A 57,671-nucleotide genomic window follows, 5' to 3' on the forward strand; every position below is an offset into this window, starting at 1 on the left:
GCGCTTGCTCCAATCCTCTGATCTGGGCTCTCATTCCTTCGGAAATCGATAGACCGGCTGCATCGTCAGCTGCCCGGTTAAGTCGGTAACCCGATGATAATTTCCCTATCGAATTTGCCTCTTTTTTAGAATTAGCTTGTAATTGATTCTTCGTTCTCATCGCCGACAGATTATGAGCAATTCTCATCTCGATACCTCTTATAACTTAATAAAATGAATAGAATAATTACCGACACTTAGTTCTACAGACTCATATTGATCCATAACCATTTAGCTTATCCTATTAATTATTCTATAATTAGTAGATGTTTTCCTTTATTTTTAGGTCAAAATAACTACTAAATAGAAACGACCCCCATTTATCTGACGGGAGTCGTTATGTGCTTATTGTTCGCTCAATCATTCACTTCAGAGTGCTCACGTTTAAAGTCGGTGCCTACTACACCGGCTTCGTCCCGACCCGTTTCGCCAGCTCGGTCAAGTCCATGCCTTTCAGAGCCCCTTCTACCAGCACGGGAAGCAATGCGGGCGTACATGCGAAACACGGGGTCCCATCCCGGCTCAGCTGTTTGGCAATGCGCTCGTCATAGAACGGTTCGCCCTCGTCGGACAATGCCAGCAGGCACATCGTTCTGACCCCCGCTTCGCGCAGCTCGCGCATACGGCGGATCAGCCCGGCCTGATTGCCTCCTTCGTACAGATCCGACACGATGATGAACAGTGTTTTCTTAGGCTCCTCGATAAACTGCTCACAGTAAGCGACAGACTTATGAATATCGGTCCCTCCGCCCAGTTGAATGCCGAACAGCATATCGACCGGATCGTTCGCACACTGCTCGGTCAAATCGACTACCTCGGTGTCGAACACGACGACCCTTGTGCTTAGCGAGGGAATACTCGCGAAGATCGAGCCGACCACCGAGGCCCAGATGACCGAGTCGGCCATGGAACCGCTCTGGTCAATGTCCAGAATGACCGTCCATTCCTTGCTCCGCTTGGCACGGTCGAAATAATAAAACTTCTCGGGAATGATCTGTCGCCGCTGCGAGTCATAGTTCTTTAAGTTGCGCTGAATAGTCCGCTTCCAGTCAATTCCGCTGAGGGAAGGAAGCGGAGAATGCTGTCTGCGGTTCAACGCTCCTGTAACGGCCCGGCGCATATCCTCATTAAGCCGCCGGGTAAGGTCATCGACGACGGCCTTGACCAGCATGCGCGCGGTGTCCTTCGTCTTCTCGGGAATTTTGCCTTTGAGCGACAGAAGTGTCCCTACCAGCTGAATATCCGGCTTGACCGTAGCCAGCACCTCCGGCTCCAGCAGCAGCTGCTTCCAGCCTTTGCGCTCCATAGCATCATGCTGGATAACCGATACGACATCATCGGGAAATAAGCTGCGCACATCCCCGAGCCATTTGGACAGCCTTGGAGCGGAATTCCCCATTCCGGCACCTCTGCTGCCTGCGGAAGAGGGGCCGCCGTCACTTATCCCGCTCGTATCATCATAAATTGCCGCGAGCGCTTCATCCATAATCCGCTCTTCTTCCGTCAATGTGATTATCCCCGCGGAACTGCTTGTCAGCTGCTGCTCGGCTGAGGCTCCGAGGATGAGACGCCAGCGCGACGCCAAATTGGGATCATCTTGTGATGGATGTATGTTCATAGTCAAAAGTCCTCAAAATCAAAATCGTTCAAGTCATCTATCATCTTCGCTTCTTCCTCCTTCAGCTCGCCGGTCAATACCTCGGCGGCCTGCTCCGTGTCTACGCCCCACAACTCTCCGAGCACCTCGGCGATCATATTCTTCTCCCTGGGAGCGAAGGTACTGAAAGCACGCCGCAAGAAGACCAGGGCACGGACGAATTCATCGTCGGACAGTGAAGAGATGTATTCATTGAGCTGTTCCCATAAGCTCATCCGGGATAAAAGGGCGTACCGGTTGCGTCCGGACAAACCCTCGAACCAGCCGGCCCCCAAATCGGCCGGAATTCCCGGGGAAAGCCTCCGGGATACTTCCTGCGCGCACTGCTCTGCCGTAATGGCATTGCGTTCCATCAGCAGCGCGCAGGAGTAACCGGACAGACGCGCATTCCGGTCGTCCCGTTCCGCCAAATGCAGCAGCTCCCGCAGCCACAAGGCTTCGTCGATCTGCTCGCTGTGATCCAGCGCGATGCCGTTGATCTCGCCCATCGCGACGATCATGGCGCCTGCGGCCTCATCGCTGCAGTTGCTCGCATCCTGCAGGAACAGGCAGGCGCGCAGGAACAACTGTTCCAGCAGCGGAACCAGCGGCCCTGTATCCAGACGCCGGAGATCTCCGTAACGGATAATAGCGGACAGCTGCCGTGCTGCGATAGCAATCTGCACGACATCCCGGCTGTCCACCGCAAGCCGCTGAAGCGTCTTGCGCCCCGCTTCCATCTGGGCGGTCATCCCGCACTCGCAAGCGGTGCGGATGAGCGTGGAGGCCTCGGCAATGGAGCTGCACTGCTCCAGCTTCTGCTGAAGCACGTACGCCGAAGCCACTTCAACGGTTTCGCCGTGCAGAGTGGACTCCACCACCTGAATTTCCACTTCTGGCGACCATTGGAGCACCCAGTGCTCCGCCCAAGTAGCGCCGTCCTGCCCGCTTGGCCTGATCTTCGCGAGTTCAATGCCCAGCAGCTTAAGCCGGTGGAGCAGAAACGAGCGGTTCAAATCGAGAAAAGCCGATTCTTCGCTTTTGACCCGCCGGTTCTCGCGAAGATCCAGCGCCAGGTCGACCGCCACCGCCGTCTTGTATTTCTCCAGCTTAAGCCGCTTAAGCAGACGGTTCAAGTCTTCCTGGATCGGCGTCTGGCTGACACCCTCGGCAAGCTCGCCGATATTCGTTCCGACGTCGGTCCGCGCAAGCGCATCGGCGACGACGGACAGATCGCCATGGCCGAGCAGTGTCTGCGCCGCATCCCTCAGATCGCGCAGCGTAGGCGCGCTTCCGTCATGGAGAGCGGCGAGAGACTCGGCCAGCCGGACCGCCTCAATTACCTCGGCGGTCGAGCGGTGGGTTCCTTGTTCACGCATCAAGCGGGCAATTGCGGACAGATAATACCCCGGCAGCTCGTTAAGTGTACCGTTAACCATATGCTCCCACATCAGCTGGAAGTAGTTCGGGGCATTATTGCCTGCACCATAGCCCGACATAGAAGAAAGCTTGAAATATGAATAAGGCATCAGAGTAAGTTTAGTACTGCGGACAGGCAATGATTTAAGTTCCCGGTCCGTCATGGCCCCGCTAAGATCCGTCAATGCAGCCGCATGATAAGCGCCGCATACGACGACAATCCTGCTTGGCTCATGCCCCGAAGCGATCGCCTCGCGGATTTTCCGTCTCATGTAAGCTTCCCGCACCGCGTTATACGCGTATTCGGAGACCTGCTCACGGCGCTCCTTCTCTTCCGACAGCTGACGCATTTGGGCAGAGAAAGCCAGAATCGCTTCCCGGTAAGCACCCGTACTCAGATTGTGCTCATAATGACGCTCCCAGTACATGTCGTAGTCGTGTTCGCCCGCAAGCTCGGCAATCCGGCTGTAGATAGACCGGGATGTCACATGTGCCTCGTCCAAAGAAAACGATTCCCCCGCCTCTTCAGGTTCTGGTTCTTCATTCCCGTCACGACCCGGCCGGCTTGTCGTTTCTTCGACCCGGCTTGGGTCCGTTGACGAAGCGGACGGTATAGATGCTGCCGCTGCTTGTCCTGATTGCCCTGCTTCTACATTTATTTTCACTGTTGCTTCTGCTTCTGCTTCTGCTTCTGCTTCTGCTTCTGCTTCTGCTTCTGCCTCTGCTTCTGCCTCTGCTTCTGCCTCTGCTTCTGCCTCTGCTTCTGCCTCTGCTTCTGCTTCTGCTTCCTCAGCCTCGCACCCCACCGCACCTTTCGCATTCCCGGTTCCGCAGTCCATGTCTTCCGCGACAAGCTCAGCCTCTTTTCTCCGGACGTCCTGCAGCGCAAGAATAACGGGAGTGGGAAGATCGATAAAGGCCGCATAGGCCCCGTTGTCCTGTGCCCACTTCATCGCCTGATACTCAGGGGAGTATACTGCGAAAGGCCAAAGCGCCGTATGTACCGGCAGATCATCCGTAAATGCCAGAATGGCTACCGGAGGTTTGGTAGTGCCATTCGTCAGATGCTTAATTTCCTCTGAAGCGTCGGCGGGTCCTTCGATCAGAACGGCCGTAGGCTGAATGTCGCTGAGAAATTCCAGCAAATGTTTCGAACCGCCCGGGGAAAGATGCCGCACCCCAAAAATATGTACCGATTCCTCCGCAGCTCCGGGACTCACTCGTTCATCTCCTTGCAAGCCGTATACAAACCGCGCCACTGCGCTCCCCGCTTCTTCATGACATTGTCCAGGTATTCCTTCCAGACAAGTTTGTCCTTATCGTCATCCTTCACAATCGCCCCCTGCAGACCTGCCGCCAGATCTTCATCGGTCAGCTCACCGGTTCCGAAGCTCGCTGCCAGCGCCATGCTGTTCGTGAGCAGTGAAATGGCCTCGGCCGTTGAGATTACTCCAGCAGGAGATTTTACCTTATCCTTCTTATCCAGCGTCATCCCGCTGCGCAGTTCGCGGAAAATCGTCACGACCTTGACCAGCGCCTCATCCGAAGGGACAGCGGCCTGCAAATCGTAAGATGAGGCAATTTCGCCAACGCGCTTCTTCACGATCTCGACCTCGGTTTCCATGCTCGATGGAGCCGGAAGAACGATGATGTTGAAGCGTCTTTTGAGAGCGGCGGACATTTCGTTGACTCCGCGGTCCCGTGTGTTTGCGGTAGCGATAATAGAGAAGCCTTTGCGGGCGTTCATTTCCTTGCCCAGCTCAGGCACGGATATGGTCTTCTCCGACAGGATCGAGATCAGCGCATCCTGCACCTCCGAAGCGCAGCGGGAAATTTCCTCGAAACGGGCAATACCGCCTGCTTCCATCGCTCTCATAATCGGACTCTGTACGAGCGCCTCCGGTGTCGGGCCATTCGCCAGGAGCATGGCATAGTTCCATGAATAGCGGACATGCTCTTCACTAGTGCCTGCCGTGCCTTGTACCACAAGACCGGAGTTGCCGTAGATAGCTGCCGACAAATTCTCCGACAGCCAAGATTTGGCCGTTCCGGGTTCTCCGATCAGCAGCAGCGCGCGATCCGTTACCAGAGTAGCGACAGCCATCTCGATCAAACGCTTATTGCCGATATATTTGGGGGTGATATCGGTTTTACCTGCTTTACCGCCTGCTATAAAAGTGAGGACGGATTGCGGGGACATTTGCCAACCGGCGGGAATTTTGCCCTGATCCGCTTTACGCAGCGCTTCCAATTCATCCGCATACAGCTTCTCCGCTGACAATCTCATTTGATCCTGCATCTGCATTTGTCCAGTTCCCATTTACTCGTCTCCTTTAACTTTGGGGGTCAACAGAATTGGCTGATTCCTGCTCATTGCGTCCAGAGCAAACCGTATCTGTTTCTCGGCGGTTGACCGGTAGAGAGGAAGAGCTTCCTTCAGCCTTGCTTCATATGATTTCGGAAGCATACACAACTTCTCAAAAACATAACCGTCCAGTATATAGCAGTTTTTATTCCGTTTGTCTTCAAGAGCCGACACCAGAGCTTCCCGCCGGATCTCTTCCTCAACTTCCGCCCGCTCAAGTCCGAGCAGGAGCTCGCCTGCTAAGCGGTTACGCAGTTCGGGCTTCAAGCTTAACTGCCGGAGCAGAAACTGCTGCGCGGATGGTTGACCGGGACGGGCAAAAATACTCACCAGGGTATACTGCTCCAGTTCGATGAATCGTTCCAGCCAGCGTGGGTCCCAGCCCGCCTCGATTTCCTCAATTGAAGGAACAATCGGGAAAGCGAGCCAGTGCAGCCAATCCGGCTGCGCTCCTTCGGCTGCTTGGACTTGTCCGTTCCGGTAAGCAAGAACCTGATTTGCGATCACTTCCATCAGGTTCTCCTGCCGCTTCACTGCTTCTTTCGTCTGGCGGCGGATGACCAGAAGGTCTTTGAATTCTTCATAAAGTCGCGAAGGAGACAGCAGGCGGAACGCAGCCCGGAACGCGAAGGAGACATAACGGGCATCTTGCTTATAGAGGGGGAGGAGCAGCTCAAGCATCTCGGACGGCCCCAGATAAGCCGCATAACGGGCCGCATCGTCAACCAGGGACTTCCAGCCGTAAGACAGATACCGGGAAGCATCTTCCAGCACCCGCGTAAACAATTCATCCAGTACATCATGCTGCTTGTGATTCAGCGCCCTTAAATAATGCCGGATACGCTCCCAGGCAAGATCGAATGCCTTCTTGTCCTCCCGGATTGCTTCCGCATTCTGAAGTTCCGCGTCCAGGTCGCGTACCAGGCGCTGGAGAAGTACCTCCGAATCCGAGTTTACGGCTGCTTCTGCCGCAAGCTGGATATCTTTACCGGAGAAAGCCTCGTGCAGGCGCTCCGCTCCTTCGGCGGACCCGCCGGCCGCAAGAGCCTGATAGGCCGCCTCCCGGATCGGTTTCCTCTTCTCCCGGGTCCAGCCGAGCAGCGCCTGTACGTAGGCTCCGTGACCTGCAAGCAGACCTATAGCGGTTACCCTCACATCCTCCGAACCGTTCTCAGCCGCCTCCAAGATGAGAGGCAGCACTTCCTGGCCGCCTGCCTGCGCGATAACCCTAAGCTTCCTCGTCTCAGCTTTGCCTCCGGCACGATCAAAAGAAGCCGTCAAATGAGGGAGCACCACCGGGCCGTAGGCGGGCAGAATGGACGTCATCGCAAAATCGGCGAGTTCCGCGTAAGGATCGTTTAACGCAGCTATAGCGGCATTGAACAGCCGCAAGTCCTGAAACAGCCCCTCCCGGAATGCCTCCGTCACAATTTCATAGCGTCCGCTGCCGGTTGTCGAAAGCGCCTCGCGAACCGCCGAAATCTTGCGGTAGGAATACGAAGTGGAGAGCGGAACCGGACGGCTCTTAAGATCGCCGGGCTCCCCCGCCGGCGATGTCTTACCTTGCGTATGCAGCACGGAGCTTAACAGCAGGCCCAAATCTTGCAGACTCCCGGCCGGATTACCGCCTCCGCCGCCTGAAGGCTCCAGCACCCGCTGGATACCTTCGCCCAGTTTTTTGAAGACGGGGGCGCGCTCTCCCAACTGCTGAAATTGAGGCAGCAGTTTCTTCAGCCGAAAATCTCCCGCCGCCAGTTCACTTCCGGCTATATACAAACGGCGCATTTCTGTGTGCAGTTCTTGCAGTAATGCAGTGCTCATTTATAAACCTCCTCCGAAATTGGAACGCTAGAACAGCAGACGAACTATTTCCTTATCTTTAATAACCGAGAGCGGCTGCGCCATCAGACACCCGCTGTCCAGGTCATGAGAGAACATAACCAGCATAGCCGAATCGGTCAGAAGCTCCGGACGCAGAAGCGGCAGCAGTTCCAAGGATTCATACCCCAGGGACACTAGAACATCTCCCAGCACAATCTGATTCCCCGATTCGTCGGTTATCACGTATTCGCCCCGATCTGTCAGCAGCGTATTATGAACGTGAAGAAGCACAACCGGACTGGTGTCCGCCAGCGGATTCTTCAATTGGCCCTTCACTTGCTTAATCACGTCGGCATAGCTCCGGCGCGCATGAGCCGCAGCCGCTTGAAGATCTTCCCCTGCCAGCGGCCGGGACTTCATTTCTTCGAAACGGATTCTGCGGTTCATCTCTCCCGGATAACGATACAGCGTCTTGACCTGCGCCACATCAAAGAACGTATCTTCTTCCCGCATATGCTTGGCCGCTTTGTGAGGGCGGTAACTGATCGTCTCGTGGATATCTCCCGTGGCTGTCTCCAGCCAGAATCCGGCGTCTACATACTCAAGCCGGGCGGCGTCATCGAAGCTGAGGAACGAGAGCTGGATCAATTCCGCCTGCTCTGTAATCAGACCCAGGTCCCTCAGCTCCGAGAGCTGCCACGCGTGACCCAGCCATTCTTCAATTGTCGATTCATGATCCAGCTTCAGATCGGGGTCCGCCAGTCTCTCGTTCAGATGAGCGCGTCCTTTGCGGATAAAAGCATGAATGCGCGTAAGTCTGTCCATAGCATGGGTATAGATCTGCTCGTGTTCGTAATGCATAAAAAGAAGCGCCAGACGCCGAAGCTGTGTCTGTGCTTCCGGCAAATAATAATTACCGAGCTGCTTCACATGTTCATTTAGCGTGAGCAGCTTTTTGTTATCCATCGTAGCAAGCCCGCTGCGGATCAGCGATTCGGTAAATTTCTCAAGCAGATCAAGCCCTTCCAGCTGGGCTTGGAGTTTTTTCTTCAGCGCCGATTTATTGACCTTCTTCGGTTTAGGGGCTGCGCCTTCTTCTCCCTGCTTCGCCTTCTTCTCTTCGCGTTTCTCAGCCTTCCCGCGTTTGGATATAATATCTTCAGGCACAGGAGCTTCGGTAAACGCCGCCCCCCCTGCATAAGCGTAGAGCAGACCGAGCGTATGCTTGCATGGAAGCTGTCTGCTCGGACAAGAACAGCGCAGCACCGGCTTCTCCGCCACGATAAAATCAGCGGAGCATAAGTAATTAGAGCTTCCGCTACCGGCACATTCTCCGAATAGCAATTCTCCGTTCTCCGAACGGTTTAATTGTATGTACTTGTTCTTCTTAACAAGACCCTGCGCATTCTTGATGGCGGAGCTGTTGGGAGCGAGCGAGTCGATATAAGCCTCCGTAATTTGGATCAAGCTGAAATCCTCCTGTCCTAATGCAATTAAGTGTTTAAGTTCATTAAGTAATACTGCCGAGTTCCCTTAAAAGTTCCGCTATCTAGTGTTAAAAAAACAAGTTTATACGATATATTCCATGAAAAATCGCTTTAAAACCCTTTATTATTGTTATATAAAGGACAATAAAATTGTTGAGAAGCACAATGATTTGGCATCTACTAATTGATTATACGAAATATATCCAAAATAAACAAACACATGTTCCTATTTTTTTCCTTTATTCACTTTTCAGGTCGCTCCACTTCGTCATGCAGCACTATACAGCTGAAACCACTCCTACAGAAGCCTAAAAACCAATCGTTCGTCACTTATTTATAGCATTATGTTAAAAATAGTTTACATATTGATTGAAATACTATACAATCTAATTTAAGGAGGGATTCAATGGAAAGAGACGGACACTTAACGAACACGCTGTACATGCTGCGCGCATCCAAACGCTGGTCTCAGCAAGAGTTGGCCGAACGCCTGGGCGTCAGCAGACAGACCGTTGCTTCTATTGAAGCAAACAAGTACAATCCCTCATTAATCTTGGGGTTCAAAATTGCTCATTTGTTCGGGGTCGACATTAATGAAGTTTTCCAGTTTGCATCCCATCATCCAGAGGAGGAGTAGTCATGGTAGAGCTCAGTTTATTAATCATCGGTCTAGTAACCCTAGTCATTTCCGTGTGGGTAAATAACAAATTTGACCGGAATGAAGGGAAAGATGAAAGAGGAAGCGAGATTCGGGGGCAGTCTGCCAAAACGTCTTTTTTGATCGTCACAATGGCATTAGTGGCGGTTCTGGTGTCGGATTCGTATTTGAATTATTCAAGAGATACCCTCATCCTGCTCGTATTCTCCGTGCTCATTGTAGCTCATCTGGCTTCCGTGATCAGTCTTTGGAGATACAAAAAATTGTATTCGTAGACAGAGCCGGCTGCGGACAACTGCGGAATAACAAGAAAGGAACCACTCTTCTGTAAGAGGGTTCCTTTTCCTATTTCACTTCCGCTTCCTTTTCCTTTAAAGCTCAGTCTAACCTTTTCCTGCCTGTCCCCCGCCTGCGTAGACAGCTCCGCTCAAAACGCGAACCTCTCACGGGCGCAAACAATCCCTCCGGGATCACTCGTTCAAATGATCTCCCAAGTACTTCATAATCCCGTCCTCGCTATCCTGAGAGTACTCCCACACCATCGCACCGCCCAGATTCTTGGCTTTGATGTAGGCAATCTTCTCTTTCAAAGCTTCTTTATCCTCGTAAGAGATAAAGGTTTCCCCGTCAAACAAGTAGGCTGCTTTGGCCTGTTCGTCGTAATATCTTTTAAAATTATTTTTATCGAAATAGTCTTCCTCCAGAGCCTTATAGCTCAGATCAACCTTGTTGATCTCAATCGGAGTGCCGGGTGAGAAAGAGCCGTCGCCCTCGCTTTTGACATCCTTCCATCCGTACGAATAAGCCGGAACGCCAAGAAGAATTTTCTGCGGATCAATGTGATGCTCCAGGTACATGGAGATAATCTTATCTACGCTCGTAACGGATTTGTTATCCGCATCGGCATATAAATTCGAATTATAGCCGGTCGTATCCGACCATTTGCCCGTCAAATCGTAGCTCATCAGATTGATGTAGTCCACATATTTCTGTACAGTCTCGACCTCGACATTCTTGAAATACCAGTCCTGAGTGCCGGAGGCAAAAGAAAGAATATATTTCTTCTTCTTATGCGGCAGCAGATTCATCTTTTCTCTCAGCTCTTTCATTAGAAGAGTGAAATTCTGCGTGTCCTCCGGACGCGATTTCTGTGTTCCCCACGCATCAGAAGCCGGATATTCCCAGTCAATATCAATGCCGTCGAGATTTAGTTCTTTGAGGAGCGCGATAATGTTGTCCGTAAATTCACGCCTGTTCTCTCCCAGACTCGCATCCGAGAATCCACCTGCGCCATATCCTCCGATAGCCAGCACAAGGCGTGTTTGAGGGTTATTCTTTTTGAGCGTCTTAATATTCTCCTTGATCTCCCCGTCCACTGCCTTGTCCTCATGAAAATACACACGGTTCTTATCGATTTGGGCAAAAGCAATGAAGGCGACGTCAATGTTCTTCTCCGCAAACTTAACCTCCGTGATCTTGTCCCAGGTCGGTACGATATAGACGGAGTTGATTTTTTTGCTCTCGGCACGCTGATTGTTATACAGGTAAGCTCCCATACCGCCAACCAGCAGAACCAGAATAAGCTTGGTTATTAAGCTGATTCTCATAGCCGTTACCCCCTCCCCCCGAATAAGACTGTCGTCACGACTTTGCTGAGGTTCAGAATCTTCACGACGATGTAACTGACCGCAAACACGGCGCCGAGGTTATACAGATGCATGAGTGTGGTTTCCATCAGGCCGCTCTCGACCTCACTTCTTTTTGACACCAGGATTTCCACGAGCAGGTGAACTAAATAAATACTGAAGCTGGCCTTCGAGAAGGAGCTGATCAGCTTCTTCACTTTGTCGTTAATCCGTGCGTTAATAACCGGTTCTTTTTCCTGAAAATAAAGAAAGATTCCCGCCGACATAAAGAAGGTCGTGATCGAGTAATTCCCATAGAACATCTCGTCCAGCACCCCGCTGTAGAGGGAGACAAAATAAGTGGCGATGGGTGTCAGAAAGAAGGAAATGATCCCGATATTATACAGCACGGTTTTAAGCCTCAAGGAAACTTTGTAGTGAAACAAATAATAGCCCAGAATAAAATACCCCAGATACCCCATAAATAAAGGGATATTCATGATCGGTACATAAATGCCTTCGGATGTCACCCGGAAAATCGTATCCGATACAAACCGGTACAGGATGCTGATCACAAACCAGAGAATCAAGTAATAGCGAAGTTCCTTCTCCGTGCATGCTTTAACCAATCGGGTAATCAGTGGAACAGTTATGTAAATCGCGATGATCGCATACAGAAACCAGAGATGGATATAGTTCTGGTCCATGACCAGTTTATAAGCATAATCGATAAGAAATTCATAGGCATTCATCGTGCTTTGCCGGATTACGTACTGGTTATACAAGCCGTAAATTAACGACCAGATCACAAGCGGAATCACCAGAGGCAGTACACGCTTCCTGTAGAATTGTCTGTAGGAAGTCACTTCAATCCGCAGGATCATGGCCCCGCTTATCATAAAAAACACCGGAACCGCAAAACGCGCCACCGAGTTAAAGATGTTGCTAATCCACCAGGATGTGGTGTCAAAGTCATTGGTTCTCGTCAATAAATCAGCCGTAATATGCAAAATAATAACAGCGAGAATTGAAATAATCCTTAGTATATCGATGTAAATAATGCGGTTTGTTTTTAGAATAGGGTCCATAACCGTTCTCCTCATTCCGTCCGAGTCATATTAAGTCGTGGTGGTCACGTTGCCTGTAATCGTAGCTACCCCTTTGCGCTCTACATAGCCCCAGCCCTCGTCGTTGTCAAAGTATTTGATCGTTCCCACAATATTGATAAAGAGCAGTACGTTGCGGTATGTGAGAAGTTCAAACTGGCTAAACAGAAACATATGGATATAATCTCGAAGCGAATAGGTGCTTCCATATTTTTTGCACAGGTAGAGGGAAACCAGAATTTGCAGCGCGTTAACGGTAATCGAAAGAGACAGCATGATCAATGCGAGCCCTATATTCTTGCCGGACAAAAGAACCTGAATAAGGAAGAAAATAGACGTAAAGGCCGTCAGCGTACCCAGTACAAACCCGTCAATGGCGAAAAAAAGACTGACGCCCTTACTGAATTTCTTGGACAAGTCTGACCAGTAGATGAGAATGCAATCAATAAAAGCTTTCTGCCAGCGGATGCGCTGCTTATAGAAGTTAGGCATATTCTCGGGGCATTCCGTGTAGCAGATCGCTTCCGGGGCATAGACGAGCTTCTTGCGAAGCTGGTTCGCCTTCATGTATTCGTGGATTTTGAGGGTAATGTCTATGTCCTCGCCAACCGTACTTCTGAAACCTTTCACGTCGATCAGGACCTCTTTGTAGAAAGCACCGAATGCGCCGGAGATGACGACAATGGAATTGAATACGGATTGGGTGAGCTTCCTCACATAGAAACCGTGAATATAGCCGACAATCTGGCTCTTGATAATCCCCTTGCCGGTGAACTTCTCCATGATGACGCCGTCTTTCTTCTCCGCACCCTGGACAATCTTCACCGTACCGCCCAGCGCAATCACATCAGGATCATGGAAATATTGATTTACATACTGCAGAGAATGCGTCTCGAGCATAGAATCCGCATCCAGCGTAATGACGATATCGGATTGGGCATAATCAATTCCCGCGTTAAGAGAGTCCGCCTTGCCACCGTTGTTCTTATCAATCACATACACTTGAGGATGAAGTACCGATCTGTAGACTCCACGGACAGCCTTGTATTCCAGCTTTCCGTCCGCTTCGCGCTCATGAGGCATCAGGGATAGAAGCTCGTCCAGCTTATGCATCGTCCCATCTTTGGAGCCGTCATTAATAATGAGGAGCTCATAATTGCTGTACTTGAGCCCTTCCATCGCATCGATGCAATTCTTAATCGTCAATTCCTCATTATATGCGGGAACCAGCACTGAGATCGTTTTCTCCTCAAGCGTCTCATCCAGCTTCTTCACCTTGCTGAACAGCAGGGGAACGAACATATACAACAGCTGAAAGATGAGAAACACCAAGGTCGACACATATAAAAAATACTGCATGCTCTCCTGCTCCTTTTTATCCGTCTCTTTTTCTATAATCCGGTGAATCCAGCTTACTTGATGCAGAAAAACAAATTATAAGATTTGAGCCTTCACCTTCTTTCGCTTACAAAAATGTCTCTTTTTATATATTTTATTTCACCATACCAATAGTGTAAAACTCTTACATCTGTGAAAAAAGCGAATACATTCCCTGTATACTGTTGCAATCTTCCATTTTTGCGCTCTTTTCTTCACAGCTTAATTTTCCATCTTTTAGAATTATAAGTTTTTGTAAACGGTTATTATTTAGCAACAAATTTGCTTTGACTTTTCACCTATAAATCAGATTTACCATAATCTATCCATACTTTTTAACCATTGGATGAATAATAAATTCACTTTACGACCCTGAGATTTAATTGTAAAATTAGTTAATATATTTCATTTTTTAATAAATTCATATGGTGAATTCGATAAAAACATCCCCCCTTACGAAAGGAGGTGAATTTATGAGAAAAGTTATCCTATTGGTCCTCTTTGCTTTCTTTGCCTTATCCACAAGCGCATCTGCCGCTTATACGGCAACGTCATCCGATTTGTATGCCTATCAGTCCGGGCCTTACAAATTGAGCGTTGGCCTCTGGAGCTCTACCAATGAGACCGTTCAACTGACGCTGTACTCCAAAGGTCCAGCCGGCCAGTTGAGTCCGGTCTACTCCACCACCGTAGCGATCGGACCTTCCGTTCCAAGCCCGGTAGAGAAAAACGTAGGTTACCTGGCCCCGGGAACCTACGTCGTCAAAGGCGACTTCCAAGGTTCCTATGGAAGCCTCGGTCCTGTTGGTTTGTATCAAGTCTATTGATAAGAGGAACGGACAAGCCCAGATGGGCTTGTCCGTTTTTGTCGGGATAGCTGGGTGGAGTTATCTTCGGGTAGAATTCCATATCATATACTGCAGCAGTTCTGAATCGAAAAATAATTTTGCACCGCTCCTCTCATTAGGAAACCGCTGAATCCTGTCTAATAAAAAACTTTGAACCTGCTCTAGATTTATACAGATAAAACCAGGTTCTTGCCATGGATAATGAGTAAACAAAATTTTCCCTACCTGGTGGTACCTGCCCGCAACAACTGATTGACTAATTAATTTCTGACTGTATTCAGTTGTTTTAGCCTGTCCAAAAAATCCAATTCTTTTCAAGGCATATTTCAAACGATCTTCCCGACCCATATAGATTTCAGACCGGAAATAATTTCCGGACTTCACTTCACAAATCAGTCCAATATTTTTGTCTAAATTAAAATGATTAAACAGCCATTCATCTCTGTGATCCCTACCGACGGCCTCATCTACATACTTCGGCCTTACAGCCAATATATCTACATCTGCATTTTGGGGGCTTTCCAAGTCTTTATTGTGCAGGACGAAGTTAGACATCGGAAAAAAACCATTAAATCTCAAGTACCAATAAACCATTTCTTCAGCAAAATTCTTCATGAGGCACTCCCCCGCACTAAAAAGGCCACTTTCCTACCCTCTGCATAATAAGTTCTAGCCACTATATACCGCTCCTTTAAGATACTGAAGGCCCTTCCATTCGCTAAACATAGTCCTTTATACCTATTATACATTCTTTTGGTTATATATGGATATAAACGTACAGAATTAAGTATCCCGAAACTTCCATACCTTTTATGCGTATTCATGGGAAATGATTACACTCCAAAATAGGGGAAGGGGCTGTTCAGAATGGAGCTCTATTTTGCAGAAAACTTCTTCAGTACAGGCAAACGTCCCATCATGAATAGCGACGGTTCACATGCAGGTACATTAGATATGAAAAGTCTTTTTAGTTCTTCGATTGATATTTACAATCTGGACGATCGCAAAGTTTGTGGGGGTTCGTTCCGGTTCCTGTCATTCTCCAGTAAGTGGGAGGTGACAGACGGTATGGGAACGACTCTCGGTGTACTTCGACCCAAATTCAAGCTGTTCTCCAAGAAATTCGAATATGACGCAGGCCCGCGCGGACTCTACGAAATCACATCGCCGATGTTCTCCAAACACTACCTTGTGCTTGATTCACATGAAGAACTTGCAGCTGAATTCGAGCAAACCAACGGCTGGCTGCAGAGCGGGGCATTCCGGCTTCGTAATGAATCATCACAGCTGGGCAATTTTGAACTCGTTGCCGTTATTATGGGAATTCATGAAACACAGCGGCGAAACAACCAAACAGTTGCGAGTACAAGCTCATCTACTTATACGCCCAATATGTAATCTTAGAATTGGATATCTTCCCAAAGCTTCAATACTTTCTTCATCTGAAATATGTCGCAATACTAGTTTGCTATAAAAAAGAGCAAGTTCTTCCTCCTAAGAGGAAAAACTCGCTCTTTTACAAATGAATTACACCATGATTTTGCAAATGTTGTTCGTAAACTCCACAGGATCGTTAACCTGCAGGCCTTCGATCAGAAGCGCCTGATTGTACAGCAGGTTCGTGTACAAGTTCAGCTTGTCCTGATCTTTCTCAAAAGCATCCTTCAAAGACTGGAACACCTCATGGTTGATGTTAATTTCCAGTACTTTATCGGCTTGAACATCTTGACCGTTCGGCATGGCCTTCAGAATCTTCTCCATCTCAATGGTCACTTCGCCTTCCGTAGACAGGCAGACCGGATGTGATTTCAGGCGCTTGGACGCTCTTACGTTCTTCACTTTGTCCGCAAGAATGCCTTTCATCGATTCGAAAAGAGCCTTGTTGTCGTTCTCTTCTTCTTCGGTTTGCTTGTCCTCTGCATCAGGCTCGATTCCGAGGTCGCCGCTGGAGACTGACTTGAACTCCTTCTCTTTATAGGTCATGAGCATCTTAATCGCGAACTCATCGATATCATCGGTGAAGTAAAGAATCTCGTAGCCCTTGTCGGAGACCATCTCGGTTTGCGGAAGCTTCTCGATTCTTTCGATCGAAGGACCGGAAGCGTAGTAGATGTATTTCTGATCTTCAGGCATGGCCGCAACATATTCATCCAGGGTGACGAGTTTCTTCTCTTTGGAAGAAGTGAACATCAGCAGATCCTGCAGAACGTCCTTATGCATGCCGTATTCATTATAAACTCCGAATTTCAGCTGTCTGCCGAACGCATTGTAGAACTTCTCGTACTTCTCTCTCTCGTCCTTCAGCAGGCTTTGCAGCTGGCTTTTGATCTTGTTCTTGATGTTCTTGGCGATCAGGGTCAGCTGGCGGTCATGCTGGAGCATTTCGCGCGAAATATTCAGGGACAGATCCTCGGAATCTACCATACCTTTGACGAAACCGAAGTAATCCGGCAGCAAATCCGAGCACTTGTTCATGATCAGCACGCCGTTAGAGTACAGCTCCAGTCCCTTCTCGTATTCCTTCGTGTAGTAATCAAACGGCGTACTCTCGGGGATAAAAAGAATCGCCTGATACACGACAGCGCCATCGGCACTAATGTGGATATGCTTAAGCGGCTTGTCGAAGCCGTAACGCTTCTCCGCATAGAAATTATCGTAGTCTTCCTGTGTCAGCTCGCTCTTGTTTTTGCGCCAGATCGGAACCATGCTGTTGACGGTTTGTTCTTCCTGGTACTCCTCGAATTCATCTTCGCTGTCTTCTTTAAGCCGTTGACCCTTTGTATCCATTTTGATCGGGTAACGGATGAAGTCGGAGTATTTCTTAACAATCGCCTTTAAGCGATATTCTTCCAAATACTCATCGTAATTATCATCTTCCGTATTCTCTTTGATTTTCAGAGTAATCTCGGTACCCACGGAATCTTTCTCCGCCGGCACAATTGTATATCCATCGGCGCCTTTGGACTCCCATTTGAAAGCCTCATCGCCGCCCTGCGCTTTACTGATTACGGTAACAACATCCGCAACCATGAACGCCGCATAGAAACCGACCCCGAACTGGCCGATAATGTTATGGCCGTCCTTGGATTCGTTTTCTTTCTTGAACGCCAGGGAGCCGCTCTTAGCGATAACGCCAAGGTTGTTCTCCAGCTCTTCTTTGCTCATGCCGATTCCTGTATCCGTGATGGTCAGCGTCCGGTTAGCTTTGTCCGCGGACAATTTGATGTAATAATCCTCTTTGTTGAACACCAGACTCTCGTCTGTGAGCGCTTTGTAGTACATTTTGTCGATAGCATCACTTGAGTTCGAAATAAGCTCTCTTAAAAAGATCTCCCTCTGTGTGTAGATGGAGTTAATCATCATTTCAAGCAATCTTTTCGATTCCGCCTTAAATTGTTTCTTAGCCATAAAGAATGGAGCTCCTTTCGATATAAGAAATAAGAGTGGATTCATGTTAGTTATAAGGTTGTAAGTTAAGTATACGTCAAAATGGCTGACATAACCATTAGCACTCGTGATAGATGAGTGCTAATTCCTACTTTTTATATACCATATCCTTATTTTTGAAGTCAATATGTTAAAGAAATGGTTCACTAAAATTAACCGGCAAAGCAGAAATGAAGGTGTCACATAGCGTTCACATTTTGTTCATGCTGCGTTCATCTTTCTCGTTTACAGTTAGTAAGGTAACTAATGATAATCATTGTTAGGAGAGAATTGATATGATAAATCACAGTAAATGGCTTATGCGCATTGCGGCCATCTACTCCCTAATCGGAGCTTTGATCGGATCTGACATGGCGGGCCGAAGCGATGTATCCCTCACTCCTGTTCATGCCCATATCCTGGTGGTCGGCTGGCTGACTCTGTTTGCTTACGGCTTGTTCTATTATGTAGTGAAAGAGATCAGCATGACTAAGACAGCCAAGCTGCATATTTGGACGAGTCTCATCGGCGGCGGGCTTATGCCGTTCGGTATGCTTCTCTACTACAAAATCGGAAGTACAGCGACGCTCCTGGCTTTCATTCTTCCCGCCGTTATCCTGCTCATCGCGATTGCCTTGTTTATCGTCCTGCTCTTCTTCGATAAAAAAATCTTTGCAAAAAAATAAGAAGCCTAAAGTAAAAAGGAACACTCCGTTGCTGAGGAGCGTTCCTTCTTTTTTGTATTTTCACATGATCAGCACTCTGCCCTGCCTAACTGTAAGCCTCCCCTATAAGCCGTGTCTGCTTGTGTCCCGGATACAACTTCTCTATAGCTTCCTGCAAACGTTCCTTCTGAACAGGTTTTACGATAAAATCACTGGCCCCGCTGCGAATCGCATCCATAATCATACGCTGCTGTCCCATAGCGGAACACATAATAATTCTGGCGTCGGAATCGGCTGATTTAATATGCCGGACAGCCTCTACCCCATCCATATCCGGCATGGTAATATCCATGGTCACAAGATCCGGCTTCAGGAGATGGTACAAATCGACCGCTTCCTTCCCGTTCTTCGCCTCACCTACAACCACGCAGTCCAGCTGTTCCAGAAACATGCGCATCATGACCCTCATAAATGCCGTATCGTCTGCTATCAGTACCTTCATGATATGTCCCCCAGTCTATAGGACATACTGTATCAAACGAAACTGAACAAAATCTAAACATTCTGTGCCCGGAGTGTAAAACTTAGCGTTAAAAGCAATGATGCTGCCTGCGGCAAGCTCCTTAAGGCGTCTCTTTTAGCAGCTTATATATATGAAAAGACTTTCTTGCATACCGTTCATCCAGACTTCCCTCAGTCTGCTGTCTTAAGCTCCAGCTCCCTTGCCGCTATCAAAGCCTGCGTACGCGAAGTAACGCCAAGCTTGGCATAGATGCGGGACAGATAGACTTTGACTGTCCCGATCGATAACGTCAGCTCCTGCGCGATTTCCTTGTTGGACGCGCCCCGCGCCAGCAGTTTCAACAGAGATGCTTCACTGCGTGTCAACGGCTCGATGAGCCGGCTCTGAGCGGGAGCAGCCGCGGTCTGCGGCATGAAGATGTCCAGAAGCATGTCTACATACACAAGCGATACTTCGTCCCCGGCGGCTTCCGGACACAATCCCGCTTGCGAGTTACACGCGGAAATCCGCTGATCCCTATATTTGCGCAGCAGTTCCCCTATAGCCGCCCCTTCGTCCACAAAGCTCCGGATATATCCATTCGCTTCCCCCATCCGCAGCGCTTCATGGAGATAACCAAGCGCAGTGGCGGTTTGCCCTCGCTCAGCTTCAAACAGGGCCTGAAGCAAGGTGATCTCCATCCGGACGGTCAATTGCCCCTCCCTTGCCGCTTGAGGCTTAAGCAGGTCCAGCAAATGCAGCGCCTCGGACTCCCTATGCTGCGCGCCAAGCAAGCGGGCCAGCGTACCATAGACATATTCCTGATGGAGAGCGGGCTTATCTTGGGGGGAGAAGCCCGGCAGCAAACCTGCCAGCTCCTTCGCTTGCAGGACCTTCCCTTCCATCAGGTACAATCTGATCTGATAAGCACGCAGATAATGCAGCCAATGGGACTCGGAGAGATGCTGCTTAACGACCGATTCGATGGCGTGCTCAATCGTCTCATGAGCCAGCCGGTGCTGCCCCCTGGCCTTATACAGCCGGGCCTGCATCAGCCGGTTCGGGACAGATAACCCCGGTATTTGACCGGTTGCAGAAGAACGGTCCACTTTTAGAAGCAGCGCATGACTTTCCTGTAAACGATTCAGTTCATAATAGCCTTCCGCCAATGTCTGATTCATATAGAGAGTGATGAGGGTATCCTTCCACCCTTTTGATTCAAGCACTTGGACAAATCGAAGGCCGATCACTTCCGTATCACTGGACAAAACTCCTTTCAGTCCAAATTCAGTCCGGCGTACGAAGGGCTCTCGGCGATTGTAATTAAATCCATAGAACAATGGGCTTTCAGGGAGAAACCGGTCCTTAATCCCGTCCGCAAACCGGTACCAGGCTTCATATTCCCCGCTGTAAAAAAGCAGATTCGATTTCATAAACAGAAGGCCGCTTTGGATGAGTCTTCTTCTCTCGGATGGTTCCATGTTCTCATGGTCCGCTTCTACGGTCTTCAACACAGACTCGGACCGGTCCAGTTTACCTGCCGCTAATAAAATAAAACCGTGCAAGAGACGCATTTCCGGTGTCCGGACAATTCTGGACGGCACACTATCAAACCAGCGGAGCAAGGAAACTATCTCTCCCCGCTGCAGTACATCCGGAAGGTGCTGAGCCAAGAGGCGATCGGCAAGACTATAATCTTCCGCCGCTATCGCATACTCGATCGCCTCATCCAATAGGCCGCGCCGGGCATAGCACTCGCTAATATGACGGTTGAGCCCCTGCATATTTCCAGGCTTTTTCCGTTTCATAAAACTGCGTGCGAACTGTGCAAACAAATGATGATAGCGAAACCAGACCTGATCATTGTCCAGAGGAACCAGGAAAATGTTCCAGTTCCTCAATTTGTCGAGGATGGACTGGCTATTGCCCCGGCCGGTCACCGCATCACACAGATCTGCGTCCATCCTCTCCATCAGAGAGGTTTGCAGGACAAATTCCAGGATATCTTCCGGCAGCCCGCCGAGAACTTCATGAAATAAATAATCCGCCACATTGCGGTGATTGCCGGTAAATTGCTCAATAAACAGATCTACATCCGTTTGTGAACGCAGCGAAATAGCCAGCAGCTGCAGGCCGGTCACCCAGCCTTCTGTGCGGTGAAAGAGTTTTTGCAGGTGCTCCGTTTTTAAAGGAAGATCGGATGAATGATGGTAAAAATCGAACGTTTCCTCCAAAGTGAACGGGATTTCCCCGGCATTGATTTCGGTACATTCTCCGCGGGAAATCCACTTAACCGTAGAAAAAGGAATCTCATTCCGGCTGGATAAGATCATATGGACAGAATCCGGCAAATAGTCAATGAAATAGGCCATATTGGCATGGATACTATCTTCTCTAATAACCTGATAATCATCTATAACGAGAATAAGCCTTTCATCCATGGCCGAAAGCTCGTTAAGGACGGCATCGAGAAAGACCGGAAGGGACAATCCCGGCAGAGCCTGCGACAGCTCAAGAATCCGGACTGAAGCGGCCGGTGAGGCGGCATCGGTTATTGCATGACAGACATAACGCCAGAACCGCAGCGGATCATTATCCCTGCTATCCAGTGAACACCAGGAACTGCGGCAGCCGCTGCTATGAATCCACTGGGCAAGCAGGGTCGTTTTACCGGACCCTGCAGGTGCGCACAGAGTGGTCAGACGTCCGGTTGCCCCCTTCTCCAGCACCTCAACCAGGCGTCTCCTCTTGACCCAATTTGGCTTAAGTGCGGGAATGCTAGTTTTGGTCCTGAGAATAATAGACTCCGATGAATGTATCATTCCGCCTCCATATATCGAACATTCTTTATTTTTTATATTTAAGTTAACCAAAGTTAATATTCAACGTATAAACCATCTGCTACTCTATCAGAATAACGGTCAATCTAGGAAATGTACATCCATTCTGTGACCTGACAAGAGAATTTCGTAGAGGAGTGATCGGCATTTCATGCATACAATATTACGCAGATTGCTAGGGACACTTACCCTGGCGGGAGGACTGCTGAGCGGTTGGAGCGAAATGGCCCAAGCGGCAGTAATTATGGAGCCGCTACCTGCTTCCGCTAATCTGCCCGAGACGCTAGAAGGAATGTCGGCCGGTCCTTCGCTTAGCGGCAGCAGTATTCTTGTGACAGGGGGGCAGCAGAGCGGCAAGGATAAGTATTCCAACTATTCCTATGCATTCAATCCAGCCAATCTGTCCTGGTCTTCTTATGCCCCTGCTCTGGAGGTCGCCTATCACGAACAATCCATGTTGAAAGACGGACGAGTAATCGTAACCGGCGGAAGCAACTTCGTTAACCGCGTGGGCTATGTCTATAATAATTTGGCACGGATATACAGTCCGTTCACGAATGCTTGGACCACTGCCGCTGCTCTGCCCAAAAACATACTCGGTAACACGCAGAGTACTTTGCCGGACGGCCGGGTACTCATCGTCGGAGGAGCGGATTCCATCTATTCTCCTAACAGCAGCACCCTCTATAAAGATGCTTATCTCTATGATCCGGCGGCAAACCGCTGGGATGCAGCCGCTCCTTATCCTATCGGGATCTACGAGGGGGCGCAAAGCACCCTGAAGGACGGCCGTGTTCTAGTAACAGGAGGGCTGGGCGGTTATATCTACCTGTATGACTCCTACATTTATGATCCTTCAGCTAACAGCTGGACTAAGGCTGCCCGGTTACCGTACAGCGGTAACGATCTTTTTTTCAGACATGCTCAAGTAACTCTGCCTAACGGTAAAGTACTGGTCATGGGAAATTACAATTTCTATTTGTACGACCCGGCCACCGATACATGGACACAGGACAATCCAACGGCCAAAAGTTTAACGGATGCCAAGTTAATCTTAAGCGGCAGTCATGTGTATGTGATGGGAGGATATGATCGGAATTATGAGCTGAATTCCACCGTCTATAAACTGTCCTTTGATTTTAATGCGCCTACCGCTCCCCTTATTACAGGGGTAACAGCAGATTGGACCGCCTCAGACGTGAATGTGACCCTCTCTCCGGGAACAGATGCAGAATCCGGTGTGAACCGGACCGAGTATAGTTTGTCTGGAGCTACAACGCTGGACTGGACGGCATACAACAGCGGAGACCTCATTACGATTACAAACTCAGGACGGACGACGATCCTCGCGAGAACAGTGGATAACGCCGGCAATATCAGTGCCGTAACAACGGCTGCAGCACAAATAGACCGGACCGGGCCGGCCGCTCCCTCCATTCATCCCTCGGCTCCCCCATGGTCAGCGACAGATGTGGCTGTAACGGTGACAGGAGGAAAAGATACGGGGGGAGCCGGGGTGAACCGGACCGAGTACAGTTTGTCGGGAGCCGTAACGCTGGACTGGACGGCATACACGGGACCCGTGACTGTTAAAGCAGCCGGTATCACAACGATCAAGGCCAGGACCGTCGATAACGCGGGCAATGTCAGCCCCTCCGGCAGCGCAGTCATCTCCATTGACAGAACTTCTCCGTCCAGCCCTGCTGTCGTACCGGCAACAACCTCGTGGAGCAAGTCAAGCGTCACGGTAAACGTTACGCCGGGAACAGACGCGGAATCCGGTGTGAACCGGACCGAATACAGCTTGGCGGGAGCAGAGACACTCGGCTGGACAGCATATACCGGGCCGCTGACGATAAGTGCCGAAGGACAAACAACGGTAAGCGCCAGAAGCATTGACCAGGCTAACAATATTAGCGGGACCGGGACAGCGGTCGTTAAAGTGGATACAACGGCCCCTTCCCCACCTGCGGTGAATTCCGCTGTATCAGTTTGGACTTCCGCTGCCACAGTCCAAGTAACGGTCACTGGAGCAGCAGACAGCGGTTCTGGTGTCAGCAGGACGGAGTACAGCCTGTCCGGGGCCACGTCGCAAGGATGGACAACATACAGCGGACCCGTATCTGTTTCCAGAGAGGGCCTGACTACCGTCCATGCAAGAGTCATAGACCTTGCCGGCAATGTCAGCGGGACATCAACAGCTGAGGTAAAAATTGACCGCACCTTACCGGCAGCTCCTGCCATAAGCCCGTCCTCCTCTTCATGGCAGTCCGCAGATGCCCGGTTGACGATTACGCCCGGGACTGACACCGTGTCAGGCGTGAATCGGACCGAATACAGTTTGGCGGGGGCAGCGTCCCTGGACTGGACCGCTTATACGGGATCTATTAACGTATCGGCTGAGGGTGTGACCACCGTATCCGCAAGAACAATAGACCATGCAGGCAACAAGAGTGCGGTCAAGGAAACAACTGTACGGTTAGATAAAACTATACCCGATCCGCCTGTGCTGACTCCCGGCACGACAGCCTGGACTTCAGCAGCCAGTGTCCCGGTTACTCTCAAGCCGGGCACAGACGGAGGCGGTTCGGGCATTAAGATAACGGAATACAGCCTGTCCGGGGCCACGATACAGGGGTGGACAACCTATACGGGCCCGCTGGCTGTTACCGCCCAAGGGCAGACCACTGTCCGTGCCAGAACGACCGACAACGCCGGGAATAGGAGCACCCTCCCGGAGGCTGTCATCTCGATAGACCGCACAGCACCCGCAGCGCCAGGCATAATACCAGCGGAGACGACATGGACCTCCGCCGCCGGCGTACCTGTCACGATCACCGCAGGAACGGATATCGGCGGGTCCGGGGTTAACCGGACCGAATACAGCTTGGCGGGAGCCGCAACGCTCGGCTGGACAACCTACACCGGCAGCCTTAAGATTACGGCTGAAGGCCAGACCGCCATCAGCGCAAGAACGATCGACCATGCAGGTAACATCAGCCCAACCGCCGCTGCCACCGTCTTGATTGACCGTACGGCGCCGGCAGTTCCCGCCATCCTTACCCCTGCGCGAAATGAGCTTCTGGGCACCAATAAACCGTCTATTTCCGGTACAGCTGAAGCCAACGCCAGCGTTACGATCCGCATAGACGGCCTTGCACTGCCGCCAGTCAAAGCGGATGGTACGGGCAAGTACACCATAACGCCCTCCACTCTGCTTGCAGACGGTGCGCATACGGTAACGGCTTCGGCTGCCGATGCAGCAGGCAATAGCAGCCCGGGCAGCACCGTGTTAACTTTTACCGTGGATACGGCAGCCCCGTCAGCTCCGGTGATAGCCCTTCCGGCCGATGGCGATGTTCTTAATAACGCCAGACCGACCGTCTCAGGCCAAACAGAAGCGGCCGCCTCCGTCACCTTGTATCTCGATGCGAAGGCTGTCGGAACGGTTACGGCAGACGGCAGCGGAACATGGACGTATACATTCACCGCTGCATTACCTGACGGTATACACAGCTTCCGGGCATCCGCAGCCGATAAGGCGGGCAACATTAGTACCGCTTCTAATGCTGTCGCTTTGACGATCGACACAGAGGCTCCTGCCGCTCCTATCGTACTGACGCCGCAGGACGGCACGGTAACAAAGCAGGAACGGCCGCTTTACTCCGGAACCAGTGAAGCGGGAGCCCGTATCCGGATTTTATTGGATAAAAGGGAAGCTGAGACAGTTACAGCTAATGGCAGCGGAGCTTGGACCTACACGCCTGCATCGCCGCTTGCAGACGGGAAGCATACCCTTCAAGCAGAAGCAAGAGACCGTGCAGGAAATAGTGGCCCTTTATCTTCTGAAACAACCATTCAAATAGATACTCAAGCTCCTGCAGCACCCGTCATTACCGCACCTCCGAGCGGTATGCTTGTGAACAGCTCCAAGCCGGAGATCACAGGCCAAGCAGAAGCTGATGCAATTGTCGGCCTTGCGATAGACGGCGGAGCCGTTATCACCGTAGTTGCCGACCCGAACGGCAAATGGTCCTATACACCATCCGCACCGCTTCATGAAGGACTGCATGCCGTCAAAGCTCAAGCATCCGATGCGGCGGGCAACGTGAGCCTCTTCTCAACGGAAGTTTCTTTCACCGTTGATTCGCAAGCTCCCCCGGCTCCTTTCGTCTTAGAACCGGCTGACGGTTCCGTAACGAACGTATCGACACCAGCCTTCACAGGGACCTCGGAGGCAAGCGTCACGGTCAGTGTATATCTGGATGGCGCGTATGCTTCTTCCGTAATTGCCGACAGCTTCGGCAGATGGAGCTATGTTCCTGCGGCCCTCTTATCCGTAGGCACGCATAAGGTGAACGTACAGGCGACGGATGCGGCAGGCCATACAAGCCTGCTATCGGCAGACAGCACGTTCACCATTGTTTCTTCCAATGCCAAGCTTCAGACTTTGCAGCTCAGCGGGATAACCTTGAACGAGACCGTTACGGGCTCGACTTACCAGTACACCGCACAGGTTCCTTTTGCGGTTACGGCTACCTCTATCACAGCGGTACCGGCCGAGCCTCACGCATCTGTGCGGATTCTGTACAACGGCCTGCCGGCCGTTAATCCGGTTGACCTGCAGGTCGGTGCGCAAACGTTTACCGTTGAAGTGACCTCACAAGACGGAACGACCGTACAGCCGTATACGGTTACGGTTAAGAGAGCCGCTTCCAGCGAGGCGGGATTGAGCGAATTAAGCGTAAGTCCCGGTGTGCTGACTCCTTATTTTGACGGATCGGTTACATCCTATACGGCTACTGTCACAAATGATGTATATGCCTTAACGGTGCACGCAAAAGCAATCAGCCTGGATGCTTCTATCCGGATCAACGGCACTCCATTCGCAGGTCCGCAAGGAAGCCTGCCTGTCGATCTCGACGTAGGTTCGAATCATATAAACGTAACAGTGACCGCCCAAGACGGTACAGCTGTACAATCCTACCAGATCGAGGTCAGCCGTGCGCCAAGCTCGAATGTTACGTTAAGCGGCTTGGAGCTTTCGGAGGGCATCCTTGAACCCGGCTTCGACAGCGGCATGGTGCACTACCGGGTCATGGTCGGGAACGAAACGGCCGGCACCTCCGTGACCGCTTCCGTGTATGATCCTAATGCGGCCATAACCATTAATGGGCAGCCGGTTATAAGCGGACAGCCTTCCAGCAGGATCCCGTTAAAGGTTGGAACCAACCCCATTACGGTATCCGTAACGGCCCAAGACGGCATCAGCACCCAGTCCTACGTCATCGATGTTATCCGCGAACCAGGCTCTAACGCAGGATTGACCGGACTAGAGCTTTCCGGCGGACAACTACATCCTGCTTTCAGCAGCAGCACCAAGACTTACGAGATGAACGTCAGCTACGGAACCGAAAGCACAACCGTCACCGCCTCGGTCTATGATACCGATGCCCGTATCCTGGTGAACGGCATCACTGCCGTAAACGGCCTGCCTTCCGATCGGATAGCTCTGAGAACCGGCATTAACCGTATTACTGTTACAGTTACTGCGCCGGATCAGTTAACACAGGAGATCTACACGGTTATAGTAAACCGTTTATCCGATTCAGGATCTGACGGCAGTTCACCGGAAGAAGCGGTCGAGAAGCCCTCCGAACCGGAAATCCCGGTGACGCCAGAAATTCCCGTGGTACCAGGCAAGCCGGATCTTCCTGGAGATCCTTCCGGTCCAACGGATCCAAGCTGCAGCCCGGTTTCCTCCTCTGCCGCTGCTTTTACCGACATGTTCGGCCATTGGGCGGAGCATGAAGTGAGAAAAGCTGCGGACTGCGGCATCGTCAACGGCTTTGAAGACGGGACGTTCCAGCCTTCTGAGCCTGTCACGCGCGCCCAGTTCGTCGTCATGCTAGCCCGCGCCTATGGGGACGCTTATGCTCAGCAGGCAGCGTCCGGCGTCCGCCACAACTTCGCAGATCAGCCAAGTATCCCCGGCTGGGCCGCTCAGGATATAGCCATGGCTAGTCAAAGCGGTATTATCAGCGGTTATGAGGATGGTACCTTCCGCCCGGATGCGCCGGTAACCCGCGCAGAAATGATCACCATGGCAGCCAGAGCCGCGAAACTGCTGCCGGTTTCTGCCGGGCAGCTGCAGGCCTTGTATGCAGATGCGGACACTATCCCAGACTGGGCCGGAGGATATATCGCCGCAGCTCAGCAGCGCGGGTTCATTCAGGGCCGGGATCACAGAACCTTCGCCCCGCTGGCCCCTACGACTCGCGCAGAAGCCGTTGTCGTGCTGCTGCGGATTCTGGATGCGAAGCAGCAGCCCCGCCCGATCGAGGAGCCTGGGGAAAGATAGAGCAAGATATTATTGAAGGGAAATAAAGCTTAAAGCGGTTCATTCGCTGGATAGATTGCTTTCAATCTTAACCATTCATCCTAGAGATGACGCCCATGCTGGGCGTACTAAAATAAGCCAGCAGAGATCATTAATCTCTGCTGGCTTTGTGTTTCATAGTTCACTCATGCCGGTCTCCAAGCCTCCGCTCCGGTTTGTGGAGCTGTATCCAGATAGGCGGAGCCCTCAGACTCGGGTTGTTATTATAACCGAATCAGGAGCAGCATAAGATTGCGAACCCCACACTAGATCTATGTGTCAGCCGCCCAGAAAAGGAGAACCCCGCCTACCGGTTCAGCAGCTTCTCCAAACGGACAAGCAGCACAACCGCTTCCGCCCGTGTCGCCGTCTCATCCGGTTCAAAACGATTGCCGCTGCGGCCGTTGATGATTCCATGCTCAACCGCCGTCTCTACAGACGACTTGGCCCAGCCAGGAATGTCCCCCTCATCGGCAAAAGCGGGTGCTCCGCCTGCTGCGGTCGGCCAGTTCATGCTCTTGGCGAGCATGACAGCAAGCTCCGCGCGGGTGACAGACCGCTCGGCACGGAACGTCCCATCGGCGTAGCCGTTCACAATGCCCTTGGCTGCTGCGGCGGTTACCGCTTGCTGCGCCCACGCGGGGATAGCATCCCCATCGGTGAACACTGGCTTAGGCGCTGCATCGGCATCATCCATCAGCAGCCGCTCCAGCATGACAAGCCACTCGGCGCGGTTGATCGTCCCTTCCGGATTAAACTCGCCGGACTCATACCCCTCGATGAGGCCCAGGGAATAAGCCCGGGCGATATCCGCTTCTGCCCAGTGTCCGGCAATATCGCCAAAGGGATTCTTCGTTCCCTCTCCAGGTTCTGTTCCGGGGTCGGGCTTGGTGCCCGGATCCGGTTTCGAGCCGGGAACAGGTCCCGGACCAGCGGAAGCTTCCCGGATGATCGTCAGCTTGTATTCACGGCCGGATCCGTCTTCCGCTTGCACAACTACTCTGAACTCATTGCTTCCTTCTTTCAAAGAAGCCGTAAACTCCCGGCCGGCAGCCTTTTGTCCGTTCATCGCAACTTGAGCGTAGGAATCTATCGCTTCGTAGCGGATCACGACACGATCTGTACGGACCAACGCGGTATACTCGCTGACGCCCGGCTGGAATTGCGGCGTAAGAGAGACCGCTTGCTCCCCTACCCGCAAACTAAGCTCATTCAGCCTGCTTTCCGAAGAAAGCGAAGACGAAGAACCGGATGAGCCGGAAGAAGATGCAGGTGCGGTTCTTACGCTCCCGGCCAGTTCCGTGCTGCTGTTGCCCGCTGCGTCCAGGGCTTTCACAGCAAATGAGTACGCCGTATCGCTTGACAGGCCGCTTACCTTGTAGCTGTATGTATCGGCGCTAACCGTGGCCAGCAGCGTGCTGTTCTTATAGACCTCGTAGCTGCTGACACCTGCCAGATCGGCAGCTGCGGGCCATCCCAAGCTCACACTGCCTGTGGTGAGTCCGCTGAAGGCAAGCGCGCTGCCGGCAGGCCAGGCGGGCGCTGTGACATCCGCCGCGGCTGCCTTAACCAGCGTCACAACCGCTGCGGAGCCCGCAGTCCGGCCCGATTCGTTGCCCGCCGCATCCGACGCTGTGATCACGAACGCGTAGCTTCCAGGCGCCAGATCACCGATGTCTGCGGCTGCCGTCGAGCCGTCAGCAAAACTGGCGCCAAGCTCTACCGGGCTGCCGAGTTCAGCTGCCGTCACCGTACCGTCTCTATCGGTATCCTGCCACAGATAAGCCTTCACTGCCGCTCCGGCTTCACCTACTGAACCCGCCGCGCCGTATAACTGATCCGGAGTACCCGAATAATTATCCACAACGCTGAATTTGGATATATCCACGACAGGCGGAGTCGTATCCGGCACTGCATCATTCTCACGGATGGTCACCACCGCTTCCGTTAATGTGCCAAGCACGGCACCGTTCGCAGGACTGCTCAGCTTTACGGTGAATGTCCGGTCTCCCTCATAGGTTAGGTTGTCCCGCACGGGAATGCCGTAAGTCTTGCTGGTCTCCCCATTCTTAAATACAAGAACATCATCAACTGCGGTATAATCTCTTCCCGCAGCTGCCGTTCCATCCAAGGTTTGAATCCGGACCCGGGTCTGGCCTTCACTGCTGTCCGTCCTTTTAACCGTAAGAGTTGCCGTTCCACCATCTTCGTTCGCTTCAAAAGCCCCTATAGCAAACGACAGCGTCCCTTCACCCTTGCTATTGAACACATATAAGCCATCGCTGCCTGCCATTACAAGATCGGAACGGCCATCCCCATTGAATTCCCCAGCCGTAAAATGAGGAATATTCTGGCCGAAATAATAGTTCAGAGCCGGCTGAAACGTACCGTCTCCGTTGCCCAGACGAATGGACCGGTGACTGAGAATATCCAGCACACCATCGCCATCAAAATCCCCTAACGCAAAATCTAGCGGGTAGGTTTCTGTCCCGTACAAAGCGGGCGGGTTAAACGCACCTCCGCCAGCTCCGAGGAGCACAGTTACTCCATGGTCTCCATTCGCGACAAATGCCAAATCTATCAGGCCGTCCCCATTGAGGTCAGCCGCTTCGATCCTTTCAGGCATTATGCCGGATGCATAGGCCGCTGCGGTGTAATTCGACCCGCTTCCATCGTTCGTCAGGATACTGACCGTGTCAGATCCCGAATTAGCGACTGCCAGGTCTTTAGCTCCGTCCCCGTTCATGTCTGCCACAATCAGACTGCGGGGAAGATTCCCCACCGGAATATTTAACGCTGCCGCAAAATTCCCGCCCCCCGTTCCAAGCAGAATCGACACGGAATTCGAAGAATTATTGGCCACGGCCAGATCCATGATACCGTTGCCGTCCAAGTCCGCCGCCTCTACTCCAATGGGATAATCTCCAACGGGATAAGTACCGACGACATGAAACGTCCCGTCCCCGGCACCCTTGAGAATACTCACCGTGTCGTCACTGGTGTTGGTCACAGCCAAATCCGCACCGCCATCCCCGTCTAAATCTGCGACTGCGGCTCCTCTCGGATTAATCCCGACCCCCGTGTCTGCCTGCGGCAGAAACGAGCCGTCTCCCTGGCCCAGCAGAACCGCAACCTTATTATCCAGATGCTTCAGTGCGATCACATCTGCCAGCCCGTCGGCATTCACATCAGCGGTCTCAACCTCATAAATGTATGAACCCGCATAATAATGAACCCCATCCTGAAAAACCGGATTCGCCGCATATACAGACCGGGGCAAGGCCAGTAGCGAGATGCCTAGTGCAACGGGCATCCATTTTTTTGTAAGCTTGCTTTTCCACCCTTCCAACTCTCCCACACTCCCTGCCAAATACTAGATAATCCTTATTATAAAAGATTTCGTTCCATAAAAAATCCCCCTAAACGGGGGAAAGGGAACAAAATTTATATTTACCTGTGATTGGTCAGCACGGCTCGTTCTGCAATTGCGTTAAACAAACGACTCATTTATTATAAAAGAAAACCAATTTTCTATATAATCCCAGATTTAGTTCATTATATATAACGTTGAATAGGTGGCACTAATGAAAAAAACAAACAACCGAATGCTAGTCGGCTTTCTGCTCACACTCGCCCTTTCCACGGGTTTTATCGCCTATAAAAGCTATTCGTACTATCAATTAAAACAGTATGATTTGACTGGCAATCAGGCAAGTAGAGAAGACGGAGCTGTTTATATTAATAGCTTAAAGATTAGCAGTGCCTACGATGAGAACAAACACGTCCCCGAGAAAATAGTCGGCCGACTCAAGGGTGAATCCTTTTTCTTTAGCGGGGCGTCCATCTGGAAACTCCAACGAATTTCTGAGGATGAATGTATCCTGTTTAGAACGTATATGTTTAATGGTGTTTACTGTAAGAACGATGTATAGGAGCAGGAGTAGCAGGACCCCCTCCCCATTTCTGCATAAGAACCTCCAGGTTAATAGTGTCCTTATTACTGACTATCGTGAGGGGAGAATACCTGAGCAGCAGGCAGCTCGAACTTCCACGGACCTCTCAGCAGTACTTCCGGTTCAGTCAAAGTCAAACGAACCTCTCTGCTGTTCGGATCGATTGGAATTTCCAGATATTCCAGCGCTTTTGTTTCTGGATTCAGGGTGGCGCTGTGATCGATCTTGTCCAGCCGGAAATTGTGAAGGGATTTCGCCGCATCCTGCCGGTAACCCACATCCACATAAATCCTCAGCAGCTTCGGCCCGACACGCTCAAGCTTAGTTAGGGTAATAGGAAAGCCTGCCAGGTCGATTGTCTTACCGACTGCCTCCTCTGTCCCGGAGGGGAGTTTTAATGTAAGCTTGGCCTTGTCCTTATACACCACATTGATTTCAGGGAGGGTAACCTTGTAGCTCGCGGCTGCATTGTCCGATAGAGTAAAGAAAAACTCCCGGGCAGGACTAGAGAGTCCCAAATGCCGCTCAAGTTCATATTCCTTCCCCTTCTCATCGGTAACGCTGAGCTTCTGATCCTCATGGATACCGTTAAATCCATAATTTTCCACACTAAATTCTAAAGAATGTTGTGCTGCAAAAGAAATTCTTGCCTGTGCTCCTATCCGGTCTGCAATCATTGTAAGGGCCAAACCGTTTACGTCCGTTGTTTCTCCCATATCCCGGTAGCTTTCATAAGTTTCGGTCTTAGTAAGTTTGATTGAAGTGGAGATCTCCGAGCTTCTGCCTATTAACATCCTCATTTCCCCGCTTACTGGAAACTTTCCCTGGTACCAGAATGAGCTTGACCAATTGCCCGGACTCCATAAGGACTGGGTGGATGGGATGGTGATGGATTCCCCCTGTTCATTCTCTAATCTGACCGACTCGATTTTGGCTGTATCCTTCCCAGACATCGTAATATAGGTCATTTGTTCATCAACCATCATCCCCGTAATGACTACCATGCCTTTCTCTATCGGGATCGTAACGGGCTCATGCAGCGTGTATCTCTGCTGCGGAACCTCTTCCTCAATCATCATTCCGATTCCGGGAATAAACTGAAGCGTCTTCTGAATTGCAGCGCGTACCTGATCATAGAATACGAGCGATGTCAGTAGAAGAAGCCCCAATAAGGCAGCTGCTATGACGCCGGAAGACCTTCTTCGGGTTCCTCGGGAAGTCTTGCTCTCGCTGTCTTCCACAAATGCCTGCCTCATTCCCTGCCTGCTTCTTTGATGAAGGCCCGCCGGTATCGGGATATCGTTCATTTTTTTCTTGATCGGATTATCCACAAATATCCCCCTCCACGGTTAGTTTGCGGAGCTTTTTCAAGGACCTGTACAGTATCGTTTTGGCTGTCCCTAATGGAATTTCTAAGATCTCTGCCGTTTCTTTGATCGTGTAATCCTGATAAAAGCGTAATAGAATCACACTTTTCTCATCCTCATCCAGCAGATCAATCAAATCCTTGAGCGAGACCGACAGCGGGATATCCCCTTGGTCATCTGCCGTTATCGTATCCAGTGATAGGTAGTCCCTTGTAAAAATCACGCTCTTGCTGCGCTTGCGGAGCAAATCAATCGAGCACCGGATCGCAATCCGGACCAGCCAGGTTCTGAAATACTCGGGTTCCTGGAGTGACCTGATCGACTTAAAGGAACGGTACGCGGTCTCTTGAATCGCATCTAGAGCATCTTCCTGATTCTTCAAATACACGTATGCGATGCGGTACAGTTCCTCTTCAAACTGCTGGAACAGCTTGATGTATGCTTTTTCGTCGCCACGCTGGGCGTTCTTCACAAGCTTTACGATCCCTCTTCACCTACTCACACTTGGGTTGATACCTATTAGACGTACGGGATGGTAATTTAGCTCTCGCCGGGACAATATTCACCCAAAAATTACAACATTACCCAAGCGTTCTCTCTGTTCCACACGCAAAAAATCCCCCTATACCAGGTTAGGGGGCCTAAAACGATCTTACAATTTCACTTCGCTTTACTTGACGTGTTCCTCTGGATCTTACCGGCATATTCGCCTGGCGTGAGCCCGGAATAGTTCTTGAAGCATTTCAGAAAATAACTCTTATTGTCATAACCGAGCAGTTCCGCCAGCTCTGCCACCGTGATATCTGTCTGGTCAATAAGTTCCTTCGCTTTCTCCATCTTGGTGCGTGTAACGAATTCAACAAAGTTCTCCCCGGTTTCCCTTTTGAACAGCCGGCTGAAATAGCTCGGGTTCAAATGAAGGTACTCCGCGACCTCTTCTTGGGTAATCCTGCGGTTCACGGACCGTAGAACATAAAGCTGCGCTTCCGCAATTTCCTTACGCTGGGGCTGTTTATAAATATGCTCCATCACTGAGAACGTACGATGCAGCAGGGAAATAATCATTTCCCGAAGCTGCTCGATCGTCTCTGCCTCCAGAATCGACTGATGAAGCACTTCAAGTGAATAGCCCGATTGAAAGTGCTGAAGGGACTTGAATTTGAGCTGCAGATCCAGCATCATCTTCAGGAACCATTCCTTCACCATCCGGGGATGATAGCGTTGCTGAATGATGACGCCCGTCCATTTGCCCGTCACCGCATCCACCCGGTCTGCCGCCTGCTCCAGCACGACCTGTTTCAGCTCTTCCAGAGCGGTGGAGTAATAAGTGAATAAATCTTCCGCCGTATAGGCTACCCGGCTGTATCTTGCGATCACGCCGCTTCCCGCATAGAATCTCGCTTCCTCCGCACCTTCCAGAAGCTCCGAAATCCGCTCCTTGAGCGACTGGATGTCCTGCCCGTGCCGTCCGATCAGGAACGTCACCCGCACGCGCAAATATTGATGCAGGGACAGCTGAATCTTCCGGAGAGTTTCCTCCGCTTCACTCAGTCCGACAGTCGAGAGTTTAACCGTCTTAACCGGAAAAAGCAGAAGGAGATGCTCCGGTGACGGACGGAAGATAACCATACCGTCGGACTCGCAGATCAGTTCCTCCATCACATTTTCTACAGCGAAAATCAGATTATCTTTGGATACAAAGCGCCTATGTGTCTCGACAAAACGGTCAATGAAACAAAGAACCGGTAAATACCCGCTATGAGCAAGCTCAATGCCGTACTCCCTTGCCTGCTCCGTCAATTGTTCCGGGAACAAGAGAGGATGATACAGCAGGGTCTGGAGAAACTGGCTTCGGATAGCGAGCCGGCTTTCCTTGGTTATCTGCTGCAGCCGCTGCACCTTCCGGCTCGCGGTCTGTGTTTCTTCAAGCTGATCTGCGAATTTGCGGAGCAGCTGAACGATGTCCTCGATTTCCATCTTTTCTTTCAGGATATAATCATTCACATGAAGCTTTACCGCTTGCTGCGCGTAGTTAAAGTCATCATGGCACGATAGAATGACGACCTTGAGCGGCGGGCAGGCCTCCTTCATTTTTGCGATAAGCTCCAGCCCGTTCATGTGCGGCATCCCGATATCCGTAATCAGAATGTCCGGAGCGGATACCTTGGCTGCGTCCAGCGCTTTGACACCGCTCTCGAATACGCCTTGAACCCTCATATGCAGCGATTCCCACGGAACCGATTGACTCAGAAATTCCAGCACCGGATAATCATCATCCACCAGCATGACGTTAAGCATGATTCTCACCGCTTTTTAAAGGGATTTGCAAGGTAATGGTCGTTCCTCTGCCGGGTTGGCTGTCTATCTTGTAACGGAACCGGTCCCCGTAAATCAGCCTCAACCGTTCGATCACATTATTCAAACCGATACCGGACAGCCCTCTTTTCACGGAGAGCTCATCCCCCGTCTCCGCAGCTTGAGTCAACTTCTTCTCCAGACGCTCCAGTTCTTCCGGGCCCATACCCCGCCCTGTATCGCTAACCTGCATCATCAGTTTGTCCTCCTGCCTCCAAGCCGAAATCATTACGGTGCCCGGATAATCGCGGAAGCCATGAATAAGCGAATTCTCCAGAATAGGCTGTAAAATGAACCGCGGAAGCTCAGCCAGCGCTGTCTCCGGTTCGATATCCGTCTCCAGGATAATCGGTTCGCCAAGCCGGAAGTTCATCAGCTGAAAATAATGGGCGACGGTTTCCACTTCTTCGTGCAGCGGAATACATTCATTGTTGCGGTTAATCGTCATTCGGAGCAGAGACGACAGCGAGCTGATCAAGGCCGCATTCTCCTCATCGCCTTTAAGCTTAATGCGCATCCGGATCGAGTTGAGCACATTGAACAGGAAATGCGGATTGATCTGCGCCTGGAGCATTTCAAGCTCCGCTTTGCGCTTGCGGCTTTGTTCGAGCGTCACCTGCCGGAGCATCTCCTCGATGCGGTCCAGCATCCGGTCGAAGGAATGACCGAGCCGGCTTATTTCATCCCGGCCTGTAATGCCGGTGCGGACCTCAAGATTACCGGCCTCCACTTGGGAAACGACGCGTCCAAACCGGTACAGCGGTTTCGTGAACTGCCTCACCAGCGTAACCAGTATAAGGAGGAATACGATGAAAAACAGCGCCTGCAAGAGAAAATTAGTGCCCTGTACGGTATTGATCTGAGCCACGGCCGCCCTGTACGGCACCAGGCTTACCAATATCCAATCCGAATAAGGAAGCTTGCGCTGAAGCAGCAGATGCTCCTCTTCCTTAACCTTGATCAGATTGGATCCGTCTTTGTCCCCAAGCTGATTGAAGTACGCAAAAGGCTGCCCTATCCTTGCTTTGTCCGAATGGGAGAGGATCGTCCCTTTGGAGTCGAGCAGCATATGTTCCTGATCCATTTTATTCTGAGTAAAAATTTCATTGATTTTTTCCTCATTCATACTGACGATCAGATAACCGTAGGGTTCGGAGGAAAAACTTTTGATAGTGTTGGCGATCGTGATGAGATACCGTCCCTTCTCCTTGTCGGATGCGAGGTAAGAAGGGTGGGTGCCGATCCAATAGGTAACAAAAGAAGGCATCTGAGTCAGCTTCTCAAACCAGGTCTCCCGAAAAAACCGGTTCGGGTCATAATCAAGGTGTGAATAGTTGGTGTAGCTCGTTCCGTTGTTCAGCAGAATCGTGATGTGGGTTTTATCACCGGGAAACGAGATGTTCTCCAGCTTACTCGTGATCTTACGGTTATTCAGAAAATGCTCGACAAAACGGTCTTCACCGCTGACCGGCTGTCCGCCTTGCTGCTGCATAATAATGGACTGAATTTCACTGTCGAATTGAATATAATTGGAAACATAAATCATTTTGTTCACGGTATTCACAATATAACGTTCCATGACATCTAAGGTGCCCAGAGCATTATCAATGACATGACGCTGTACGACTGCTTCCGTATTCCGGTTGGAGAAAGTCAAAATAACCGCAGCCGGCAGCAGCAGACAAATAATAGAAGAGACAATCAGCTTTTGCCGTATGCTTAATTGACGCAGAAACTGGAATAATGTCATACGCAACACCTGCAGCTCATCATTAGTTAGTAAAGAGGAGCCTGCCGGCTCCCCTCTATCGTTCACTCTACCACCTTTATGCTCCAAGCGCTATCCGGCTATTTTTTGTTAGCTGCCACGATCTCTTTCACTTTCTTAGATGTATTCGCAAGCGCTTTCTCAATATCCTGTTTGCCGAGCAGCATCAGTTCAAATTCGGACGAGTAAGCTTTATTGACTTCCTCTGTATAAGCGACCGGGATTTGTCTTGTAATCGACTTGGAATTCTCCAGTGTATACAAGAGGGATTCTTTGTCCACCATCTCCGGGTTCTTGGAAGCGTTGATCATTAAATCGATGGCAGATGCCGTATCTTCCTTCTTCCACGAAGACAAATATTTCTTCATCATTGGAATACCTTCGGTTGTAAAGAAACGCAGGAATTTATACGATTCTTCCTTATGCTTGGAAGTGGAAACGACGCCCACAAAGTTCGCATTCATAAAGGAATACCCATTCGGATCTTCCTTCTTATTCTTAGGCATTGGAGCAAAGACAGTCTTGAAGTTCGCCGTGAACTCTTTTCCTCCGCCCACTTCGCCGATCATCCAGGAACCGGTAGGCATCATGCTCGCCTGCTGGTTAAAATAGAGCGGACGGTACGTAAGCTTCTGCGAGATGATATCCACGTACGGTGTGGCCGATTTGTCTACGTGCTCCGCTTGAGCCCGTATCTCCATCGACTTTTTGATGCCGGGATGGTCAATATTGACGGTATGATCGGCAAGTACGAGATCATTCTTCTCCGGTTGGTTCCATAGGCCAAGCAGGAAATAATCGATCCAATTGTGAAAATAAGTGCCGTAGCGCTTCGTCGCTCCCTCACCCTTGGTCATTTTCTTGGCATAGTCCAAATATTCATCCCACGTCCATTCTTTAGGAACAGGCAAATTGGCCTCATCAAGATGGTTCTTGTTCATAATGACGAAATATTGCCGGAACGTACCCGGAAGCCCGTAATAGTTGCCGTCAATCGACGTATCGACCTTGTACTCGTCACCGAATTTGATCCCTTCCTTCTTCATCAAATCATTCAATGGCTCCAGAAGGCCGTTGGCGGAGCGCTGGGCATAGCTGCGGTCATCCGGGAGCAGAATCGCATCCAGTTGCTCGCCCGAAGCGGACAGCAGATCAATCTTCTTGACATTGTCCGCCGCATTCGCTTCATTCAGCGGAATAAACTCGACGAGAATTCCCGGGTTTTTCTCCTGAAACTTAGCAATGACCGGCTCAAGATCCTCCTTCTTAAAAGAGATGCCGTCTGCATGGAACTTAATTTTGACTTGACCGCTCGGCGTGTTTCCTTGGGATGAAGACCCATCCTCCGGAGCAGGCGAGCAGCCGGCCGCTAAAGAAATCGCCAAAACCAGGCCGGTGAAGGAAAACCATCTTTTCATGGACATCGTCATCGTCATTTCCCCTCTAAATTAGTTTTGTATACGCTTTATATTTGCTGTACACCGGGTAACGGGTGCTGGGTGCACAGGGAACACCATCGCCGATCGTTAACCTTTGACCCCGCCAAGGGAGATCCCTTCGATAACCTGCTTCTGCCCGATCAGGAATACAAGCAGGAGCGGAACAATGGCAATAACCGAGCCGGCCATAATCAGAGAGTAGAACTCGCCATAGGCGTCTGCGAATTTGCGGATACCGAGCTGCAGCGTGAACAAATGCTCCGACCGCAGGAATATGAGCGGATTCTGGTAGTCGTTCCAGGTCCAGATAAACCGCAGTATACCATAGGTAGCGATAGCCGGACGGACCAGAGGAATGCCGATCGTAAAAAAAATGCGGGTGTGCCCGGCACCGTCCATTTTGGCCGCATCTATATATTCATTGTTAATGCCCAGGAAAAACTGCCGGAGCAGGAAGGTCCCAAGAACACTGAAGCTGTTAAGCAGAATGAGGCCGGTATGGGTATCGAAAAGCCTCAGCTCGCGGTAAATAATAAATTGAGGAACGAGAATAGCCTGGCTCGGGATCATATAGGTGGCCAGTACGATCAGGAAAGCGGCTTCTCTCCCTTTAAAATCAATCTTCGCGAATGCGTAAGCGGCCATGCAGGAGAACAGCAGGGAGCAAAGTGTAGTGAGTACGGTCACTTTGATCGAGTTCCAGTAGAAGAGGTAGAACGGATACTGGCCCATCCACACCTCCGAATAGTTCTGCACGGCCTGCCACTGCTTCGGAATCCATTCGATCGGATACTTGAACACGTCTGCCTCCGGCTTCAGAGAAGTCGACACCATCCATAGGAATGGAAGCAGGAACGCTAATCCGATCGCAAGCAGAATCGCGGTCATGATGACTTTGCGGATATCCAGATTCCGGAATGTCATTTGGCTTCACCTCCTAGTAGTTCACCCATTTGCGCTGGCCATACCATTGAATGAGCGTAATGAGAAAAATAGTGACGAACAGCACCAGGGCCATTGTAGATGCATAGCCCATTTTCAAATGAACGAATGCGGTCTCGTACAAATGAAACACAACGACAGTGGTGGAGTTAGCCGGGCCGCCTCCGGTAAGTACCTGGACCAGATCGAATACTTTGAACGTCCCGATCAGTCCGGTAATCAGAAGGAAGAAAGTCGTCGGCGACAGCATCGGCAGCGTAATACTGCGGAACTGCTGCCACGGCTTGGCGCCGTCCATCTCCGCAGCCTCGTAAAGCTCAGCCGGTATGGACTGCAGCCCTGCAATATAAATAATCAGATTGTAGCCGATGGACACCCAGATCATGATCATCATGATCGACGGGAGTGCAAAATTGACGTCCGCAATCCATTTCGGAGGGTCCGAGATGCCGATCGACATGAGCATCTGGTTGACCGGACCGTAGGACGGGTGGAACAGCACCTGCCACACCATGGCTACGGCTACGACGCTGGAGATATAGGGCATAAAATAAATGACCTTGAACATGTCTTTGAAATACACATATTTATTAATGATGACGGCGAGCAGAAGCGACAGAGCTAAAGTGGCCGGCACCACAAGCATAAAGATCAGATTGTTCTTCATCGCTTGCCAGAAAATACTGTCCGCAAACAATCGCTCGAAGTTACGCAAACCGATAAAATCAATACGTTTGAAGCCGTGCAGGAAATTCCAATCCGTAAAGCTGAGGAAAAAGGAAGCAATAATCGGCAGCAGGGTCATGATGGTAACTCCTATAAGCATCGGAGTTATAAACACATAGCCGCATACATTCTCGAGCAGCCGCTGCTTATTGAACCGTGGCCGCTTGACGCCGGGAGCCGAAGGAGAACGCGGATGAATCTGCAAGGAGACCACCTCTTTTGTCTTGAGTATTTGTGAGCTTGGCTTTACTTCGGGAAAGATCTGAACGGTCGGCATACAGCAGTCCAGGCAGGATTAGGGTAAGAATCAGCGCTCGTTCGCACCTATGACCCAGAAGCGGCAGCTTCATCCGGCTAAGTTGATCTTCTTAACCAGTGATCCAGGAAATTGTAGGCCCATTCGCGCACGGGTTCAGGAAAATCATGACCCGAGGTGCCGATGACGGCCTGCAGCCTGCTCCCGCAGCCCAGGAATTCATACAGCTGGTGCAGTTCTGCAGCAGCTTCACCGATTTCCTGCCAGTGAGGCATATAAGTATCCTGCTGGGCAATCCAGCAGAAGAACGGCGTCGGGGCGGCCAGTGCGGCGATTTCGTGGAAATCGAAGGAGAGCCTCTCCTGTGCAAGCGCCTCCGTTACCTCCGGCAGGTGCGTATACCAGCTCCGCACTCCCCAGCGCTCCGGTTCGGGATCTCCATGGAAGGTGGAGAGACCGCAGCTGACCGCGACAGCTCTCACCCGTTCATCTACACCGGCCAGGAAATAAGCGTTGTAGCCTCCAAGCGAGTGCCCGATGGCGCCGATCCGCGCCGAGTCAACCTGCGGCAGGGTGCAGAGCAGATCAAGTCCCTGCAGATGATCGGCCAGCATTTTGCCTACGGCCGACCACTCGGGATGACGGGTATAGAAAGCTCCGGTATGGAAGAAGCCGCTTCCTTCCTCCCGACGCTCCCCGGCCGTTATGCTGTCCGGGGCTAACACCACATATCCGCGCCCCACCAGCTCAAGCGCATACTTGCGGCCGTCCCTTCCCGAAGCCAGCGCGATGTCGCCTTTGCCCGCATCCGCAGTCGGATGCAGGGCAAGCACGGCCGGCAACGGCGCCTGCGCCCCGGAGCCGTCCGCAATGTGCGGCACCAGCAGGTACGCGGTGACCTGATCGCCGTGCACCGTATCGTAGCGGATATGATGACGGGTATGGGCAGCTTCGGATGTAGACGACAGCCAGTCGATACGGACCGGCACCCGCTCCGGCAGACCGCCCATCAGCTCCAGCCACTGCTTCAGAATAGCTGCGCGTTTGGATGCCCATTGCACCGGGTCCGTAAGCTCTGCGGTTAACGATGCAAGTTCCCTGCGGTAGACAGACATTGCGCTATGACCGCAGCCGGACGGGCTTACCGCTCAACCGGCTCTCGTTGGCTGCTTCGATAAAACGGATGATTTCCCATGTCTCATCCAGCGTCACCGGAGACACTCCCTTATGGAAAAAGGGCATGATCTGCTCAAGCAGGCTGGCATAATACGGCTTATCGTGCGCATAAACATCGACCGGCCGGGAGCCCTGCTCCCTATGCACCATCGCGCCGAAGGTCATGTTACCGCAGCGGTTGCCCCGAATCGTGCCGATGCGGCCATCCTTCCATGTGCCTGTGACGACATCGTGGTGTTCGGTCATCGCAGCCGTTACTTCGGAGCAGCCCGGCCCCATAAACGTGTACAGCATCTCCACACTGTGGATGCCGTACCAGAACAAGCCCGGCTGCGTCGGCTGCAGCTCCATCGGGCCGTAGCAGTCCGCGCCGATAATCTGCCCGAGTTCACCGGCAGTCAGCGACTGCCTCACTCCCTCGGCGAACCGGAGAGCGGAGCTGCTCATGACAGGCACAGCGCTCTCCTCAGCCAGCCGGATAATTTCGGCTGCCTCAGCGGCGTCCACCGTGAACGGCTTATCAATAAATACCGGCTTGCCGTAGCCGACTATCCGGCGGAACTGCTCCAGATGCACGCGTCCATCGACGGATTCCAGAAGTATGGCGTCACACTGCCGGGCCACCTCTTCCGGGGAGTCTGCGATCTGAACGCCGTACTTCTGCCGCAGCTCATCCGTGAAGCCCTGTACCCGGGAGCGGCTCAGCTCAAAGTCGCCGGAACCCCCCGGGTATGCTGCGGTAACGATGCCGCCCTGCACGTGATAGGGGTGACTCTCCTGGCTCAGCAGCTCGGTAAACGCTGCCGCATGCGAAGTATCCAGTCCGATGATGCCCAGCCTCATCTTGCTGTCTGTCTTCATCATCCCGCCCTCCTATCGTTTTCCGTAGAAGGAAGCGACCTTGTGAATACCTGCTACCATCTCGCCGATGTCCTTCTCCGTATAAAATTCATTGACTGGCAGCCGCACCGCCGTCTGCAGAATGCTCTCCGCGTTCGGGCAAAGCCCTCTTTCATACGTCATTCCGGTCAGCTCGAAAGGATAATGAGAGTCCGGATACGCCGTTCTATTCTGGAATAAAGGCTGCATATACACCACATCCGGAATGTACCCTTCCATATTCGGAATCCCCTCCGCTTCAAGCGCCTTGCAGAATTCCGTACGTGTGCAGCTCAGTTCGCTGAGATTCAACCGGAACATGTAGAACCAGTACGTGCACTCGTTGCCCGGCTCCACTACGTGCGGTTCAATCCCCGGAAGCCCACCGATCTCGGCCGTAATACGGTCACCGTACTGCTGCCTGCGCTCGCATATGCTCCCAAGCTTCTTCAGCTGCGCAATGCCGACCGCGCCCTGAAGCTCCGTCATCCGGTAGTTGGGCGCCAGATGATGCAGATCACGCTGGACGCTGCTGCCGAAGCGCTGGTAGTTTTTATCCGCAAAAGCATGCGTCACATGATAATCCTTCTCATCTCCGGAATTGACCGTCACCAGCCCTCCATCTCCGGTCGAAATATGCTTGAAATCATTCGTGCTGAAGCAGCCGTAATCACCGATCGTGCCGACCAGCTTGCCTTTATACTTCGTCAGGTAGCTTTGCGCGCAGTCCTCAATGACCTTAAGCTTGTGCTTGCGGGCAATCTCCATAATCGGGTCCATATCAGCCGCATTGCCTGCCAGATGAACAACCACGATGGCTTTGGTCCGCCCGGTGATCCGCGCCTCAATTGATTGCGGGTCCATGTTGTACGTATGCGGGTCGAGGTCGGCGAAGACAGGAATCGCGTTCTGGTACAGAATGCCGATCAGCGTCCCCTGATCCGTAATCGGGCTCGTAATGACCTCGTCCCCGGCCGTTATGCCGGCAGCTCCAAGCGCCACATGGATAGCCGCAGTCCCGGAAGACGCAGCCACACTGTAGCGGACACCGTACATTTCATTGAAGTCATGAAGAAACTGCTTTACCTTGCCGCCGAAATGATAGAAAAGCGTATTCTGATTCAGCGCCTCCACAAGCTCCGACACCTCTTCGAATCCGAACCGTTTGCCCGTTCCAAAAGCCGTCGTCTTGACCTTACTGCCGCCGTGAATCGCTAATTCTGCTCTATTCATCCGTATTCCGCTCCTCCCAAGTGCTGTGCTTAACTTGCTTGATACAAGGAATGCCGTATCGGTATACAATCTCATTGGGTTCTTTGGGTTCTTTGGGTTCTTTGGGTTCTTTGGGTTCTTTGGGTTCTTTGGGTTCTTTGGGTTCTTTGGGTTCTTTGGGTTCTTTGGAATCCCGGGATTCTGCGGGTTCTCCGGGTTCAATGGTCTCCGCAGCTTCGCTGACCGGCAGCCATACCGCCAGAGCTTCCTCCACGCCCGCTCGCTCCAGCTGAACCCGTCCGGATTCATCTATGCCGGTCACCTGTATCTTTCTTCTCGCCCGTTGCCAGTCATTGATTTGCTTCGAGGTCCAGAATGTGAAGCCCATCTGGTTGGCTTGCAGCACAACCTCGCGTATGGCTTGGCGCACCGGCTCCAGACCGTGTATATGAATCTGGTGAAAAAGAAAGTGCGCCACGCCCCCTACATTCGCAACTTGTTCCAGAAAAGGCTCAATCACAGACGTATCGGACAAGCTGGGGTGGTTCATGTCCTGGGTCAGGAATCCGATTTCCAGCACATCGTATCTCCGGTTCCCCTCGTCACACCAGGCGATTGGAAAATACGGGTGACACGTCCCGAACAAGAATCCCACATTGCCCCGCTTTGTCGGTCCTCTTGTCTGATCGGCGGCAACGCCGTTCGCCTCGCACCAGCGGAACAGCTCACCCCAGCCTTCATATCTGGTATAGTGGTTTTTGCTCGAAGTGACTTGTTCCACTCCCGTCGCGGCCTGCACCCACAGCCGCTGGCGCGTGAATTCCTCCAGACTCCAAATGCCGTTCTCCTGCTCCAGAGCATTGTAGTGCAGAGCCAGCTCGTGCCCCTCCGCCTGTACCCGCTCATATACTTGAGCAGAATAACCGGGCTCGATCATGCACCAAGTGGACGGGACCTTCAGTTCCTTTAGAACGTCCAGTGTGACGATCGCTCTTTCGTCCTCATTAAAATCACTATCGAACGAGATAAGCGCCACCCGCCCCGTTCCCTCCGGCCAATAATCCAGCAGCGGGAGCGACCGTCTCGTCGCCAGTGCACATCGGATCAGATGAGACAGGAGCACCTCCCGCCAATAATCCGCATGAGGATAAGCAAAATAAGGCATTCCCGTCGCCGTCCTGCTGCGGTCCCACTGCCAGTCGAAACTGACCTCGTCATCCGCCTTCAGGATACCCTCATCAATGTTAGCGCTTCCATCCGGAGCCGGAATGCCGTCCTGATAGACCGGTCCCCTCCCTTGCTGCAAATGGACGACCGTGGCCGGAATATCTACCGCCCACCGCTGAATCGTCCCTTTGCCAACCGCAAAGGAGTGCAGCACCGGACCGCTAAGCTCGCCATGAGGCGAGGCTGCATGCAGCTCTCCGTGCTCCGTGCCGGAGTCTTCCTTATCCGCCTGCCATGGCTGAGCGGATAAGCACCGCAGACCCGTCGGCACCGCACGGAACTCGGGCAGCCGGGCATAACACGTGCCCGGACGCGCCCCCTGCGTGCAGCCAAGCCGCTTGGCAAGCGGTCCAAGGCCGCCGTAGGAGATGAGCGTCCCCCCGGCTTGCGCAAAATCCCACAGCAAACCCATTGCCGCATCGTTCTCCGGTACGACCGAAGCAATCACAATATCGAACATGGAAGTGTCCAGCGCGCCGCTGTCCGCGATCACCGTAAACGGCACTCCCGCATGTTCAAGAATTTCTTCTATGTAACACTCGAACACATTCACGCCGCAATTCTGGCGCTTCTTCACCGTCGCTTCATCGATAAGAACGCCTAACCTCGCCAGCTTCATCCTGTCACCTTCTTCTTATCAGTTACACGTATTGTACCGAACCCCGGAAGGACATATAAGAAACTCCATTGACCGATTTGAAAATATTTTGACCTTTGGAGAAGCTCCCAAGCCGTCAAGGATAAAAAAACGACCCTGAAAAATTGATTCAGGGTCGTCTGTACATATGTATTTTCAATTGAGCTACCTTCTGAGTTTGAGACTATGTTAAGATGAAAAAAAGGAAAAATATACTATCCCGGACCAGATGATAGGAAAGAATGCATGATTGCTGCCGCCTGTTAATTACTTCATAGTGGGAGGAGATGGATATGAATAAGTATACAGCTTATATTTTTGTCAGTATCCTCGTAATACTTATCCCGTTGACAGGATTACTATATGGATTATGGGATATGAATCAACCTAAAGTCGGCCCGATCGGGAATGGTGACATAGCAGGCCCTTCCACTGTTCAACTAATTGTGATTATCAGCACCATGTTGACTGGAATTCTAAATTTAATCATTGCCGTTAAAACATATTCCGACCAGAAAAAATCAAAATAACAAAGAGGAGCCCAGGCTCCTCTTTGTTATTTATACTTTACATGGAATGGATGGAACTAACGATCGGGAGCCATTCGCGAGAAAAAGAAACGCTGACCATAGCCTGACGCTATGTGCGTCAGCAATAGCGCAACATCACAGGACCAAGCTGTAAATAATGGCTCTTTTCAGATGCTGTCCAGCCTCAAGAAAATTTACTTCAATATTTCACTCTTACCTACTCCTTTATTGTTTCTTAGACTCTTTACCTGTAAAGACAACCAGAGCAATAAGGAAGGTAAAAGGAAGAACCAAAGTGTCCCAGCAGGATTCGGAGAAAATTGAAAAATCTGTGCGAGCACGAAGGAATATACGTTATACGCTAAAAAAATCATCCAATTAAACCCCATCTGACCGGGAACCAGCCAGCAATAAAGTCCAATGAATAAACCAATCAGGCTCACCAATCCCACAGAGACAAGGTTGGCAATTCCACTGTTCTTAGGTTGAAGTAATTGATAACCCAGCAAAAAATATGCGGCAAAAGCAAGCAGCACTACAACAAAGAGGTACACCGGATTAGTCTCGGCAGCAATAAGAAGAGCTGACATCAGAAGAATGAGCAGGTGGATTCCGAGCGAAATCAGATTGTTACGGATCATCGTTGGACCTCCGAGGATTAATAAACAAGTTATTTTATACGATTTCGCTCCTTATAGTTTCAAAAGTTTTCCTAGATAGATCTATATGGTTGTTAAGGTAAAAAGTTAAACCCACGTCTGGACAAACTATATTCCTTAAAAGGTAATAGTTCAGACTTGTGAAATCAACAGAACTTACCGTTTTGATTTTCTGATTTTCACCAGATTGATAATAAAAGCTGAAGTCATACATACAATAACGAGAATATAACCAATTGAAGGTGCGTTAGGAGTTATTGCTCTTCCCCAGATTCCAAATAATATAGAAGCTACAGCTAGTAGGCACAGGACGGTTACCCAATTGTTCTTCATCTCGCTTCCCCTCCACATAAAATCAACAATGATCTATCGAATGCATATAATTTTAACATAAAAGGATGATAATGTTATATTTGATAGAGCAATCTCTACAAGGGTACATAAATTTTTATTCACGGAATAGAGATGGCAAAACAGAAGGGCACGTTCTTGTCATCCCAGCCTGCTGCGGTAATAACCCTTCGAGCCGTCTGGACGGGTCGAACGCTCATACGCTTTTTGCGGACTATTCAGAATAATCTCATCCGGACATGCCGGTCCATCATCTTCCCCGAAAGCACGTATACAAGCCGTTTGACAGAAGCAAAAACCGTTGAAAAGACTGCCCCGGAATGACCCGTGGCAGTTTTTTCAACGGTTGATTTGGCAAAGTTACTGGCAGATGAACCTTAGTTCAGAAGTCTGAACGGATGATCGTGCCGCTATTTTACTTGTAGGGCATTCGTAATCATCATGACCGCTTCGGACCGAGTTGCGGCTCGCTGCGGCTGGAAGGTTTGATCCGGGTAGCCGGTAACCATTCCCATTGCTGCTGCTTTTGCTACAGCCTCCTGCGCCCATTCGGAAATAGATGCAGCGTCCCCGAAGTCGGCAACTTCCTTGCCTCCGGCATTCTGTTTCTTCACATTCGTAAGAATAACTGCCATTTGTTCACGTGTAATGCGTTCATCGGCACCAAATACAGCCGCATTATGTCCACTAATGACGCCATGTGCGTATGCCGTATCGATGGCCTCTTTCGCCCAGTGTGCAGTAGTATCGCGGAACTCCGCTTGCCCGTCTGCTTTTGGCTGTAAACCGAAGGCTTTGACAACGACCTCTACAAACTCCGCACGGGTAATCGTCTGATCGGGTTTGAAAGTTTTATCCGGATAGCCTGCAATGGCTCCGGCTTGAATCAACTGTTCTATCCGTTTTTGCGCCCAGTGTCCTTGAATGTCCGTCAAAGAAGCAGCAGCAGGATTCTCTTCCATTTTATCTCCCGGAAGCCCTACAATCGTAAACGTGCTGAATTTATCGACCCAAATCGAAATACCTGCGGGCTTCTTATTCTCATCATATTCAATCTGGCCTTTATCCAGTTTACTCTCCCCGTCACTGTGTTCGATGAACACGCCGAGCGAACGTAGAAAAGAGTCTAGTTCTTTCGGATCAACAGGAAGCTTCATCCCTGTCAACGGCAATGTGATCTTTGATTTTCCGGCAAAATTAGTCTCAATGTGCAGCGGTGTTCCCACTACAATTGCGCCTGCTTCTATGGCTTGCAGCCGTGTGCGCGTTTTCTGCACCTCGCTCTTTCCTGCGACACGTTCCATCGTGATTTGAAGATCCTGTTTGTCTAAAGCAGCGATGGTTTCCCGGGGAAGCGTCACTTTTGCTTTCTCCGCCATCATTTCAATAGAAGCTTGACCGGACGCCAGCGCCGCAAGGGCTTCTTTTACAACGGTAAGTGCAACTTGATCGGCTTCACTGCTTTTGCCGTCATACATAGGGATCAACAGTGTCTTGTTGTTTCCGTCCGCCTTCGCAAGCGCTTCTTCCGCCTTAGATTTGGTAAGAGTGACAAGATCTTTGGTACTTCCCCCGGTTGTCGTGCGTGTAATTTCCACACTTACTGCCGGAGTTCCTTTGCTGCCGCCTGTAAGAACCGAGACGGTTCGTGTATCACCGGAAGGAGAAGACGTGTTCCAGCTGCCTCCACCCCCGCTTGAAGAATCAGCACGATTCACGGTGAGTGTGTAGATTTTGTTAGTCACCCCGTCTTGCGCCGTAACCGTAACCGGTATCACGTTCTGTCCGACTCTCAGTACAATGGCTTGACTCGGCTGACCGCTTGTTACGAGCGTATCGTTTATTTTTACGGTGGCTGACGGGTCGGCCAGCGTTGGCGTTACGGTGATGCTGGTTGCCGTATTTCCTACATTCACCGTGTACTGAAGCGTATCCGGTGAAAAAACAAAGTTATCATGCGAGCTTACGAGAGAAACCAGTTCCGCATTTTGCTGAGGATCATGTTTCAGCACCCGCACATGATAGGTTTGGGTATCCGAAGCATTGTTCTTGGTGATGGTTGCCGTCAGCGTCACATTGGCATCTCCCGCACTAAATGCCGGGCGATGTATCGTACCGTCAGACGCAACAACCGCCGGATCGCTGGAAGACCAGCTAATCGCAGTTTCGTTCAGTCCCGCCGCAGACAAGACCACATTCTGCGTCACGTTAACCGCACTGTCTCCTGCCGCATAGCCGACAGCAAGAGCCGCCTTAGCTTCCGCAACAGCCTCCGCGTCCGTGCGCTGCGCAGCCGTCACAACAACGGCAAAAGTTCGCGTATCCGTTTCGCTTCCCTTAGTAATCGTAGCGGTTAATGTAACGCTCTGATTTCCAGCCGCGTATGGTGGACGCTGCACGGTACCATCCGATGCTATAACGCCCGCTTTATCGGAAGCCCAGCTCACCGTCGTACCGTGCAGCCCTGCCGTATTCAAGGTTACATCCTGCGTAACATCGCTTGCGCTATCCCCCCCGGCATAGCCGACAGCCAGCGCCGCTTTGGTATTCGCCACAGCTTCCGCATCCGAAACTCCCGTAGAAACATATCTCATGACCGTGGCTTTATCCCCATTATCATCATCCCGGAAAACTACATAAGGCGTTCCATTGTCTACCGTAATAAAAGGTCCGGAAATCGTGCTTCCCGTAAAGCCGACAGGACCCACCGTCTCCCAGGCCGCCCCGTTAAACTTCATCACAGTTGCTTTGTCATCCTCCATATCATCCTCGAAAACGAGATAAGGCGTTCCGTCCGCCACCGCTAGCGAAGGTCGTGAAACAGGTCCAGGAGTGAAACCGGCGGGACCTACCGTCTCCCAGACCAATCCGTTAAACCTCATAACCGTTGCTTTATCATCTTGATCCTCATCTTCAAAAGCCACATAAGGCGTACTGCCCGACATCTCCAGCGAGATACGGTTAATAGAACCTGTCGATAAAACGCTGGGACCTACCGTCTCCCAAGCCGATCCGTTAAACTTCATAACAGCTGCTTTCTCACCTTCTGTCACGTTCACAAAAGCGACGTAAGGGGTTCCTCCAGCAAAAGCCAGCGAAGTGTATTCAGCGATGCCTTCCGAGAAACCGGGATCACCTACCGTCTCCCAGACAGACCCGTTAAATTTCATAACCGTCGCCTTTTCACCGTTGTCATTATCCAGAAAAGCTACGTAAGGCGTTCCATTATCGAATGCCAGCGACGTGTAATTCGAATAGCCCGAGGAAATACCGCCGGGGCCTACCGTCTCCCAAGCCGCCCCGTTAAACTTCATGACCTTCGCTTTTCCTCCGTTATCTTCATCCACGTAGGCTACATAAGGAACCCCGTTATCCACAACCAGCGAAATCGAGCCCGCATAATCACCCGTGAAACCGGGAGTACCTACAAGCTCCCAAGCGGTACCGTTATATTTCATGACGGTAATTCCTTCACCAGCATCTTCATCCCTAAACGCGACATAGGGCATTCCATTATGCATAGCCAGCATAGGAGAACCGGCATATCCGGTTGAAAAACCGGCAGCGCCTACCGCCTCCCAATCTGAATTCGCATACGCGAGATGATTAGACGATGACACCCAATTGTATGCGGAAAATAATACCACAAAAGAAACGATAATCGAACAAGCGAATTTAAAATTTTTCATGCAGGCCCCATCTTTCTGTTAGTTTAAAATTAGTAGACTAAACGTCCGTTTGTTATTATAAAGATTCCTTCTGAACTAATTCTGAACGCGCCTGTTTCCAGGCTCATTCGTACTAATCCCTTGGAATATACCCGGACAGCAAAAAAGAAGCGCAGGCCTTAGGCCTGACGCTCCCAAATTATATGTCCCGCATGATCTTATCAGAGTGATCCTTTTCCATTAAGATTTTTTACTCTTCTCAATATGCTCCGCTCTGATCTTAGCGTCTGTAAGATTCGCTTTAGCGATTTGCTCATAAATCTGCACAATATCCGTTTGCGAAAGAGACGGCTCCGAATTCTCTGTCTTCATGCGCACAATCTTGCGCCCGATAAACTCCGAGAGCTCTACATCATACACGATAAGTTCATCAGATTGAATCTTCCGCAGCTCCGGATCTATGCTAAACCGGCACCGCATCGCAAACGAAATCATCGAAATGAATTTCACCTGCTTGTACGCTGGAATTTGCAGCTCGACCGCTTTGATATGCCCGTAGTTCTGCATCAGCGGATTGTACATGTTGAACCGGTTACTTACACGCCAGTATCGGTCCTTACGCGTACCCTTGATTTCCCCGTTGTAATTCTTCGTTTCAATGACAAAAAGCCCATAGGGAGAAATGACCAAATGATCAATTTGAGAGTATCCTGACCGTGACTTTAGATTCGGAATCAGCAGATCGCTCAGATAACGGCATTCCTTTGGAAGCTGATCCAATTGAATATTGATTTTGTGCTCCCCCAGCTCCCCAATCCGGGTGGCTTCCACTTTGGGGCGTTTCGCGGCGGGTCCCTGTTTAGCTTTCTTTTGGGGTGGTTCTGATGCTGGCTTGGCAAAAAGCGCCCGTAGTTTAGCAAACATACGTATCTCCTCATTCATAAAACGATATAAGACATCATTCGCTAAAATTCCATGGATTTCCTTTCTTGGAGGGCACAAAACAAAAAAAGCCTAGGTCTCGATACCTATACGGTAATGAGACCGAGGCTTTGAGCTGTGTATGGATTGCGGAATTTTTTCCTTTTGGTTGACTAAGAGCTAAACATGACCTGCCAGTCAATCGCTATAAAGCTGGGACAAAATCTTGATGCCGTCTTGTACTCCTGTGACGTAAATCCACTCTTTCTTCATGTACTCCAAAGCCAGTTCCTTGTCCTGCCACTCTCGGAAAAGCATTTGCTGATCCGGTTCAAGTGATTGTAATAATTCTAACTCTAAGGCATTAAGCTGTTCCATCATAGGTTGGAAAATCGTTGACGTGTCGACCCTTTCTGCGAGCTTATCGAAACGGTGGATTAAGGAATTGTTATATCGTTGAGTCATGAATAATTACCTCCATCCTGTAGGGTTTAAGGATAGATTAACAGAATTTTGCTTGTGGTGTGGTACGTGAATGCGTAATCAAATACGGTTTACTTTTCTATTACAATCACACATCTCCACGTTCAATTATGCTAAGATGGGAGTAGCTCATGTGGGGTTCTCCTGGAGAATATGGTTGTGTGGTAACTTCCATTTCACACGAATCCATTCATAGGCTTCTTTGTATTTAGCTGTCGCACTTCATATTACAATCCGTCATGTTTAAAAAACTTTGCACGAAAACCTATATTATATTATATTTGTAAAAATAGGTTCATAAAGTAACAAAGGTTTATTGTTTCAATCATTACTTTTATGCTTGTATTTTCTTTCACTATTAGCTCTGTCTCAAATGCAAGAAAAAATGAAGAATCTAATAACTCCGTTTCTTTTTGCAAACGAAATATTTATCAATCAGGTTACAAAAATCGGAGAAGTCAATATTACAAGCAATGTCGAAAGCATTACTACTACCAATGGAATTGAACACACTTACCATAAAAAATAATATTTCTCAATAATACCAGGAGGAATATGAAAATATTTGATAACTATGTTTGATCAAGCAGTTGAAGCAGAAGAAAAAGCATACCAAACTATCAAGAAATTGTAGCTATAATGTTTCCCATAGCCCTGTGAAAGTACAAAAAGGAGGGCACATGTACGCCATATTACTCATTCTAGCTTATTGTTCTGTAATGTTTTTCGTAATAATACGAATTTACAAGAGTATAAAAAAACCAAATAATGTTGTTGAGAATGCATCTCTTATTCTTATGACAATACCGATCGCTTTAACATTGAGTATATTTATTAGTGCTATGGGGTATGCCCTACTAATTGTAAGCATAACTTTTTTTATTCTTTATTTATGCTGGGTAATAGTAAACAGAAAAAAACGGTAATACCTCAAAACAACAAGCTAGTTCCTGTCCATCAGGTGCTAGCTTGTTTGGTTTCCTATCCTAACTGGAAATAACCTTACAGTAAGAGGTATTGGATCATTAATAAGTCATGTCATTTAACCCTCGTGAACTATTTCGTTTATATGATGTAAGACATGCGGAACTAAGTGAACTTTCCAACAGTAAGCGCACGAGTATTAAATTTAGTCACATAGAAAGAATCGCCGATGCACTTGGCATCAGCGATCTACGGGAAATTATTGAATTGGTTGAGGATAAAATAAGGTAAACACTAACTGATCTCTTTGTCTCTCGGCCAAAACCATCCTTTTCAGAAGAACGCCAATGAAAGAATAGCGTTTACAGCACTTATTATCTTCCTGCGTTATAACGTATACCAGCAGCAGCTAAAAAGTTTAAAAAAATAACCCCACTCATGCCTAAGATACGTAGGATGATCGGAGTTATCGTGGCAACCCCCTTCTATACTCTCAAGACTCTCAAGATAATAATGGCTATTTACATTAGGATGACGAGTGAAACGAAAAGCATAATATTCAACACACGCTCTAACAGAACCAAAATCTACGATGTTTATCTCCCCGCCTTCACTCGCTCCACGAATGTGATCAAAGCATACCCAAGCCCAAATACCAGGCCAGTGGCAATAAAAAACACATAAAACAAGAACGACTCCGCCGAGAAGGGACTTCCGCCTCCAAAAGCTGCAAGTATAAATAAGGTTGGAAGAACAAAAATGAACGCACAACTTAGAGGATACAGAATGAAACGCAAAAGTCCCGTTTTTATTTTGGATGTAATATAGGAACATATCACAAGATAAATGGGAACCAAGATGATTACATACGCAAGTCCCGCCCAATACTGAACGGCTCGCAAGTCTCCTTCACTCATAGTCTGCTCCCAGACTAACCACAGAACAAATTGATAAGCCCACAAACCTGCGCAATAAGACAATAGACTATTGAATGCTAGAACAAGATATCTACGAACTTTCATTCTGTCACCTTCCCATGTATGCTCGTTATGAAGAAATTGACTCTATCGATCGGCGTTGGTAATAAGTCAATTGTATACTAACGGTGTGTGTAGCAAGTAGTTCTAACTTTTATAGTACCTGCGTTGCCACAGCTATAATTTATTTCATTAATTAATCTAGAACTAATCCTACTATCTGTTTTACAGAAAAACGGAGATGTTGTTAAGGCTGTAGAACCGATATGAATCAAACGGAGCCTAATTTTCCCGCCAAAATCAAATAAAAAGTCTGCAGGCTATATTCCTATTAAGGAAAAACCTACAGAATTTTAGTATACGTAACTTACTTTTTAACTTGTTTTAAAAAAAGCCTGCCATCGACTTTCTTAATTTCAAACAAAGCATCGCCACGTGATACAACTCCACCACTATTAGTAGTCACTTGAATCTCTTGTATAGATGGCATGGACCACTCTTTAATAATTTTATCATTTTTTATAAACAACAGCTTCTGATCATTTTCATAATCAATCAACATCTCGTCATCATCTACTACTTTTTTACCTAACGTTGTATTAACTTCTTTCCCATTCGTATAGGATCCGATATGTACAAATTGATCCCAGTCAAAAGGGTAAAACGATGATAGATCAACTGATTCCCGCTGCTTTTTTTGCATTTCACCTAGTTTAGTCGAAAAATATACATTTGAATATATCTCCCCTCCATATCTGAGGGATGTATAAGCAATCAAGCTGGCGAGAATAAACAAAACCAAGTACTTTTTCTTTTTCATATTACTCCTTTACAAAAATAAATTGTAACACTTTACTAAGAATGTATGTGCCATGAACATAAAAAGGGAGTTTCCGCAGTCATTCTTGAGGGTGCATTTAACAACAATAAGTTATGCAATGGTATTGAGGTTGTTTAGTAAGTTCTTTTACAAAAATAATGCTTGAGAGGGAAAATAGTCCATATGAAATTCAAGTAAAATTTAACGAGGAGAATCTTCGTAATCGTGTTCAAAGAGCTGTTATGGATATCTCAGTAAAATGACGTGATATCATTTGAGGTGAAATTGTACGTCACTCGAATATCTTAAACATGTAAGCCCCATCCAATTGGACGGGGCTTTTATTTATTGCCTAATGTACGGAGTGTTGACCTAATCATCTTCGGTTCCTTTAAGAACCCAAGTGCAAGCAAGCCAAACAAAAACAGCATTAACAATAATAGATAAAATTGTATCTAGTTTCGTTGCAATAAAAACGACTGCAAGTAAAAAAGGGACGGTTAGAAGTATTCTTTGGGTGCGAGTTTTCATAACATCACCACCGCCTTACTACTTATTTCAAAAATTTAAAGGTTGTAGTAATCTTTAGTAGTGAGATAAACTTTATACCCTGCATCCACGTGAGGTTCGCTCAAGATAGTTTTTTTCAATTGCGTCCTATATGGGTCTGCGTAAATATCCTCTACGTAGTAGTATACATCCCTTCCATAGTAATCACTATATGTTTTGTAAAATGTTGTAGTAGTCCATTTATAATCCACATGGTTGGTAATAGTGCCAGACGCGATTGAGGCAAAAGTTGAAAGGGCCGCTCCTGTTTTCGGACTCTTAGTTAAAGTGCCGCCAATTAACCCAACAACACCAATAACTGCTCCTGTTACAAATGTAACAACGTCTTTTTTAACTGCGTTTTTATAATCGTTTGATTTCTTTGACAGTGCAATGGTTTCATTTCCCCAGATAGGGTCGGACTTGGGAGTGTAACTATCAGGGTTAGCTACTGTTTAGCATTATGTCGATTAGCCAAGAATTTTTCTGCTTAAGTACGAACACTCGAATTTGCTTGGAGGATGTCGGAATCCTCTGATCCAGCAACGAAGGTAACACTCACTCCATCTTTTATGATGGTATCCGTATTATTGCCAAGGGACTCCGTGCCGTTTTCTTCAACTTTAGAGGCATAGGATGTTGTCTCCTGACTAGGTACACTAGCTAAAGCATTGTACGGAATTGCGGTAACAATGAGTACGGCGGACAAAGTAGACAAAATGGTTTTCTTCACGACTCTCTCCCTTAAAACAGTTTATTGGATAACACCAACAAATACTACCAATAATTTACATGATAGTAAATGGTAATTATTTGTTGTATTTTATTCTAATTATTAAATTTGATCGTAACTCTGCTTATACATGAAACAAATATAAACAGCATATGATGACCTTCCCCCTACAGCTGTATGTAGGCAATAAAAAATCCCTCCTTTAGAGGGATATCTTTATAAATTCAACTCATTTCATTAATTCACTGTCTTACGTTTCAACATTACCGATTTCATTGTTAATTACGTTCATATAGATCATAAAACTTGTGCATTGAAACTCCGTTTAACACACCTACCGCCTAAGCCCCAACGTCCCCGCAACCCCATACCTTGCCAAAAGCTTACGCCCTAGCAGCGCGACAGCACGATCTGTAATAAACCCCATCAGCCCCAGGCAGATTAGCCCTACGAAGATCCAGTCCGTGCGGAAGAACAGCCGCGAGTTCCAGATCAGGTAGCCAACGCCTTCGTTGGAGGCGATCATTTCGGCGCCGATGATGGCCATGAAGGAGGTGCCCATGGCGAGGCGGATGCCCGTGAACATGTACGGCACGGTGGACGGGATGATGACGTGCAGGACGATCTGCCACTCGGAGGCGCCCATGCTGCGTGCTGAGCGGATTTTGTCCTCCTCCACGGCGAGCACGCCGGTCAAGGTGTTCAGTACGACGATGAAGAAAGTCGCGTACAGGATGAGTACGACCTTCGAAGTCTCGCCGATGCCGAACCAGACGAGGAAGAGCGTGATGAACGCGATCGGCGGGATGAACCGAATGAAGTTCAGGAACGGCTCCGCGAAAGCGCGGATGGCGCTAACTTTACCGATAACGAGCCCGACCGGGATGGCGAGCAGGCTGCCCAGGGTCCAGCCGAGCAGGACGCGG

42 protein-coding genes (2 of these 42 cut by a window edge) are annotated in these 57,671 nt (G+C 49.9%); 9 read left to right on the forward strand and 33 right to left on the reverse strand.

Annotated elements, in window-relative coordinates; all coding sequences use genetic code 11:
- From AR333_RS25825 to AR333_RS21090, 6 genes are all read right to left on the reverse strand, one after another.
- Positions 1-187: the start of a flagellin gene (locus AR333_RS25825; protein WP_068777339.1), read on the reverse strand. The gene continues 1,673 nt to the left of window position 1, outside the view; the window shows 187 of its 1,860 coding nt (coding positions 1-187); its start codon is at positions 185-187; its stop codon lies off the left edge, out of view.
- A 252-nt stretch (positions 188-439) separates the two neighbouring features.
- The gene (locus AR333_RS21070) at positions 440-1,657 is read right to left on the reverse strand and encodes a VWA domain-containing protein (RefSeq protein WP_068777340.1); all 1,218 of its coding nucleotides are present in this window, start codon (positions 1,655-1,657) and stop codon (positions 440-442) included.
- Positions 1,658-1,659: 2 nt separating this feature from the next.
- The gene (locus AR333_RS21075) at positions 1,660-4,314 is read right to left on the reverse strand and encodes a DUF5682 family protein (protein ID WP_068777341.1); all 2,655 of its coding nucleotides are present in this window, start codon (positions 4,312-4,314) and stop codon (positions 1,660-1,662) included.
- Positions 4,311-5,414 (reverse strand): AAA family ATPase, encoded by a 1,104-nt coding sequence (locus tag AR333_RS21080; RefSeq protein WP_068777342.1) that lies wholly within the window; start codon positions 5,412-5,414, stop codon positions 4,311-4,313. Before AR333_RS21080 ends, AR333_RS21075 begins: the two co-directional genes overlap by 4 nt.
- Positions 5,415-7,280, reverse strand: coding sequence for a HEAT repeat domain-containing protein (locus AR333_RS21085; protein WP_068777343.1), 1,866 nt, complete (start codon positions 7,278-7,280; stop codon positions 5,415-5,417).
- Between the two features lie 27 nt (positions 7,281-7,307).
- A complete protein-coding gene (locus tag AR333_RS21090; RefSeq protein WP_068777344.1) occupies positions 7,308-8,747 on the reverse strand; it encodes an SWIM zinc finger family protein in 1,440 nt (479 codons plus the stop codon).
- A gap of 426 nt (positions 8,748-9,173) precedes the next feature.
- Here AR333_RS21090 and AR333_RS21095 point away from each other — a divergent pair, with 426 nt between their 5' ends.
- Positions 9,174-9,404 (forward strand): helix-turn-helix transcriptional regulator, encoded by a 231-nt coding sequence (locus tag AR333_RS21095; RefSeq protein ID WP_068777345.1) that lies wholly within the window; start codon positions 9,174-9,176, stop codon positions 9,402-9,404.
- A gap of 2 nt (positions 9,405-9,406) precedes the next feature.
- A complete protein-coding gene (locus AR333_RS21100) occupies positions 9,407-9,700 on the forward strand; it encodes a hypothetical protein (RefSeq protein WP_068777346.1) in 294 nt (97 codons plus the stop codon).
- A gap of 195 nt (positions 9,701-9,895) precedes the next feature.
- Here AR333_RS21100 and AR333_RS21105 read toward each other — a convergent pair whose 3' ends face one another.
- Genes AR333_RS21105 through AR333_RS21115 form a run of 3 tightly spaced genes read right to left on the reverse strand, consistent with a single transcriptional unit; the run spans position 9,896 to position 13,515 of the window.
- Positions 9,896-11,032, reverse strand: a complete 1,137-nt coding sequence (locus AR333_RS21105) for a glycoside hydrolase family 18 protein (protein WP_068777347.1) — start codon at positions 11,030-11,032, stop codon at positions 9,896-9,898.
- Positions 11,033-11,037: 5 nt separating this feature from the next.
- Positions 11,038-12,138: an acyltransferase gene (locus AR333_RS21110; RefSeq protein ID WP_084783918.1), complete on the reverse strand. Its 1,101-nt coding sequence runs from the start codon at positions 12,136-12,138 to the stop codon at positions 11,038-11,040.
- Positions 12,139-12,168: 30 nt separating this feature from the next.
- Positions 12,169-13,515, reverse strand: coding sequence for a glycosyltransferase (locus AR333_RS21115; RefSeq protein WP_068777349.1), 1,347 nt, complete (start codon positions 13,513-13,515; stop codon positions 12,169-12,171).
- 491 nt (positions 13,516-14,006) lie between these two features.
- On the opposite strand from AR333_RS21115, the gene AR333_RS21120 reads away from it, so the two are divergent.
- Complete coding sequence (locus AR333_RS21120) at positions 14,007-14,360, forward strand: hypothetical protein (protein ID WP_068777350.1); 354 nt, start codon at positions 14,007-14,009, stop codon at positions 14,358-14,360.
- 60 nt (positions 14,361-14,420) lie between these two features.
- Here AR333_RS21120 and AR333_RS21125 read toward each other — a convergent pair whose 3' ends face one another.
- Positions 14,421-14,996: a hypothetical protein gene (locus AR333_RS21125; protein ID WP_068777351.1), complete on the reverse strand. Its 576-nt coding sequence runs from the start codon at positions 14,994-14,996 to the stop codon at positions 14,421-14,423.
- A gap of 252 nt (positions 14,997-15,248) precedes the next feature.
- On the opposite strand from AR333_RS21125, the gene AR333_RS21130 reads away from it, so the two are divergent.
- Complete coding sequence (locus AR333_RS21130; RefSeq protein ID WP_068777352.1) at positions 15,249-15,779, forward strand: hypothetical protein; 531 nt, start codon at positions 15,249-15,251, stop codon at positions 15,777-15,779.
- A 129-nt stretch (positions 15,780-15,908) separates the two neighbouring features.
- On the opposite strand, the gene htpG is transcribed toward AR333_RS21130, so the two are convergent.
- Positions 15,909-17,789: a molecular chaperone HtpG gene (htpG, locus tag AR333_RS21135; protein WP_068777353.1), complete on the reverse strand. Its 1,881-nt coding sequence runs from the start codon at positions 17,787-17,789 to the stop codon at positions 15,909-15,911.
- A 314-nt stretch (positions 17,790-18,103) separates the two neighbouring features.
- Between htpG and AR333_RS21140 the strand changes: the two genes are divergently transcribed.
- A complete protein-coding gene (locus tag AR333_RS21140; RefSeq protein ID WP_068777354.1) occupies positions 18,104-18,493 on the forward strand; it encodes a hypothetical protein in 390 nt (129 codons plus the stop codon).
- 85 nt (positions 18,494-18,578) lie between these two features.
- Here the strand turns inward: AR333_RS21140 and AR333_RS21145 are convergent, their stop codons facing one another.
- Both AR333_RS21145 and AR333_RS21150 read right to left on the reverse strand, forming a co-directional pair.
- Positions 18,579-18,977 carry a response regulator gene (locus tag AR333_RS21145; protein ID WP_068777355.1) on the reverse strand — a complete coding sequence of 133 codons (399 nt, stop codon included), beginning with the start codon at positions 18,975-18,977 and terminating at the stop codon, positions 18,579-18,581.
- Positions 18,978-19,165: 188 nt separating this feature from the next.
- Positions 19,166-21,796 carry a LuxR C-terminal-related transcriptional regulator gene (locus tag AR333_RS21150; protein WP_084783922.1) on the reverse strand — a complete coding sequence of 877 codons (2,631 nt, stop codon included), beginning with the start codon at positions 21,794-21,796 and terminating at the stop codon, positions 19,166-19,168.
- A 169-nt stretch (positions 21,797-21,965) separates the two neighbouring features.
- Between AR333_RS21150 and AR333_RS21155 the strand changes: the two genes are divergently transcribed.
- The gene (locus AR333_RS21155) at positions 21,966-28,175 is read left to right on the forward strand and encodes an Ig-like domain-containing protein (RefSeq protein ID WP_068777357.1); all 6,210 of its coding nucleotides are present in this window, start codon (positions 21,966-21,968) and stop codon (positions 28,173-28,175) included.
- 325 nt (positions 28,176-28,500) lie between these two features.
- Here AR333_RS21155 and AR333_RS21160 read toward each other — a convergent pair whose 3' ends face one another.
- Positions 28,501-31,542: an FG-GAP-like repeat-containing protein gene (locus AR333_RS21160; RefSeq protein ID WP_253735933.1), complete on the reverse strand. Its 3,042-nt coding sequence runs from the start codon at positions 31,540-31,542 to the stop codon at positions 28,501-28,503.
- Between the two features lie 235 nt (positions 31,543-31,777).
- On the opposite strand from AR333_RS21160, the gene AR333_RS21165 reads away from it, so the two are divergent.
- Positions 31,778-32,125 carry a hypothetical protein gene (locus AR333_RS21165; protein ID WP_068777358.1) on the forward strand — a complete coding sequence of 116 codons (348 nt, stop codon included), beginning with the start codon at positions 31,778-31,780 and terminating at the stop codon, positions 32,123-32,125.
- Positions 32,126-32,190: 65 nt separating this feature from the next.
- Here AR333_RS21165 and AR333_RS21170 read toward each other — a convergent pair whose 3' ends face one another.
- The 11 genes from AR333_RS21170 to AR333_RS25085 form a co-directional block, all read right to left on the reverse strand.
- Entirely contained in the window at positions 32,191-33,477 is a 1,287-nt protein-coding gene (locus AR333_RS21170) for a hypothetical protein (RefSeq protein ID WP_068777359.1), read from the reverse strand.
- Entirely contained in the window at positions 33,470-33,985 is a 516-nt protein-coding gene (locus AR333_RS21175; protein WP_253735934.1) for a sigma-70 family RNA polymerase sigma factor, read from the reverse strand. Before AR333_RS21175 ends, AR333_RS21170 begins: the two co-directional genes overlap by 8 nt.
- Positions 33,986-34,173: 188 nt before the next feature.
- Positions 34,174-35,811 (reverse strand): helix-turn-helix domain-containing protein, encoded by a 1,638-nt coding sequence (locus tag AR333_RS21180; RefSeq protein WP_068777361.1) that lies wholly within the window; start codon positions 35,809-35,811, stop codon positions 34,174-34,176.
- A complete protein-coding gene (locus AR333_RS21185; RefSeq protein WP_084783925.1) occupies positions 35,804-37,684 on the reverse strand; it encodes a sensor histidine kinase in 1,881 nt (626 codons plus the stop codon). The genes AR333_RS21180 and AR333_RS21185 overlap by 8 nt, the downstream gene beginning before the upstream one ends.
- Positions 37,685-37,716: 32 nt before the next feature.
- On the reverse strand, positions 37,717-39,066 hold the full coding sequence (locus AR333_RS21190) for an ABC transporter substrate-binding protein (protein ID WP_068777362.1): 1,350 nt from the start codon (positions 39,064-39,066) through the stop codon (positions 37,717-37,719).
- Positions 39,067-39,162: 96 nt separating this feature from the next.
- The gene (locus AR333_RS21195) at positions 39,163-39,999 is read right to left on the reverse strand and encodes a carbohydrate ABC transporter permease (protein WP_068777363.1); all 837 of its coding nucleotides are present in this window, start codon (positions 39,997-39,999) and stop codon (positions 39,163-39,165) included.
- 13 nt (positions 40,000-40,012) lie between these two features.
- Positions 40,013-40,882: a carbohydrate ABC transporter permease gene (locus AR333_RS21200; protein ID WP_253735942.1), complete on the reverse strand. Its 870-nt coding sequence runs from the start codon at positions 40,880-40,882 to the stop codon at positions 40,013-40,015.
- Between the two features lie 215 nt (positions 40,883-41,097).
- Entirely contained in the window at positions 41,098-42,114 is a 1,017-nt protein-coding gene (locus AR333_RS21205; RefSeq protein WP_068777365.1) for a S9 family peptidase, read from the reverse strand.
- 4 nt (positions 42,115-42,118) lie between these two features.
- The gene (locus AR333_RS21210) at positions 42,119-43,039 is read right to left on the reverse strand and encodes a Gfo/Idh/MocA family protein (RefSeq protein WP_253735935.1); all 921 of its coding nucleotides are present in this window, start codon (positions 43,037-43,039) and stop codon (positions 42,119-42,121) included.
- A 9-nt stretch (positions 43,040-43,048) separates the two neighbouring features.
- Positions 43,049-44,287, reverse strand: a complete 1,239-nt coding sequence (locus AR333_RS21215; RefSeq protein ID WP_068777366.1) for a DegT/DnrJ/EryC1/StrS aminotransferase family protein — start codon at positions 44,285-44,287, stop codon at positions 43,049-43,051.
- Positions 44,280-46,112: a hypothetical protein gene (locus AR333_RS25085; RefSeq protein ID WP_172798917.1), complete on the reverse strand. Its 1,833-nt coding sequence runs from the start codon at positions 46,110-46,112 to the stop codon at positions 44,280-44,282. The genes AR333_RS21215 and AR333_RS25085 overlap by 8 nt, the downstream gene beginning before the upstream one ends.
- A gap of 311 nt (positions 46,113-46,423) precedes the next feature.
- Here AR333_RS25085 and AR333_RS21225 point away from each other — a divergent pair, with 311 nt between their 5' ends.
- Positions 46,424-46,660 carry a hypothetical protein gene (locus AR333_RS21225; RefSeq protein ID WP_068777367.1) on the forward strand — a complete coding sequence of 79 codons (237 nt, stop codon included), beginning with the start codon at positions 46,424-46,426 and terminating at the stop codon, positions 46,658-46,660.
- Positions 46,661-46,854: 194 nt separating this feature from the next.
- On the opposite strand, the gene AR333_RS21230 is transcribed toward AR333_RS21225, so the two are convergent.
- The 4 genes from AR333_RS21230 to AR333_RS21245 form a co-directional block, all read right to left on the reverse strand.
- On the reverse strand, positions 46,855-47,301 hold the full coding sequence (locus AR333_RS21230) for a hypothetical protein (protein ID WP_068777368.1): 447 nt from the start codon (positions 47,299-47,301) through the stop codon (positions 46,855-46,857).
- Positions 47,302-48,080: 779 nt separating this feature from the next.
- Complete coding sequence (locus tag AR333_RS21235; RefSeq protein WP_068777369.1) at positions 48,081-51,359, reverse strand: immunoglobulin-like domain-containing protein; 3,279 nt, start codon at positions 51,357-51,359, stop codon at positions 48,081-48,083.
- Positions 51,360-51,578: 219 nt separating this feature from the next.
- On the reverse strand, positions 51,579-52,262 hold the full coding sequence (locus AR333_RS21240) for a nuclease-related domain-containing protein (protein WP_068777370.1): 684 nt from the start codon (positions 52,260-52,262) through the stop codon (positions 51,579-51,581).
- 195 nt (positions 52,263-52,457) lie between these two features.
- Positions 52,458-52,724 (reverse strand): hypothetical protein, encoded by a 267-nt coding sequence (locus tag AR333_RS21245; protein ID WP_068777371.1) that lies wholly within the window; start codon positions 52,722-52,724, stop codon positions 52,458-52,460.
- Positions 52,725-53,777: 1,053 nt separating this feature from the next.
- On the opposite strand from AR333_RS21245, the gene AR333_RS24395 reads away from it, so the two are divergent.
- A complete protein-coding gene (locus AR333_RS24395) occupies positions 53,778-53,957 on the forward strand; it encodes a helix-turn-helix domain-containing protein (protein ID WP_084783933.1) in 180 nt (59 codons plus the stop codon).
- A gap of 1,053 nt (positions 53,958-55,010) precedes the next feature.
- On the opposite strand, the gene AR333_RS21260 is transcribed toward AR333_RS24395, so the two are convergent.
- The 4 genes from AR333_RS21260 to AR333_RS21270 all read right to left on the reverse strand — a co-directional run.
- Positions 55,011-55,463: a hypothetical protein gene (locus AR333_RS21260; protein ID WP_068777374.1), complete on the reverse strand. Its 453-nt coding sequence runs from the start codon at positions 55,461-55,463 to the stop codon at positions 55,011-55,013.
- A gap of 372 nt (positions 55,464-55,835) precedes the next feature.
- Positions 55,836-55,994 (reverse strand): hypothetical protein, encoded by a 159-nt coding sequence (locus AR333_RS25090; RefSeq protein WP_172798918.1) that lies wholly within the window; start codon positions 55,992-55,994, stop codon positions 55,836-55,838.
- A 508-nt stretch (positions 55,995-56,502) separates the two neighbouring features.
- Positions 56,503-56,745, reverse strand: a complete 243-nt coding sequence (locus tag AR333_RS25515; protein WP_253735936.1) for a hypothetical protein — start codon at positions 56,743-56,745, stop codon at positions 56,503-56,505.
- Positions 56,746-57,079: 334 nt separating this feature from the next.
- Positions 57,080-57,671, reverse strand: the 3' portion of a protein-coding gene (locus AR333_RS21270; RefSeq protein ID WP_068777375.1) for an ABC transporter permease. It continues 275 nt past the right edge of the window; the window shows 592 of its 867 coding nt (coding positions 276-867); its start codon lies off the right edge, out of view — the gene reads right to left on this strand; its stop codon occupies positions 57,080-57,082.

It is taken from the genome of Paenibacillus sp. FJAT-26967, assembly GCF_001541095.1.
Taxonomy (GTDB): Bacteria; Bacillota; Bacilli; order Paenibacillales; family NBRC-103111; genus Paenibacillus_F.

Bases quoted from the DNA above. Each gene is read 5' to 3' on its own strand.
- AR333_RS21070 (WP_068777340.1), bottom strand. From the start codon at position 1,657: ATGAACATACATCCATCACAAGATGATCCCAATTTGGCGTCGCGCTGG.
- AR333_RS21080 (WP_068777342.1), bottom strand. From the start codon at position 5,414: ATGGGAACTGGACAAATGCAGATGCAGGATCAAATGAGATTGTCAGCG.
- AR333_RS21085 (WP_068777343.1), bottom strand. From the start codon at position 7,280: ATGAGCACTGCATTACTGCAAGAACTGCACACAGAAATGCGCCGTTTG.
- AR333_RS21095 (WP_068777345.1), top strand. From the start codon at position 9,174: ATGGAAAGAGACGGACACTTAACGAACACGCTGTACATGCTGCGCGCA.
- AR333_RS21100 (WP_068777346.1), top strand. From the start codon at position 9,407: ATGGTAGAGCTCAGTTTATTAATCATCGGTCTAGTAACCCTAGTCATT.
- AR333_RS21105 (WP_068777347.1), bottom strand. From the start codon at position 11,032: ATGAGAATCAGCTTAATAACCAAGCTTATTCTGGTTCTGCTGGTTGGC.
- AR333_RS21110 (WP_084783918.1), bottom strand. From the start codon at position 12,138: ATGGACCCTATTCTAAAAACAAACCGCATTATTTACATCGATATACTA.
- AR333_RS21115 (WP_068777349.1), bottom strand. From the start codon at position 13,515: ATGCAGTATTTTTTATATGTGTCGACCTTGGTGTTTCTCATCTTTCAG.
- AR333_RS21120 (WP_068777350.1), top strand. From the start codon at position 14,007: ATGAGAAAAGTTATCCTATTGGTCCTCTTTGCTTTCTTTGCCTTATCC.
- AR333_RS21125 (WP_068777351.1), bottom strand. From the start codon at position 14,996: ATGAAGAATTTTGCTGAAGAAATGGTTTATTGGTACTTGAGATTTAAT.
- AR333_RS21130 (WP_068777352.1), top strand. From the start codon at position 15,249: ATGGAGCTCTATTTTGCAGAAAACTTCTTCAGTACAGGCAAACGTCCC.
- htpG (WP_068777353.1), bottom strand. From the start codon at position 17,789: ATGGCTAAGAAACAATTTAAGGCGGAATCGAAAAGATTGCTTGAAATG.
- AR333_RS21140 (WP_068777354.1), top strand. From the start codon at position 18,104: ATGATAAATCACAGTAAATGGCTTATGCGCATTGCGGCCATCTACTCC.
- AR333_RS21150 (WP_084783922.1), bottom strand. From the start codon at position 21,796: ATGATACATTCATCGGAGTCTATTATTCTCAGGACCAAAACTAGCATT.
- AR333_RS21155 (WP_068777357.1), top strand. From the start codon at position 21,966: ATGCATACAATATTACGCAGATTGCTAGGGACACTTACCCTGGCGGGA.
- AR333_RS21165 (WP_068777358.1), top strand. From the start codon at position 31,778: ATGAAAAAAACAAACAACCGAATGCTAGTCGGCTTTCTGCTCACACTC.
- AR333_RS21180 (WP_068777361.1), bottom strand. From the start codon at position 35,811: ATGCTTAACGTCATGCTGGTGGATGATGATTATCCGGTGCTGGAATTT.
- AR333_RS21190 (WP_068777362.1), bottom strand. From the start codon at position 39,066: ATGACGATGTCCATGAAAAGATGGTTTTCCTTCACCGGCCTGGTTTTG.
- AR333_RS21195 (WP_068777363.1), bottom strand. From the start codon at position 39,999: ATGACATTCCGGAATCTGGATATCCGCAAAGTCATCATGACCGCGATT.
- AR333_RS21205 (WP_068777365.1), bottom strand. From the start codon at position 42,114: ATGTCTGTCTACCGCAGGGAACTTGCATCGTTAACCGCAGAGCTTACG.
- AR333_RS21210 (WP_253735935.1), bottom strand. From the start codon at position 43,039: ATGATGAAGACAGACAGCAAGATGAGGCTGGGCATCATCGGACTGGAT.
- AR333_RS21215 (WP_068777366.1), bottom strand. From the start codon at position 44,287: ATGAATAGAGCAGAATTAGCGATTCACGGCGGCAGTAAGGTCAAGACG.
- AR333_RS25085 (WP_172798917.1), bottom strand. From the start codon at position 46,112: ATGAAGCTGGCGAGGTTAGGCGTTCTTATCGATGAAGCGACGGTGAAG.
- AR333_RS21225 (WP_068777367.1), top strand. From the start codon at position 46,424: ATGAATAAGTATACAGCTTATATTTTTGTCAGTATCCTCGTAATACTT.
- AR333_RS21230 (WP_068777368.1), bottom strand. From the start codon at position 47,301: ATGATCCGTAACAATCTGATTTCGCTCGGAATCCACCTGCTCATTCTT.
- AR333_RS21235 (WP_068777369.1), bottom strand. From the start codon at position 51,359: ATGAAAAATTTTAAATTCGCTTGTTCGATTATCGTTTCTTTTGTGGTA.
- AR333_RS21240 (WP_068777370.1), bottom strand. From the start codon at position 52,262: ATGTTTGCTAAACTACGGGCGCTTTTTGCCAAGCCAGCATCAGAACCA.
- AR333_RS21245 (WP_068777371.1), bottom strand. From the start codon at position 52,724: ATGACTCAACGATATAACAATTCCTTAATCCACCGTTTCGATAAGCTC.
- AR333_RS24395 (WP_084783933.1), top strand. From the start codon at position 53,778: ATGTCATTTAACCCTCGTGAACTATTTCGTTTATATGATGTAAGACAT.
- AR333_RS21260 (WP_068777374.1), bottom strand. From the start codon at position 55,463: ATGAAAAAGAAAAAGTACTTGGTTTTGTTTATTCTCGCCAGCTTGATT.
- AR333_RS25090 (WP_172798918.1), bottom strand. From the start codon at position 55,994: ATGAAAACTCGCACCCAAAGAATACTTCTAACCGTCCCTTTTTTACTT.